The organism is Streptomyces sp. NPDC088745 (assembly GCF_044751045.1).
GTDB classification, from domain to species: Bacteria; Actinomycetota; Actinomycetes; order Streptomycetales; family Streptomycetaceae; genus Streptomyces; species Streptomyces cremeus.
Genome location: NZ_JBIVLB010000003.1, coordinates 624,718 through 682,388 on the forward strand (window position 1 = coordinate 624,718; position 57,671 = coordinate 682,388).

Consider the following 57,671-nt stretch of genomic DNA (forward strand, 5'->3'; position numbering starts at 1 on the left):
CCGCCCGGTGTGTGGGCGGGCCGGCGGGGGCGGGGGGCCGGGGGGGGGTCGGGCGCCCCCCGCCCGGGCTCGGGGGGGGGGGCGGGCCGGGCGGCCCCGCCGGCCCCCCACGCCGTGGTGGCGGCGTTCGGCGAGGACATCCTCACGCCGGACGGCACGCTGGACCGGCCCGCGCTGGGCGCGATCGTCTTCGCCGACGCCGAGAAGCTGAAGACCCTCAACGCGATCGTGCACCCGCTGGTCGGGGCGCGCTCCGCCGAACTGCAGCGGGCCGCGCCGCCCGACGCCGTCGTCGTGCACGACGTACCGCTGCTGACGGAGAACGGACTGGCGGGGCTGTACGACCTGGTGGTCGTGGTGGACGCGTCGCCCGAGACCCAACTGGACCGGCTGGTACGGCTGCGCGGTACGTCCGAGGCCGATGCGCGCGGGCGGATGGCGGCGCAGGCCACCCGCGAGCAGCGGCTCGCCGTCGCCGATCTGGTGATCGACAACGACGGTCCGCTGGAGGCGCTGGAGCCCCAGGTGCGCGCGGTGTGGCAGGAGCTCAGGGAGCGGGCGGGGCAGCGGAGTTAGCGCTCGTCTCCACGTACGCGGACGGGTGCCGCCCCTCGGAGGGCGGCATTCCGCGTTTATACGTCGAGGACGGCCGCGGGGTGGGTTGGCGGCCACGGTGCGGGACAGGCGACTGGGTGGCCCTGCTGCGGCTTCTGGTGCCGGGGTGTCCGTCGTCGGGGCCGCTTCGCCGCTGGGCGCCGGGGCTCGTCGGAGCGGCCTCGTCGCTTGGTGCTGGGGCGTCCGTCGTCGGGGCCGCTTCGCCGCCTGGTGCCGGGGTGTTTGTCGTCGGGGCCGCTTCGCCGCTTGGTGTCGGGGTGTCGGCGGAGCCGTCACTGTCAGACCCGGCCCGTAGACTCGCAGGTCCACGCAGAAAGCCTGTGCCACCTGCGCAGACACAACCGGGAGGGAGGTCGGGGACCGGATGGGCGACGTCACGAGAGCCACTGCACTGACCGCGGTGAGCCGCCTTCCCGGGCACGCTGCCGCCGTCTACCTCCCCGCCCCCCTGCCCCGTGACGCCCGCGTCGCCCTGTGGTCGCCGGACGGGCCCCCGCCGCCGGGCGCTGAGGACACGCTCACCGTCGTACGCCGTCAGGGCGCGGTCGCCCGCACCCGCACCGTCGCGGCCCGCCTCCTCCCGCTCGCCGACGCCCTGCCCCTGCTGGTCGCCGCCCGGCACGCCCCGGCCGCCCACCCCGCCGCCCGCTGCTGGGGCGCCGCCGCCCTGCACGCCCTGCACCTCGTCGCGCGCGGGCTGCTGCTGCCGGGGCTCACCCCCGGCGACGAGGACGCCTGGCGGGCCGGGCCGCCGGACGCCGCCGACATCGCCCAACTGCGCGCGATCGCCGCCGCGCTGCCCCCCGAGGGGTACGCCGTCCCGCTGCCCGACCGCAGTCCGCTCCAGGTACCGGACCCCGCCCACCTGGTGCGCTCCTTCGTCGACGCGGTCGCCGACGTCCTGCCCCGCACGCCTGCCGCCGCCCTCGCCTTCGGGGACCCGTACGCCGCCGCCGAGGCCCAGCGCCTGCCGCGCCTGCGCGAGTGGGCCGCCGAGGTGGCGGCCGGCGCGGACGCCGGAGTGCGGGTCTCGCTCCGCCTCGACCTCCCCGTGCACGGCCTCTTCGACCCGCGCGACGAGGACGCCGAGGACGGCCGGCAGGACCGCTCGCGCCGCGCGGGCGCCGCCGTCGTTCAAGTGCACAGCCTCGCCGACCCCACCCACCTCGTGGACGCTGCCGACCTCTGGTCGGGCGAGGGCGGCGAGTCCTTCGGCCCCCGCGCCCGCGTCGACACCGTCCTCGCGCTGCGCCGCGCGGGTCGCGTCTGGCCGCCGCTCACGCGCCTCCTGGAGCAGCCCGTCCCCGACGTACTGGCGCTCTCCGACGAGGAGTTGTACGACCTCCTGGGCGCGGCGGCGCACCGGCTGGAGGCCGCGGGGGTCACCGTCCACTGGCCCCGGGATCTGGCCCGTACGCTGACCGCCATCGCGGTGGTGCGCCCCGCGCCCGGCTCGGCCACCGACGGGACCCCCTTCTTCGACTCCGAACACCTCTTCGCGTTCAGCTGGCAACTGGCGCTGGGCGGCGAAGACCTCACCGACGCCGAGATGGACGCCCTCGTCGAGGAGCACCGGCCGGTGGTGCGGCTGCGCGACCAGTGGGTGGTGGTCGACCCCGCGCTCGTACGCAAGGCACGCAAGCGGCAGTTGGGGCTGCTGGACCCGGCCGACGCCCTGGAGATCGCCCTCACCGGCATGGCGGAGGTCGACGGCGAACGGGTCGACGCGGTGCCCGTGGGGGCGCTCGCCACCCTCCGCGACCGGCTCGCGCGCGGCGGCGCGGACACGGTCCCGCAGCCGCCCGCGCTGAACGCCACCCTGCGCGACTACCAACTCCGCGGGCTGGCCTGGCTCGACCTCATGACCTCCCTCGGCCTCGGCGGCTGTCTCGCCGACGACATGGGCCTGGGCAAGACGATCACCGTGATCGCGCTCCACCTGCACCGGGCGGACGCCGCCCGCCCGGCCTCCGGCACCCGCACCGCCCCCACCCTGGTGGTCTGCCCCGCCTCCCTCCTCGGCAACTGGCAGCGCGAGATCGAACGCTTCGCGCCCGGCGTCCCGGTCCGCCGCTTCCACGGCACGGCCCGCACCCTCGACGAGGCCGCCGCCGAGGGACTGTTCACGGCGGACGACGCCCACGGTTCCGGCGTCCCGGAGACCCCGCCCGGCTCCCGCCCGTACGACGGCGGCTTCGTCCTCACCACCTACGGCACCATGCGCACCAGCGCGGCCCGACTGGCCGCCCACACCTGGAACATGATCGTCGCCGACGAGGCCCAGCACCTGAAGAACGCCCGCTCCTCCACCGCTAGGGCCCTGCGCACGATCCCCGCCCCGGCCCGCATCGCGCTCACCGGCACGCCCGTCGAGAACAACCTCTCCGAGCTGTGGGCCCTCCTGGACTGGACGACCCCGGGTCTCCTCGGCCCCCTCACCACCTTCCGCGCCCGGCACGCCCGCGCCGTCGAGGGCGGCGAGGACCCCGGGGCGGTGGAGCGCCTCTCGCGCCTGGTGCGGCCCTTCCTCCTGCGCCGCAAGAAGTCCGATCCCGGCATCGCCCCCGAACTGCCGCCCAAGACCGAGACCGACCACCCCGTCTCCCTCACCCGCGAACAGGTCTCCCTCTACCAGGCGGCCGTGCACGAGACGATGGCCGCCATCGAGGCCTCCGAGGGCATCGCCCGCCGCGGCCTGATCATGAAGCTGCTGACCTCGCTGAAGCAGATCTGCAACCACCCCGCGCAGTACCTCAAGGAGGAGCCGGCCCGTCTCACCGGCACCCGTTCCGGCAAGCTCGCCCTCCTCGACGAACTCCTCGACACGATCCTCGCCGAGGAGGACTCCGTCCTGATCTTCACTCAGTACGTCACCATGGCCCGGCTGCTCTCCCAGCACCTGGCCGCCCGCGCGATCCCCGCCCAACTCCTGCACGGCGGCACCCCGGTGGCGCAGCGAGAGGAGATGGTCGACCGTTTCCAGTCCGGCGAGGTCCCCGTCTTCCTGCTCTCCCTCAAGGCGGCCGGCACCGGCCTCAACCTCACCCGCGCCGCTCATGTGGTGCACTTCGACCGCTGGTGGAACCCGGCGGTCGAGGAGCAGGCCACCGACCGCGCCTACCGCATCGGCCAGACCCAGCCCGTCCAGGTGCACCGCCTGATCGCCGAGGGCACGGTCGAGGACCGCATCGCCGAACTCCTCGCTTCCAAGCGGTCGTTGGCGGACGCCGTCCTCGGCTCGGGCGAGGCCGCCCTGACCGAACTCACCGACCGCGAACTGGCCGACCTCGTCTCCCTGCGCAGGCCGTCATGACCACCCCACGCCGCTCCCATCCCGAACTCAACGGCATCGGCCACGAGCAGGTTGCCACGCCGGACGGCCCGCGGGCCGAGTCCGGGGATGGCCTGGGGTCCGAGTCCGGGGATGGCCTGCGGGTCAAGTCCGAGGATGGCCTGCGAGCCGAACCGCGGGATTCGTCCCGCAACGATCTGCGGGACGAATCCCGGGATGAGGCCCGGCCCGAGCCCCGGGACGAGACCCCGCCCGAGCCCTGGGACGAGACTCGGCCCGCGAGCCCCGACGTGGAGCCCCTGCCCCCGGCCCCGCCGTCACCACCCCGCAGCGCCGCCGCCGAGGCCGCACGGCAGGCGCTGCGCGCTTCGCGGGCCGCCGCGGACGAAGCCCGACGCACCGCGCGCTCGGCGGCGGCCGAGCCCTCGCCTGTCCGTGCCGACGGCTCCCGATCGCCTGCCCGTGCCGACGACTCAGGTTCGTCCGCCGGTGCCGGCGGCACCCGTCCGTCCGCGGCGCAGGTCGCACGGCGCGGCATCCGACGCGCGAAGCCCGGTCGCGCCCGTGCCGCTGCCGATGTGCACCCTGCGCGTGCCGACGCCGAAGTGAGCCGCGCCTCTGCCGATGCCGAGGCCCACTCCGCCCGCGCCGACGCCCACCCCAGCCGCAGCGACGCCGAGGTCCACCCGGGCCCTGCCATTACCGACGTCCACCCTGCCGACGCCGACGCCGCTGCCGACGCCCACCCCAGCCGCAGCGACGCCGAAGCCGACCCCGCCCTTGTCGGCCCCGCCTCCACCAACCCGGTCGAACCCCACTCCGCCCCCGTCGCCCCGGCCGACGTCCGCTCCCTCTTCCGTGGCTCGGACGACGCACGCCCCGTACGCACCGCCCCCAGCGACATCCGCCCCGAACTCGGTGCCGCGGACGACCGGCACACCGCGTCACGTGACTTCCAGCCCGTCCTGCCCGCTCCCGACGGCCCCCGCCCCGCGCGGCGCGACCCCCGGCAGACTGCGCAGGCCGGGGCCGCCACCGGCGATCGGCGGCGTACCTTTCCGCCCGACCCGGCGGCCGCCGGGCCCACCGTCACCTGGTGGGGCAAGGCGTGGGTGGCCGCCCTGGAGGACCTCTCCCTCGACCCCGCCCGCCTCGCCCGCGGCCGGGCCTACGCCGACGCGGGCCATGTCGACACCATCACGGTCACCCCGGGCCGGGTCGTGGCGTACGTGCGCGGCAGCCGCGCCCGCCCCTACCGCGCCGAGCTCCGCCTGCGCACCCTCGCCCCGGAGGACTGGGACACGTTCCTGGACGCGGCCGCCACCGACCCGGCCCACCTGGAGTCCCTCCTCGCCAAGACGATCCCGCAGGCCCTCCTGGACCCGGCGTCCCCGCTCGCGGCGGTCCCCCTCCTGCCCGCCACGGCCGGCGACCTCCTGCCCTCCTGCACCTGCCCGGACGCCGGCCGCCCCTGCAAACACGCGGCGGCGCTCTGCTACCAAGTGGTCCGCATCGTCGACGAGGACCCCTTCGTCGTGTTCCTGCTCCGCGGCCGCGACGAACGCGAGATCCTCGACGCCCTCGGCCACCGCAACGCCGCCCGTGCCGCCACCGAATCCCGCACGCCGCCGGCCGTCCCCGCGCTCGCCGCCCGGGAGGCCCTCAGCCGCCCCCTCGGCGCACTGCCCCCGGCGTTCCCTCCGCCCACGCACCCGGGCACGCCCCCCTCCTACCCGCCCCCGTACGTCTCCGGCGCCCCCGACCCGCTCACCCTGGACCACCTCGCCACCGACGCCGCCCAGCGGGCCCACGCCCTGCTCACCACGGGCGCGGACCCGTTCGCGCACCTCACGCCCTGGCAGGACGCGGTCCGCATCGCCGCCGCCCAGCCCGGCTCCGGGCTGACCGCGTCGACGCGCTCCCTCTACACCTCCCTCACCCGGGCCCTCGGCCGCACCCCCACCGACCTGGCCAAAGCGGTCGCCGCCTGGCGCCAGGGCGGCACGGAAGCCCTGACGGTCCTCGACACGCCGTGGGACCCTCCCGCAGGCCCCTTCGACCGGGCCCGCTCCACCCTGCTCGTCCTCGGCCTGAACTTCCGCCCCGCCCACAACCGCCTGACCGCGGGCCGCTTCCAACTCCGCTACGGCCAGGACGCCCTCTGGTACGGCTACGCGTCCGAGCAGGGCGCCGACGACTGGTGGCCCGAGGGCCCGTCCGGCCCGGACCCCGTCGACGTACTGAACCGCCTGCGCGGCACCTGACCCGCTTCCCACCGCGAGCGGCGGAAACGTTCCGTGCCGCGGGGCACGCCACCCATCCGGCGCGACGCCCGGCGCCTACCGAGGATCAGCAAGCGCCGGCGGCACGGCCTCAGCCCCCCGACGTCGTCACCTCGCCCTTCGTCTCCGGGGCCCACGCCACCGACGCCGCCGTGCCCAGCAGCAGGACTCCGGCCAGCCAGTACATCGACCAGTTCAGGCCGAGCGACTCCAGGCTCACCGGCAGGACGAACGTGCCCACCGCCGAGGCGATGCGGCTGGTGCCGTTCAGGAAGCCGACGCCCGTGGCGCGCAGGTGGGTGGGGTAGAGCTCGGCGGGATAGACCTGGGTGAGGTTGGAGGCGCCCGCCATCACGAAGGTGTAGACGAGGAACGGGATCATCAGGGCCGTCGTGGAGGCGTGCGTGAGGGCGCCCACCAGGGCCAGCGACACCGTCATGATCGCGAACGTGGCGATGACCAGCGGGCGGCGGCCCGTGCGTTGCAGGAACCACAGGCCGCACACGCCGCCCGCCAGGAGGAAGAGGTTGAGGAGCAGGTTCTGCAGGTCCGCGTCCGCCACGTCCAGCGCCAGCAGGATCGTCGGCATGAAGGTGTAGATGGCGAAGTACGGGAGGACCTGGGCGCTGTAGAAGACCAGCCCGAACCAGGTCCGCCGGGACTGCCCCGGGGCGAAGAGCTCCCGGTACGCGGAGACGGAGGTGGCGGGCGAAGCGGGGACCCTGACCTCGCCCAGTTCGCACTTCAGGTAGCGGGCCGCGATCTCGCGTGCCTCCCGCGTCCGGCCCTGGCTGACCAGCCAGCTCGGGGACTCCGGGGTGCCGATGCGCAGCAGGAGGACCAGGGCCGCGGGAAGCGCACCGGTCGCGAGCAGCACGTACGCCGCGTGCTCCGTGCCGCCGAGCCAGGTGCCGAGGATGCCCGCGAGAACGTAACCGACCGTCCACAGCACGGTGAGCGAACCCAGGAGGAGGCCGCGCAGCCGCCGGGGGGCGAATTCGGACAGCATCGTCGGGCCGACCGCGTAGTCCGCCCCGAGGCCGAAGCCGATCAGCACGCGCAGGGCGAAGAGGACCGCCGGGTCGTGGGCCCAGAACTGGAGGGCGGAGGCCACGGTGATGAGGACGAAGTTGTAGATGTACAGCTTCTGGCGCCCGATGATGTCGCCGACCCGGCCCAGCACGATGCTGCCGAAGAACAGGCCGATCAGGGCCGACGCGCCCAGCAGGCCCTGCCAGACGCCGGAGAGGTGGCGGGCGTCGGTCAGCGTGGTCAGGACCGCGCCGATCATGCCCAGCGCGTACCCGTCGGAGAAGTTCGCGCCGAAGGTCGTGGCGGTGATGCGCAGGTGGAACGGGCGCAGCGGGGCGGCGTCGAGGGAGGGAGCCAGGCCCGACCCTTCGCGGGGCCGCGGGGCGGCGGGGGTGGGCATCGGCTGGTACCTCGCGTTGTGTGGCTTGTGCGGGTCGCGTGAGTTGTGCGGCTTGTACGGCCCGCGTGGGGAGAACAGTCATCCTGCCCCGGTAAGCCCTTTTATCCCTGCATCCCGGTGCCGATCCGGTGCCATCGGGGTTTCATGACGCCCCAGGAAGGGTCCGCCACCCCGTCAGCACCTCCTCTGTCGCCGCGCTCACCCGTGCCCGCGCTTCGTGTCGCGGGATGCCGGCCATCAGCAGCGCGTCGTACGGAGTGTCGGCGTGGCGGACCGAGGCGCGGACCGCCGCCGTCACTGCCGCCTCGTCCAGGGCGCGGCCCGCCGCGCTGCGCCCCACCCTTCCGCTGCCCCGCTGCGAGGTGTGCGCGGCGACCGCGTGCGCGCGGCCCGGCGGGCAGCCCGGGAAGAGCGCGAGGACCGCCGCGGTGAAGGACGCCGTGAACGTCACGTCCTCGGCCGCGCGACGGGCCGCGTCGCGGTCGCGGCGGCGCGAGCGCGCCTCGGCGTCGGCGAGGCAGGCGGACTCGGCGCGGGCGAGGGCGGCCTCTTCGACCAGGAGGCCCTGGCGCTCGTACCGCTTGCGGCGCTTGTTGTGGCGCACGACCACCGCCCACAGCGAACTGCCCTCGCGCGCCCGGCGGGTGAGCGCCGCGTCGCCGCGCGGCAGCAGCACGAGGTGGCCCAGATCGGCGCAGTCCAGGCAGCGCGGGGCGTTGTACTCGAGGATGTGCAGGGGGAGCGGGCCCTGGCGGCAGTCCGCGCAGTGGCGCCGCTTGACGGGCTCGACGACCACGAGGTTCATGGGAGGGGGATACCCCGGTTCGTCGTACGTTTCCCCCTCGGGTCCCGGGCCAGCGATGATGGGCGTGTGCAGTTTCTACCGATCACCTGGGGACGCCTCGCCGGGCGGCTCGCCCGGCATCTCGACGGGCTGGAGCCCTCCGACGGCAGCGCCTGGCTGAAGGTCGGGATCGACGGTGCGCCCGCCGCCGGCACGGCGGAGCTGGCCGGGCCGCTCGCCGAGGCGTTGCGGGACCGCGGCCGTGCCGTGCACGAGGTCGACACGCAGGGGTTCCTGCGGTCCGCCTCGCTGCGGTTCGAGTACGGGAAGCAGGACCCGGACACCTACTTCGAGGGGTGGTTCGACACCGGGGCCCTGTGGCGCGAGGTCTTCGGGCCGTTGGAGGCCGGGGGGAGCGGCCGGGTGCTGCCCGACCTCTGGGACCCGGCCACCGACCGGGCGACGCGCAGTCCGTACGTGCGACTGCCGCCCGGGGGAGTGCTGTTGGTGCGCGGGCCGATGCTGCTCGGGCGCTGGTTCCCGTTCGACGTGAGCGTGCACGTGCGGCTGTCGCCGGGTGCGCTGGAGCGCCGTACCGCCGAGAGCGAGCGGTGGACGCTGCCCGCGTTCGAGCGGTACGAGCGGGAAACCGCCCCCTCGGAGGCCGCCGACGTGGTGGTGCGCGCCGACGACGCCCGGCATCCGGCATGGACCGGGCTGCCGGGCGACGGGGAGTAGGTTCACCGCTCCGGGCGGGGCGGGCGAGGACTGCGGTGGGAGCGTTGCTCACCGGCGGGGCGGCCGGCGCCTCGCCCGGCTGGTGCTCCGGCCCCGGCGCCTACCTGCGGCCGCGGCCTCGGCCGCCGGTCTTGATGCTGGCCAGGGCCGCGACACCGACCGCCGCCAGGGCGATCTGGATGAGCCACTCGATCCAGTCGATGCCGTTGGTGTCCTTCACCCCGAAGGCCTTGGCGATCGCCGCACCCGCCAGCGCCGCGAGAATACCCACGACGATGGTCCACAGGATGCCGATCTTCTGGCGGCCCGGGACCACGAGCCTGCCGAGGACACCGATGATGATGCCGATCACGATCGCACTGATGATGCCCGAAATCTCCATGGCAGCAGCTCCCTGGCTGTAACTCTCTGCAAGACTGATGCCCTCCCTTGTGCCCCTCGTGCGCCGGAGCACGCACCGTCGCGAACGCCGGTTTCCGTCGATGTGCTGCGGGCCTGGTCGAAAGGCGTCGCCATGGCACCGCTAAGGTGACCGGCCATGACGACAATTGATCGACTTCCCGCCTCTTTCTCCGTGCACATTCCGGACGCCGAGCTGGAGCCCGAGCCCCTCGACCCGGCGCAGATCGTCTCCGGTGCGCCCGAGGTCACCGGCAAGGTGCTGTGGGAGTCCCCGGACGGCCGGCAGGTGCGGGGCATCTGGCAGATCACGCCCGGCGTGGTGACCGACACCGAGGCCGACGAGCTGTTCGTCGTGGTCAGCGGTCGCGCCACCGTCGCGGTGGAGGGCGGCGCGACCCTGGAGATCGGCCCGGGCGACGCGTGCGTCCTGCGCGAGGGCGACCGCACCACGTGGACGGTCCACGAGACGCTGCGCAAGGCGTACCACATCAGCCTCTAGCGGCCACGGCCCAGCAGCCCCTTCTCGTACGGGTACGGACTCACGCCCTGCCCGCCCGAGCCGTGACCAGGGCCAGCGCCGCCATCGGCACCAGCAGCAGGGCGCCGGCCGCGTTCAGCCATCCGTAGCCCGCCTGCGCGACGATCAGCCCGGCGGCCGCACCGCCGACGGCCGCCGCGGAGTTCATCGTGAGGTCGGACAGGCCCTGCACGGCGGCGCGGGCGGGCTGCGGCACGGAGTCCGTGAGCAGCGCGGAACCGGAGACGAGCCCGGCCGACCAGCCGAGGCCCAGGACGAACAGCCCGGCGGCGGTCTGCCCGTGACTGCTGCCGGAGGTGCCCGCGAGCAGGGCGGCCAGCGACAGCAGCCCCGCCGCGAGCCCGATCACCGACAGCCGCCCGAGCCGGTCCGCCAGCCACCCCATGACCGGCGAGAACGCGTACATCCCCGCGATGTGACCGCTGATGACCAGCCCCACCAGCTCCAGTCCGGCCCCGTGGTGGCCCAGGTGCACCGGCGTCATCGTCATGATCGACACCATGGCGGTGTGCGAGACGGCGACGGTCACCAGGGCGAGCCGGGCCCGCGGGGAGGCCCTCACGGCGGCGATGCCCGCCTTGAGCGAGCGGCTCGCGGGCGAGTGGTCCTCCTGCGGGGACAGCGCCCGCGCGGTCAGCAGCGGATCGGGACGCATCAGCACCGTGACGACGATCCCCGTGACCAGGAAGATCCCGGCGGCCCACACGAACGGCGCCGCCGTCACCGGCAGGGACGTGCCGACGAAGGTGCGCCCGGCCGGGGCCGCGAGGTTCGGGCCGAGCACCGCGCCGATCGTGGTGGCCCACACCACCGTCGAGATCGCCCGGCCCCGCCGCTCGGGAGAGGCCAGGTCGGCCGCGGCGAACCGGGCCTGGAGGTTGGCCAGCGAGGCCGCGCCGAACCCCGCCATGCCGAGCAGCAGCAGCGGGAAGCTCCCCAGCAGGGCGGCGAGCACCACGACCGCCGCTCCGAGCGCGCCGATCAGATAGGCCAGGGCGAGCCCGGGACGCCGGCCGCGTGCCGTCATCAGGGCGGCCAGCGGCACCGACAGCAGGGCGGTGCCGACCACGGAGGCGGTGGGCGCCAGCCCGGCGAAGGCCTCACTGCCCGCGATCTCGGTGGCCAGGACGGGCGCGAGCGTGATGCCGATGGGGACGCCGAGCCCGCCGAGTATCTGGCTGGTGACCAGCACGGCGGTGGTGCGCCGCTGGAGCGCGAACAGCTCGTCGGCCGTCACCGGGGGCGGCCCGGCCGGGCCCGGGGGCGCCGGCGCGGCGTCCGCGACCGGGCCCTCGGCAGCCGGGCGGGCGTCAGCGGGGCCCGGCAGGCCCTCGGCCGTGCTGCGTTCCGTGCCTTCCGGGTGGTCGTTCCGGTCCGTGGTGCTCACTTCGTACACGCCTCCCCGCAGGGGCCGACGGCGTCGGGGGCCGGGGAGGCGGCGGTCGTGGAAGCGGGGCCGCATATGCGGGTGCGGTTGGCGAAGGATGTCGTCACCGCCGCAGTGTGACAGCCCACACCCCCCGGGGCACCGGATAATCGCGCCACCGCACGGGCGGACGGGACCGGGCCCCGGACCTGCGGGACATCGCCCTCAGAACAGCGGCTGCGGCAGCACCCCCTCCAGCGCCAGCAGCACCCGCTTCGTCTCCAGCCCGCCCCCGAACCCGCCGAGCCCCCCGCCGCTCTCCACCACCCGGTGGCACGGCACCACCACCGGCAGTGGATTCGACCCCATCGCCGCGCCCACCGCCTGTGCCGCCCCCGGCTGGCCCACCCGGTGCGCCAGGTCCCCGTACCCGACGACCGCCCCGTACGGCACCCCGTCGTTCAGCGCGCGGAGCACCTGACGGTTGAATCCCGAGGTCAGCGACCAGTCCAGCGGCAGGTCGAACGACCGCAGCGTGCCCGCGAAGTACGCCGCGAACTGACGGACCGGTTCGGCCAGCCTGCTCGACGCGGGTATCGGCTCCGCGACCTCCACCAGCTCGACGCCCAGCCGCGCCGCCAGCATCGCCAGGGTCCGCACCCGGACCTTCTCGTCCGCGTGGAAGACCACGCTCACCAGCCCGGCGTCGGTCGCGGCCAGCAGCAGCGGGCCGATGTCGCTGCCGACCACGGCCCACTCCGCACAACTCGCCGAAGGCGTTTCCCCGTTCATGCCCACCACGGTACGACCGGGCACCGACAACGGGCCCCGCACGATCGGAAGCGCAGGTCAGCCGCGCATCGCGGCCCGCACCACGTCCGGCCTGTTGGTGATGACCCCGTCCACCCCGAAGCCCTTGACCTTCCGCGCGTTCGCCGCGTCGTCCACCGTCCAGGTGTTCACCCGCAGCCGCTGCCCGTGCGCCCCCTTCAGCTTGTGCACGGCCGTCACGTACGCCGTGCTGAGCGTGGTGTGCTGCGGGTTGATCTGGTCGGTGAAGGCCGCGTACTTCGGCAGGTCGGCCACCTTCGGCGTGCCCAGGAACCCGGTGACCAGACCCGTGTGCTGCCGGTGCACGGAGCGGATGCTCGCCGCGTCGAAGCTCTGCACCACCAGCCGCGAACGCACGTGCGCCGCGTCCAGCCAGCCCTGCGCGCGCAGCACCTTGAGGATGTCCTTCTCGATGCCCGGGTACAGCGCCGGGTTCTTGACCTCCATCAGGAGCTTCTGCTTGTTGCGGTCCACGCGCTGGAGGTACTGCTTCAGCGTCGGCACGCGCGCGCCCGCGTACGCGGAGCCGAACCAGCTTCCCGCGTCCAGCCTGCTGATCTCCGCCGCCGTGAAGTCCTTGATCTTCCACGGGGCGCGCCCGGGGAACACCTGTTCCACGTTGGTCGTCCGCGCCAGGCTGTCGTCGTGGACGATCACCAGCTCGCCGTCCTTGGTGCGCTGGACGTCGTTCTCCACCCAGTCGACGCCGAGCCGGTGCGCGGCGTCGACGGCCGCCAGGGTGTTCTCCGGCGCGTACCCGGAGGCCCCCCGGTGGGCGATGACGACGGGGGCGGCGGCAGCCGCGGCGCCCGCACGGGCGGCCGGAGCGCCCACGACGGCGGCCGGGGAGCCCGCGGGAGCGGCCGGGGGCTGGACGACACCGGCGGTCCCGCTCGCGAGAGCGGTCAGGGTCGCTGTGACGGCGAGGGTGAGCATGGATCTCTCCTTGCGCGAGAGGACGACTCGGACGACCGAGCGTGACAGCTGCGCGCCAACGGGGAACAGGTGCGGAATGGCCATGCGGTGAACGATGTGACACGTGCGTCCAGCACGCCCTGTGACAGATCCGGTACGGAACCGGACTTCGGCCGATCGGGTGCAGCCCCCGCGCCAAACCCTCCCCGACCCCCTCCCGCCCGCTAGCGGAGCCCGTTCACCACGTGAGTGTCAGTGGTGGGTCGTACGGTGGTTGCATGCGGCCCGTTTCCAAGATCGAACGTACGGTGGCGCCCTTCGAGGTCGTCAGTCCCTACCAGCCCAGCGGCGACCAGCCGGCGGCCATCGCCGAACTGGAGAAGCGCATCCGCGCAGGCGAGAAGGACGTCGTCCTGCTGGGTGCGACCGGCACCGGCAAGTCGGCGACGACCGCCTGGATGATCGAGAAGCTCCAGCGCCCCACGCTGGTCATGGCGCCCAACAAGACCCTGGCCGCCCAGCTGGCGAACGAGTTCCGCGAGCTGCTGCCCAACAACGCCGTCGAGTACTTCGTCTCGTACTACGACTACTACCAGCCCGAGGCGTACGTCCCGCAGTCGGACACCTACATCGAGAAGGACTCCTCCATCAACGAGGAGGTCGAACGGCTGCGCCACTCCGCGACGAACTCGCTGCTCACCCGCCGCGACGTCGTCGTGGTCGCCTCCGTCTCCTGCATCTACGGCCTCGGCACGCCGCAGGAGTACGTGGACCGCATGGTCTCCCTGAAGGTCGGCGAGGAGATCGACCGCGACGCCCTGCTGCGCCGCTTCGTCGACATCCAGTACACGCGCAACGACATGGCCTTCCAGCGCGGCACCTTCCGGGTGCGCGGCGACACCATCGAGATCTTCCCGGTGTACGAGGAGCTGGCCGTCCGCATCGAGATGTTCGGCGACGAGATCGAGGCCCTGTCCACGCTGCACCCGCTCACCGGCGAGGTCATCAGCGAGGACGACAGCCTGTACGTCTTCCCCGCCAGCCACTACGTGGCCGGTCCCGAGCGCATGGAGAAGGCGATCAACGGGATCGAGAAGGAGCTGGGGGAGCGCCTGGCGGAGCTGGAGAAGCAGGGCAAGCTGCTGGAGGCCCAGCGCCTGCGCATGCGCACCACCTACGACCTGGAGATGCTTCGCCAGATCGGCAGCTGCTCCGGCATCGAGAACTACTCGATGCACTTCGACGACCGCGCCCCCGGCACCGCCCCGCACACCCTCCTCGACTACTTCCCCGAGGACTTCCTGCTGGTCCTGGACGAGAGCCACGTCACCGTGCCGCAGATCGGCGCGATGTACGAGGGCGACGCCTCCCGCAAGCGCACGCTGGTCGACCACGGCTTCCGGCTGCCCTCGGCGCTGGACAACCGCCCGCTGAAGTGGGAGGAGTTCCAGCAGCGGATCGGCCAGACGGTCTACCTGTCGGCGACCCCGGGCACGTACGAACTCTCGCGCGGCGACGGTTTCGTGGAGCAGATCATCCGCCCCACCGGACTCGTCGACCCCGAGGTCGTCGTCAAGTCCACCGAGGGCCAGATCGACGACCTGGTGCACGAGATCAGGAAGCGCACCGAGAAGGACGAGCGCGTCCTGGTCACCACGCTCACCAAGAAGATGGCCGAGGACCTCACCGACTACTTCCTCGAACTGGGCATCCAGGTCCGCTACCTGCACAGCGACGTGGACACGCTGCGCCGCATCGAGCTGCTGCGCGAGCTGCGGGCCGGTGAGTACGACGTACTGGTCGGCATCAACCTGCTGCGTGAGGGCCTCGACCTGCCCGAGGTGTCCCTGGTGGCGATCCTGGACGCCGACAAGGAGGGCTTCCTGCGCTCGGGGACCTCCCTGATCCAGACCATCGGCCGCGCGGCGCGCAACGTCTCCGGCCAGGTGCACATGTACGCGGACCGGGTCACCCCGGCGATGGCCAAGGCGATCGACGAGACCAACCGCCGCCGCGAGAAGCAGGTCGCGTACAACAAGGAGCGCGGCATCGACCCGCAGCCGCTCCGCAAGAAGATCAACGACATCGTCGCGACGATCGCCCGCGAGGAGGTCGACACCGAGGCCCTGCTCGGCACCGACTACCGCAAGCCCAAGGCGGGCAAGGACGCCAAGGCCCCGGTTCCGGCGCTCGGCGGCAAGGCGGCGAAGGCCGGGAAGTCCGCGGCGTCCGCCAAGGGCAAGAAGGGCGCCGAGGTCCTCACCGACCGCCCGGCCGCCGAACTGGCCCAGCAGATCGAGGACATGACCGCCCGGATGCGTGCCGCGGCGGCGGACCTCCAGTTCGAGGTGGCCGCCCGGTTGCGCGACGAGGTCGGCGAACTCAAGAAGGAACTGCGCATGATGAGGGAGGCGGGACAGGCGTGAGCGCGCCGCCCCGCGGAGTGTTGCAGGAACGACACAAAACACATCGCAGGTGCGACCGCGTCCGGCGGACTGCGTAGGGTGCTGACAACCGCACACACGGGCGGTGCAGGGGTTTGTGGAGAGGGGTAGCGCGTGACGGTCAACATGACCAAGGGCCAGGCCATCAGCCTGCAGAAGAGCGACGGGGGAACCCTGACCGCGGTGCGGATGGGGCTCGGCTGGCAGGCGGCCCCGCGCCGCGGTCTGTTCGGCTCGCGCACCCGTGAGGTCGACCTCGACGCGTCGGCGGTCCTGTTCGCGGACAAGCAGCCGGTGGACGTGGTCTTCTTCCGCCACCTGGTCAGCGACGACGGTTCGGTCAAGCACACCGGCGACAACCTGGTCGGCGGCGCCGGCCAGGGCGGCGACGACGAGGCGATCCTCGTCGACCTCGCCCGGGTCCCGGTGCACATCGACCAGATCGTCTTCACGGTGAACTCCTTCACCGGCCAGACCTTCCAGGAAGTGCAGAACGCCTTCTGCCGCATCGTCGACGAGACCAACGGCCAGGAGCTGGCCCGCTACACCCTCGACGGCGGCGGCCAGTACACCGCCCAGATCATGGCCAAGGTCAGCCGCGCCGGCGCGGGCTGGCAGATGACCGCCCTCGGCAACCCCGCCAACGGGCGCACCTTCCAGGACCTGATGCCGTCGATCCTGCCGCACCTCTAGGCACCGGATCCTCAGCAGTACCGCAGCTCCCGGAGGCGACAGGCCGCCGGGAGCTGCACCGCATTTCACGCGACCGGCGCGATGCCCGCACCGCACGCGAGCGACGCGATCCACGCGACCGGCGCGTGCCGCGGATTTCAGTGACGAACACCGACGGTGGGGGAGACAGACCATGACGGCCGAGCTGGTCCGGGGGCAGAACCATCCGTTGCCCCAGGCCCGACTGGAGATCCGGATCTCGGCCGGTCAGCCGGTCGTCGCCGCAGCCACGCTCGTCGACGGGCAGGGCACCGTCCGGGGCGCCGAGTGGGTCGCCCACCCCGGCGCCCACCAGCTTCCCGGCCTGGAGGTGTCGCGGCAGGCCGCCGCCGACCACCGCCTCGCCGTGGACCTCGGCGCGCTCCCCGAAGAGGCGCACCGGGTGCACGTCCTGCTGGCGCTGCCCACCGCCGTCGGCTTCCCGGCCCGCTTCGGCGCGGTCGCCGCACCCTTCGTCGCCGTCACCGGACTCGACGGCGACGAGGTCGCCACCTTCACGCTGACCGGCCTGGACGCCGAGTCGGCCGTCGTCGCCCTGGAGCTCTACCGCCGCCAGGACGCCTGGAAGGTGCGGGCCGTCGGCCAGGGGTACGCGGGCGGCCTCGCCGCACTGCTCGCCGACCAGGGCCTGCCGCAGGCGGGCGACCTGGCCGCCGCCATCCAGGACGCCGTCGGCCGCGGCCTGGCCCGCTCGGTGGCCGCGCCCCCGCCCCGCACCGCCGAGGGCGACCGGGCCCGCCACGCCGCCCGGCAGGGGGCGGCCGCCCAGGACGGCGTGCGGACGAACCTGCCCGGCGGCGGCACCACGACGCCGCCCCAGGGCGCCGGGACCACCCCCGTACCACCGCCCGACGCCCCCCAGCCGCAGCCCGCCGCCCCGGACCTGCCCGGCCAGTCCGGTCCGCGGAGCACGCCGTCCGCCCCGGACCTGCCCCCGCAGTCCGGCCCGCAGAGCGCGCCGCCCCCGCCCGCCGCGCCGGCCCCCGGCGGGCCCATCGACTACAGCCACCCCCGCCGCCGGAAGCCGCCCGCGGCCACCCCGCCCCCGGGCGTCCCGCCCACCCCGCCGCCACCGCGCCCCGAGCCGTCGCAGCCGGGGCAGCCGCCGCGTCCCGTCGCGGGCGACGCCTCCGGCTGGTCGATGGAGGAGCGGCTCTACAACCAGGTCTGGGGCATGTTCGAGGACCTGGCCCGCACCGCCGCCGCCTACCGCAGCGCCGTCGACTTCGCCGAGTCCCGCATGGAGCAGGAGCTCGACAAGGTCCTCTCCGACCCGCGCAGCCGCATCGGCGGCACCGGCGACGCGGCCCGCGCGAGCGCCCGGGCCAAGCGCGACGCGCTGATCGAGCAGGCCCGTACCGTCCTGGACCGCGACGTGGCCCAGCTCATCGCCGAGTCCGAGGTCGTCGAGCCCGCGCTGCCGCCCGCCTTCGCCCGCTGGGACAACCCGGCCTGGCACGCCTACAAGGTGCCGATGGAGATCCCGATGGCCCTGCGCATCGGCGACCTGCACCTGCCCGAGCGCCCCGACCTGCACATTCCACTGCTCGTACGGCTGCCGCTGGAGCGCGGGCTGTGGATCGACGCGGGCCGCACGGGCTCCGAGGCCGCGATGACGATGGACACCGAACAACTGCGCCGCGTCGCCCTGGACACCGCCGTCGCGCACGCCGCGCGGCTGCTCGGCGCGTATCCGGCGGGCGAGTTCACCGTGCACGTCATCGACCCGGCGGGCGCCGCGTCCGCCGCGCTCGCGCCCCTGGTCAAGTCGGGCGTGCTGGCCGCGCCGCCGGCCGTGGGGCCGCAGGGCGTGACGGCCGTGCTGGCGCGCCTCACCGAGCGCGTGGACCTCGTGCAGATGGCGATCAGGGCGGGTGCGTCGGACGCGCTGCCGCCGCACCTGGACACGGCCGAGCAACTGCTGATCGTCAATGACTTCCCGCACGGCTTCGACGACCGGGCCGTCACCCAACTGCGCTACCTCGCCGACGAGGGCCCGTCCGTCGGCGTGCACCTGATGATGGTGGCCGACCGGGAGGACGCGAACGCCTACGGCCCGGTGCTCGACCCGCTGTGGCGTTCGCTGCTGCGCCTGACGCCGGTGCCGGACGCGCATCTGGCCGACCCGTGGGTCGGTCACGCCTGGACGTACGAACCGCTGCTCACCCCGCCGGGCAGTCAGGTGCTGTGGAACGTGCTGAGCCAGGTGGCGGCGGCCAGGCGGGCCTTCGGCCGCTGAGCGCCGCGGCCCCCGCCGCGGCGGGCGGCGGCGATCAGCGGCGGGGCCAGTGAGAGCGATGATCACACCGGCTGGATCACACCCCTGAACTGCGCTTTTGAGGAGCGTTTACCTTTCCCTTTACCTTCTCTTGGTGTTTCGGGTACTCTCGGACGTGCGGAGGGGAGTACTCCCGGCCTGCGATGTACCCGTCAATACGGACCGCCATCGGTCCCGGGGCATCGGCCCGGCGCACGCCAGAAGGCGGCTCGGGTGGAAGAGACCTCCGGCAGCGACGACGCTGATTGAGTTGCCGTAGCTATCTGCCGGAGGCGCAGTGGACGTTTCATTGAACACGTGGATCTTCACCATCCTGGCCCTCGCGGCCCTGATCGCGGTGGACTTCTTCATCGGGCGCAAGCCCCACGACGTATCCACCAAGGAAGCGGGCATCTGGACGGTCGTCTGGATCGCGCTGGCCGTGATCTTCGGCCTCGGCCTGCTGGTGGTCGGCCAGACCCAGGCCTCCGGAGAGTTCTTCGCGGGCTTCATCACCGAGAAGTCGTTGAGCGTCGACAACCTCTTCGTCTTCGTCCTGATCATGGCGAAGTTCTCGGTGCCCTCCCACCTCCAGCAGCGGGTGCTGCTGATCGGCGTACTGATCGCGCTGGTGCTGCGGGCGATCTTCATCGCGGCCGGCGCCGCGGTCATCGCGAACTTCTCGTGGGTCTTCTACATCTTCGGCGCGTTCCTCATCTACACCGCCTGGAAGCTCATCCAGGAGGCGCGTGCCGGTGAGGAGGCGGAGGCCCCCGAGGACAACGTCCTGCTGAAGAAGATCGAGAAGAAGTTCGGCGTCGCCGACCAGTACCACGGCACGAAGCTCTTCATCCAGCGCAACGGCAAGCGCATCCTGACGCCGCTCATGGTCGTCATGCTCGCCATCGGCATGACCGACGTGCTGTTCGCCCTGGACTCGATCCCGGCGATCTTCGGCCTCACCCAGGACCCGTACATCGTCTTCACCGCCAACGCCTTCGCGCTGATGGGTCTGCGCCAGCTCTACTTCCTGATCGGCGGCCTGCTCAAGAAGCTGGTCCACCTCAGCTACGGCCTGTCGGTGATCCTCGGCTTCATCGGCGTCAAGCTGGTGCTGCACGCCCTGCACGAGAACGGTGTGCACGTCCCGGAGATCTCCATCGCGGTCTCGCTGTCCGTCATCTGCGCCGTCCTGGTCGTCACGACGATCACCAGCCTGATCGCGAACAAGAAGCGGGAGGCGGCCGAGGCCGCCGCCGCGAAGGACGACAAGGCTCCGATCGAGTCCTGAGCCGGGCCGGGACACCGGTCCCGGCTCCAGGGCCCGTACGAGAGGCCGAGGGGACGGCGTGCATGCCGTCCCCTCCGCCTTTTCCTCCTCGCGGGTACGGTGCGCGGGGCCGTTGCCCACCGCGTCAGGCGGGTGCGGCCCCCTCCGCCTCCGCGCCCCTCGCCTCCGCCGCCCGCACCGACGCCGGCCGCGTCTCCGGCAGCAGGGCGAAGCAGCCCAGGCTCACCACCGCCGCCCCTGTCAGGTACGCCGCCACGCCCCACGGCGGACCCTCCCCGGAGGACGACACCGCCGTCGCCACGATCGGCGTGAGCGCACCGCCGAACACCCCGGCGAGGTTGTAGCCCAGCGCCGCACCCGTGCACCGCACCCGGGGCGCGTACAACTCCGGCAGATACGCGCCGATCACCGAGAACATCGCCGCGAACGACACCGACCCGCCCAGGAAGCCCAGGAACATCCACAGCGGCTGCCCCGTGGCCAGCAGCGCCGTCATCGGGAACGTCCACACGGCGCTGAGCGCGCACCCGGCCAGGCACATCGGCCGCCGCCCCACCCGGTCGCCGAGCACCGCGGCGAGCGGGATCAGCGGCCCCTTGAGCACCACGGCCGCCATGACGCAGCCGAGCATGACGGTGCGGTCCACGCCCAGGCGCTCGGTGCCGTACGCCAGCGACCAGGTCGACATCGTGTAGACCAGCGCGTACCCGAGGGAGAGCGCCCCGGCCGTCAGCAGCACCAGCCGCCAGTGGTCGCGCACCACCTCGGCGAACGGCGCGCCCGCGCGCTCGCCCTTCGAGGCCAGGTCCCGGAAGTCCGGCGTCTCCGCCAGCGAGGAGCGCAGCAGCAGCCCGGCCGCGGCGAGCACGCCCGCCGCCCAGAACGGCACCCGCCACCCCCACGCGGTGAACTGCGCGTCCGACAGCACCGCCGACATCGCCAGCATCACGCCGTTGGCCAGCAGGAACCCGATCGAGGGCCCGGTCTGCGGAAAGCTCGCCCACAGGGCCCGCCGGTGCGGCGGCGCGTGCTCCACGGTGAGCAGCACCGCCCCGCCCCACTCGCCGCCGAGCCCGAGTCCCTGGAGGAAGCGCAGCAGGATCAGCAGCACCGGCGCGAGGATGCCGATCGTGTCGTACGTCGGCAGACAGCCGACCGCCACCGTCGCCGCCCCGGTGAGGATCAGCGAGGAGAACAGCACGGGCCTGCGGCCGAGACGGTCGCCCATGTGCCCGAAGAGGACCGCGCCGACCGGGCGGGCGACGAACCCGACCCCGAAGGTGCCGAAGGCCGCGAGCGTGCCGGCCAGGGGGGAGAAGGAGGGGAAGAAGAGGGGGCCGAGGACGAGGGCCGCTGCGGTGCCGTAGAGGGCGAAGTCGTAGAACTCGATGGCCGTCCCGGCGAGCGAGGCGGTCGCGAGCCGGAGCATGGAGGGACCGCCCGTCCGGGAGGCACGGGAGGCACGGGACGTCCGGGCCGGTGATCGTGAAGCGCGCATGCGGCCGTCGCTACCCGGGGCGCCGCGCCCTCAAGAGGCGCGCGGCACTAGTCGTACCGGTTCACCGGGAAAATCACCCGGACAGGCCCCGGCCCGGCCCCCGGCGCCGGCCCTCACTCCATGGGCAGCGTGAACTCGTGCCGCTTTCCCCAGCGTTGCCCCGTCACCAGCGTCACCCTGCCGGTCTTCAGGCCGTAGACCACGGACCACTGCGTGTGCGGCTGCGCGACGGAGCGCAGCAGCTCCAGGGAGCCGTCGGTGTCCAGCACCCCCCTGGCGGCGTCGAGCGTCTTCGCGGCGGTCCCGTACCGCGCGTCGTTGCGGCGCTCGGCGGCCGGGGTGCCGGCGAAGGTGAAGTTGACCGCGCCGTTCCACGGCTGCCTGCCGCGCTCGGCGACCACGTTCCTGCCGCCGACCAGCTCGACCACGGCGGAGTCGCCGGTGGCGTCGGCGAGAAAGTAGTGCAGCGGCGGACTGTCGGTGAAGTCCAGTTCGTACTGGTCGAAGAGGCGGAGCGCCTCGGCGACGGTGGCCGCCTTGTCGAGGGCGATGCGCTGGATCCGCGTACTGCCCACCCGGGTGCCGCCCCTGGGCCCGTCGGCGCGGTCCACGGAGGCGAAGCCCACCGCGAGGCCCTTGCTGTTCATGCCGTCGAAGGGCAGCAACGGGGCCTGGAGCAGGGCCCGTCTGCCGCGCGCCGTCGTGAAGTCGGCGGCGGAGCCGAGGCCGAGGTAGGAGGTGTCGACGACGGACACCGAGGCGTAGCCGTCCGGCGGGTCGGTGAACAGGAGCAGCGCGGGGCCGTGCCGCCAGTCGAAGTTCCGCGCGAACTGCGGGTCGTTCCGGTCGCCGTTGGCGAAGAACAGCGAGCACCCGAAGTCCGGCCGCCGCTCCACCCGCACCGCGCGCAGCCGCTCGTAGGCGCCCTCGAAGCGCAGGTGCCACAGCGGGTGGTCGTCCACCTGGCGCAGGGACTTCAGCTTCGCCTCGTCCCCGGCGGAGAGCCCTCCGCCGGACGCCGGCCGCGAAGTGCCCGGGGACCTCGCGGACGCACCCGGGTCCGCGCATCCGGACAGCAGGACTGCCAGGGCGAGGAACGGGGCGGCGACGGCGGCGCGGGGCTTCTTCATGGCTCGGCCCTCCCTTTCCTCCACTGTCCGCGCGGAACAGCGGCGTCCGGGAGGGCCGTGCGGTCACGAGTGCGTGACGGTGCGGAGCCGTCCGCCAGGGGCTACCAGCCGCGCTCGCGCCACTCCCGCAGGTGCGGGCGCTCGTCCCCGAGCGTGGTGTCGTCGCCGTGCCCCGGGTAGACCCAGGACTCGTCCGGCAGCGGGGCGAAGACCTTCGCCTCGACGTCGTCGAGCAGCGAGACGAAGGCGGCCGCGTCGCCGAAGGTGTTGCCCACGCCGCCCGGGAAGAGGCAGTCGCCGGTGAAGACGTGCGGGTGGCCGTGCGGGTCGTCGTACACGAGGACGACGCTGCCCGGGGTGTGCCCGACGATGTGCCGCGCGGTCAGCTCCACCCGCCCCACCCGCACGATGTCGCCGTCCTCCAGCAGGGTGTCGGTGGGCACCTCGATGCCCTCCGCGTCGTACCGCCCGGCGAGCGTGCGCGCACCGGTGGCGGCGACCACCTCGGCGAGGGCCTGCCAGTGGTCGCCGTGCCGGTGCGTGGTGACGACGGAGGCGATCGAGTCGTCGCCGATCAGCGACAGCAGGGTGTGCGGCTCGGCCGCGGCGTCGATCAGCATCTGCTCGCCGGTGTCCCGGCAGCGCAGCAGATACGCGTTGTTATTCATCGACCCGACCGCGACCTTGGAGATCATCAGGTCCTTGAGCTCGTGCACGTCCGCAGGTCCGCCGACCTTCACCGCTCCGCTGTACGTCATACCGGGCAGCCTATAGCGGCCGTCACAGCGGCGGCAGTACGGGCAGGGCCCCGCCGGTGACGGTGAGCGCCCCGCCGTCGCGGCGGCCCGCCAGCCAGCCCACGAGGTCGGGTGCGGCGCCCTCGACGGAGACGTGCTCCTCCAGTCCGCCGCCCGTGGTCCACACCCGGCCCGCCCGGTCCTTCAGGCCGATCGACGGCAGTTGCGCGTGCCGTCCGAAGCGGTCGGCGAGGAACTCGATCTCGCGCTGCACGAACTCCTCGGGCAGGTCCTCCAGCTCGTAGCCGATCCCGAGGTCCACATGGTGCAGCTCGATCTCGATCAGCCGCCGGAACGGAATGCGCGACGCCGCGTCCGTGACGCCGTTGCGCAGCTCGACGGTGCGGCTCCAGTCGTCGTACGCCTCGGCCGCCCGGCGGAAGCCGTCGGCGGTCGCGCGGACGTCGTCGAGCTGCACGTCCAGGGGGCGCGGGGCGTCGCGCTCGATGTCCGCGTCGCGGCCCTCGGCGCTGACGTACATGGGGCGGCCGGCGAGGACGTTCTGGAGGGCGTCCCCGTTGCGGGCGAGGTGCGCCAGCACATGACCGCGGCTCCAGCCGGGCAGGCGGGAGGGCAGGGCGACGGCGTCGTCGTCCAGGGCGGCGGCGTCGGCGAGCAGGCGGTCCGTGGCATCGCTCAGCAGGGCCAGATCGTGCGCATGATCATTCATGAGGCAGACGATAGGCGGCCGCGCAAGGCGCGACCACTCGTTCGGGTGAAGCCGATGCCATGTGGCCAATAATCGAATGTACGTGCTATACGCTCGAAGGGAACATCCGAGCCCGCCGTCGCCGTTGAAAGGAACGGTGCCCGAGGGCTCGGCGTCCTCTGTGGCACAGGGGACCGCCCGTACGGGCACCCCCGTCTCAGCAGCCTGCTTCTCGGCACCCTGCTTTCTTCTCCAGAAAGGTGCGAACCGGCGTGGCCGACCGTCTCATCGTTCGTGGCGCTCGCGAGCACAACCTCAAGAACGTCTCGCTGGACCTCCCCCGCGACTCCCTCATCGTCTTCACGGGACTCTCCGGTTCGGGCAAGTCCTCCCTCGCGTTCGACACGATCTTCGCCGAGGGGCAGCGCCGCTACGTCGAGTCGCTCTCCTCCTACGCGCGGCAGTTCCTCGGCCAGATGGACAAGCCGGACGTGGACTTCATCGAAGGTCTCTCGCCCGCCGTCTCCATCGACCAGAAGTCGACCTCGCGCAACCCGCGCTCGACGGTCGGCACCATCACCGAGGTCTACGACTACCTCCGCCTGCTCTTCGCCCGCATCGGCAAGCCGCACTGTCCCGAGTGCGGCCGCCCGATCGCCCGGCAGTCGCCGCAGGCCATCGTCGACAAGGTGCTGGAGCTGCCGGAGGGCAGCCGCTTCCAGGTGCTGTCGCCGCTGGTGCGCGAGCGCAAGGGCGAGTTCGTGGACCTCTTCGCCGAGCTCCAGACCAAGGGGTACAGCCGTGCCCGGGTCGACGGCGAGACCGTCCAGCTCAGCGAGCCGCCCACGCTCAAGAAGCAGGAGAAGCACACGATCGAGGTGGTCATCGACCGCCTCACCGTGAAGGGGAGCGCCAAGCGCCGCCTCACGGACTCCGTGGAGACCGCCCTCGGGCTCTCCGGCGGCATGGTGATCCTCGACTTCGTCGACCTCGACGCGGACGACCCCGACCGCGAGCGGATGTACTCCGAGCACCTGTACTGCACGTACGACGACCTGTCGTTCGAGGAGCTGGAGCCGCGCTCCTTCTCCTTCAACTCGCCCTTCGGCGCCTGCCCCGACTGCTCCGGCATCGGTACGCGCATGGAGGTCGACCCCGAGCTGATCGTCCCCGACCCGGAGAAGTCCCTCGACGAGGGCGCCATCCACCCCTGGTCGCACGGACACACCAAGGACTACTTCGCCCGGCTGGTCAACGCCCTCGCGAGCGAGCTCGGCTTCAGCACGTCGATGGCGTGGGCGGGCCTGCCGCAGCGCGCCAGGAAGGCGCTGCTCCACGGCCACAAGACGCAGATCGAGGTCCGCTACCGCAACCGCTACGGCCGCGAGCGCGCGTACACCACCTCCTTCGAGGGCGCGCTGCCGTTCGTGAAGCGGCGGCACGCGGAGTCCGACAGCGACTCCAGCCGCGAGCGCTTCGAGGGCTACATGCGGGAGGTGCCCTGCCCCACCTGCCAGGGCACGCGCCTCAAGCCGCTGATCCTCGCGGTCACGGTGATGGAGAAGTCCATCGCCGAGGTCTCCTCGATGTCGATCAGCGAGTGCGCCGACTTCCTCGCGCAGCTCACGCTGAACGACCGGGACAAGGTGATCGCCGAGCGCGTCCTCAAGGAGGTCAACGAGCGGCTGCGCTTCCTGGTCGACGTGGGCCTGGACTACCTGTCGCTGAACCGCCCGGCGGGCTCCCTGTCCGGCGGCGAGGCCCAGCGCATCCGGCTCGCCACCCAGATCGGGTCGGGCCTGGTGGGCGTGCTGTACGTCCTGGACGAGCCGTCCATCGGCCTGCACCAGCGTGACAACCACCGCCTCATCGAGACGCTGGTGCGCCTGCGCGACATGGGCAACACCCTCATCGTCGTCGAGCACGACGAGGACACGATGAAGGTCGCCGACTGGATCGTCGACATCGGCCCCGGTGCCGGCGAGCACGGCGGGAACGTCGTGCACAGCGGCTCCCTGAAGGGCCTGCTGGCCAACAAGGAGTCGATCACCGGGCAGTACCTGTCCGGCAAGCGGGCCATTCCGACTCCGGACGTACGCCGTCCCATCGACCCGGCGCGCCACCTCACGGTGCACGGGGCGCGGGAGAACAACCTGCGGGACATCGACGTCACCTTCCCGCTGGGCGTGCTGACCGCCGTCACCGGTGTCTCGGGTTCCGGCAAGTCGACGCTGGTCAACGACATCCTCTACACGCATCTGGCGCGCGAGCTGAACGGCGCGCGCAGCGTTCCGGGCCGCCACACCCGGGTGGAGGGCGACGAGCTCCTCGACAAGGTCGTGCACGTCGACCAGTCGCCGATCGGCCGCACCCCGCGGTCCAACCCGGCGACGTACACCGGAGTCTTCGACAAGATCCGCAAGCTGTTCGCGGAGACGACGGAGGCGAAGGTCCGGGGCTACCAGCAGGGCCGGTTCTCCTTCAACGTCAAGGGCGGCCGCTGCGAGAACTGCTCCGGCGACGGCACCATCAAGATCGAGATGAACTTCCTGCCGGACGTCTACGTCCCGTGCGAGGTGTGCCACGGCGCGCGGTACAACCGCGAGACGCTCGAAGTGCACTACAAGGGCAAGAACATCGCCGAGGTGCTCAACATGCCGATCGAGGAGGCGCTGGCGTTCTTCGAGCCGGTCACCTCGATCGCCCGGTACCTCCAGACCCTGAACGAGGTCGGTCTCGGGTACGTACGCCTCGGACAGGCCGCGACCACGCTCTCCGGCGGCGAGGCGCAGCGCGTCAAGCTGGCGGCGGAGCTCCAGAAGCGGTCGTCGGGGCGGAGCGTCTACATCCTGGACGAGCCGACCACCGGTCTGCACTTCGAGGACATCAGCAAGCTCATCAAGATCCTTGAGGGGCTCGTCGAGAAGGGGAACTCGGTGATCGTCATCGAGCACAACCTCGACGTCATCAAGACCGCCGACTGGGTCGTGGACATGGGCCCCGAGGGCGGCAAGGGCGGCGGCCTGGTCGTCGCCGAGGGAACGCCGGAGGAGGTGGCGGGCGTGCCCGCCAGCCACACCGGGAAGTTCCTGCGGGACATCCTCGACCCGAGCCGGATCAGCGACGCCTCGCCGGCGGGGGCGGGGCGGAAGAAGGCCGCCGCGAAGAAGCCGGCCGCCAGGAAGACGGCGGCGAAGAAGGCCGCGGCGCCGGCGAAGAAGGCTGCCGCCCCGGCGAAGAAGGCCACCGCGAGGGCTCGCAAGGCCTGATCCTTCCCGGTCGTACGGTGCTCGGGCGCGGGCCCGGGGGTCCCTTCGGGGGCTCCCGGGCCCGTTCTGCTGTTCCGGCACGGGGGTCCCGTGCGCGCGTCGGCGCGGGTGCGCCGTGGTCGCCCGTGCGGTTCCCCGCGCCCCTGACGGGGCGCTCCTTGCCCGCGGCCGCCCCCGGGGCCCTGGGGCACGCCTTCGCCGCGCTGCGTGCCGTCGTCGGTGCTCATAGGCTGATTCCGGGGGCCCGCCTCGCGAAAGGCACACCCGGATGCACCCACGCCGCACCGCGACCGCCCTCACCTGCACCGCCCTCCTGCTCGCCGCGAACACCGCCGTCGCCGCCGACACCGCCCCCGACCTCGCCCGCTTCTACGAGCAGAAGCTCACCTGGGGCGACTGTGCCGCCGAGGAGCAGCCCCGGGGCGGCACCGCCCTCAAGGGCATGGAGTGCTCCCGCCTCACCGTCCCGATCGACTACGCGAAACCGGACCTCGGCACCCTCGCCCTCGCCGTCGGCCGCTACCGCGCCACCGGCGCGGACACCGGCCGCAAGGGCTCCCTCGTGTTCAACTTCGGCGGCCCCGGCACCTCCGGCGTGACCACGCTGGCCGAGGCCAGGGACACGTACGGGAGCCTGGGCAGGCGTTACGACCTGGTCAGTTTCGACCCCCGGGGGGTGGGGCGGAGTTCGCCCGTCGACTGCGGCAAGGAGGCCGAGGAGGAGTTGGCGGAGGGCGACGGCGCCCCGCGGACGCCGTCCGGCGACCGGCGGCTCGACGCCGGCGCGCTGGTCAAGGAGGCCGAGGCCGTCGCCGCCGCCTGCGCCCGGCACACCGGCGAGCTGCTGCCGCACGTCGGCACCGTCAACGTCTCCCGCGACCTGGACGTCCTGCGGCAGGCGCTGGGCGAGCGGAAGCTGAACTACATGGGCATCTCCTACGGGACCCGGCTCGGCTCGGTGTACGCGGCCCAGTTCCCCGACCGGTCCGGGCGGCTCGTCCTGGACGCCGTGGACACCCTCACCGAGAGCTCCCGGGTCTCCGGGCTCCACCAGGCCCGCGCCTTCCAGCAGGCCTTCGACACCTTCCTGGCGACCTGCGCCGAGCGGTACCCGGAGGACTGCCCGCTCGGCGGCACCGTCGCGGACGCCACCCGCACCGTGGACCGGGTCGTCGCCTCCCTCTCCGAAGCCCCGCTGAAGGCCCCGGACGGAACCGCGTTCACCGTGGCGGACCTGCGCGGCGCGATGAGCATGTCCATGTACGTCCCCCAGGCCTGGGGCGCGCTCGCGTTCGGCATCGCGGAGATCGACCGGAACCGCGACCCCTCGGTCCTCGTCGAACTCAACGAACTCGCCGACGCGCCCGGCAACGCCGACGAAGCCATTCTGGCCGTCAACTGCGCCGACGACCCCGACCGCACGCCCCTCACCGAGGAGGAACTCGCCGCAGCGGAGAAGGAGTTCGACCAGGCGTCCCCCGACTTCGGCCGCGACATGGTCGGCGGCGCGTTCTCCTGCACCGGCTGGCCCGCGGGCACGGACTACATCCGGAAGCTGGAGAACATCAGCGGCCCCGAGGTCCTGCTGATCGGCACCAGGGGCGACCCCGCCACCCCGTACCGGTGGACCGAGGAGACCGCGAAGCGGCTCGGCAAGGCGGTCGTGCTGCGGTACGAGGGGGAGGGCCACGGCGCGTACGCCAATTCCCCGTGCGTCCGCGAGAAGGCGGATGCCTATCTGGTCGACGGCACCCTCCCGGACGACGGGACGTCCTGCCCCGCGGTGCCGCCCGGCGTGCCGGACCAGGACCTTCCGGAGACCCTGCCGGATGCCTGACGCGTTCGCGTCAGCCGTGGTCCGGCGTGCTCCCCGGCGCACCGTCCCCATCCGCCCCGCGGGTATCGTCGATGCGGCACCGCGCACCGCCGCCCGCCCGCGGCCGCGCGATGCCGCCGCCCGCCCGCACCGCACCCGTGGAGAGCCCCATGTCCGGCATCCCGTCCGCCGCCCGCCGCACCGTCCTCAAGGGCGTCGCCCTCGCCGGGGCCGCCGGGCTCGGCGCCGCCGCCTGCTCCACCGAGTCCAAGCTCGGGCACGCCCAGACGCCGACCCCGACGGCGCCGCTCGACCTCGGCGACCCGGCGGCGGTGCCGGTCGGCGGCTCCAAGCTGTACAGGGAGCAGCGCGTCGTCGTGAGCTGCCCCAAGAAGGGCGAGTACAAGGCGTTCAGCGCCCAGTGCACCCACGCGGGCTGCGAGCTCGACCGGGTCGAGGGCAACGAGGGCAACTGCCCCTGCCACGGCAGCCGCTTCGACACCACCACCGGCCAGGCGCTCAAGGGCCCCGCCACCGCGCCGCTGCCGGCCGTCCCGGTCAAGGTCAAGGACGGCAAGCTGATCGCGGGCCCGGACGCCTGAACCGGTCGCAGCCGGTCACCTCCCGGGGACCGCACCCGTCCGATCCGGTCGCCCGAACCGGCCGCGGCCGGTCACTTCCCGGGGACCGCATCCGTCCGATCCGGTCGCCCGAACCGGTCGCAGTCGGTCACTTCCCGGCAGCCCGAACCGATCACGTCCGGTCGCCTCACAGGGCCCTGAACCGATCAGAAACGGTCTGGAGCTACTCCCAGTCCCAGTCGACCCCCAGATTCCCCGGCCGCACCCCCTGCTCCACGAAGTGCACCGTGCCGTGCCGCCCGCTCAGCGTCAGATCCTGCCGCCCCACCCTCGGCGACCCGGCCGACGCCTGGGCGAAGCGGCGGCACCGCACCGGCAGCGCCCGCTCGTCGAAGCGCACCTGGAGCACGTACTGCCCGCCCGCGAAGCGGAAACCGCGCACGTACTCCACGCAGGTCCCGCCGGTGCCGTCCTCGAAGCCGTACGCGAAGAAGTACGTGTCCCCGGCCCGCAGCCGCGCGTCGAACAGCATCTCCGCGACGACGAGCCCGCTCTCCCGGTGCCACCGCACCCGCCCGGTACGGCAGTTGTCCCCGGCCCGCACCCGCACCCGGGACGGGTCGCAGCCCGGGTCGCCGTGGTGCACCGCCAGATAGCGGTCCACGCCGTCCCGGTGCGCCCGCACCACGTGCTGGGAGTCGCGCCCCACCAGCTCCCGGCCGGGCCCGATGCGCACCCGCTCCTGATGGCCGACGGTGTGCAGACCGCCGTCCACCGGCGACTCCAGTTCCGCCAGCAGCATCTCCACCGAGCCCGACGCCTCCACCAGGGCCCGGTACGCACGGCCCTGGGGCCGCTCGCCCTCCGCCCCCTCCGCCACCAGCAGCCGGATCAGCGACTCGGCCGGCAGCCCCAGCACCCCCTCCAGCTCCCGCACCGCGCGCAGCGATTCCGGCCGCTGGGGCCGGCGCGCCCCCTGCTGCCAGTAGCTGAGGCTGGTCACCCCGACGGTGATGCCCCGCCCCGCCAGGTGGTGGCGGACGCGTTGCAACGGCAGCCCGCGCAGTTGCAGGGCCGCCCGCAGCGCCAGGTGGAAGGGCCCGGTCCGCAGCAACTGCTCCAGATCGGCCCGCGCCGGTACGAGGTCGTCGGCTTCCGGTGTCGGGTGCTGCCGCATCACGGCTCCTCCGCTGGCAGTGAACGTTCACGGAGGCACACCGCACCGCCGCGCCGCCGTCGGTGAAGCGGGCTGGTGGACGGAAGCGGTCCGTTCACATCGGGGCCACCGCGTTCACAGCTCCGCGTCACCCCGCATTGAAGCGTGTTGACCTGCACTCGACAACACCCGATGCTCCTCAACAGCGTCCGGACGCGCTCCTCCGCCCTCCCCCCAGCTCGCCAGTCCGTGAGCAGGGGAGGCCCCAACCCCCCGCCTCGGGAGGAACGCGATGCGCGATCGAAGCGACACCCGTCCCCGTACGGCCCTCAGACGGCTCTCCCCGGCCGTCCTGACCGCCGCCCTGCTGCTCGCCGTCCCCACGGCGACCGCCACCGCCGCACCCGTGCCCGTCGACCGGCCCGCCGCGGCCGCCCGGCAGGACGCGGCCCCGGCGGCGGCGCCCCTGCTCGCCGCCAAGCGCCTGAACATCACCATGCAGGCCCAGGAGAAGACCAACTGGTGCTGGGCCGCCGCCGGCAACACCATCGCCACCTGGTTCGGCCGCTCCTACAGCCAGAACCAGTTCTGCAACGCCGCCTTCAACCGCAACCAGAACACCGCCTGCCCCAACAACCAGGCCACCCTGGGCAACGTCCAGACCGGCCTGCGCTGGGCGGGCGTCAACCCGGGCTCCTACGTCACCGGCTGGCTGCGCTACCCGACCGTGCAGAGCGAGATATCCGCCGACCGCCCGGTCGAGACCCGCATCCAGTGGTCGAGCGGCGGCGGCCACATGCACGTCATCTACGGCTACGACACCGCCAGCGACTGGGTCTACTGGGGCGACCCGTGGAAGACCAGCAGCCGCTACAACTGGGCCTCGCACGACTGGTACGTGAACAACAACGAGTTCTCCTGGACCCACTCGCTCTACAAGATCGGGGCGTGACGCCGTGACACCGCACGCCAAGCACCTCAGAACAGCCGCCCTCGCCGCCGTCACCACCACCCTGCTGCTGGGCGCCGCCGCCGAGGCCGCGGCCGACGAGACGCCCGCCGCCCTGGCCCACCGGGCGGCCACCGCGCCCGCCACCCTGGACACCCTGTCGCGCTTCTTCGCCCGGGACGGAGCCCTCGCCCGCGCCGCCGCCCCCCGCGTCCAGGACGCCACCGTGCCGGTGCACACGCTCTCGGCGGAGTTCGTCGCGGGCAAGAAGGGGGCCGCGGCCTCCAGGCTGGACTTCATGGCCACCACCGCCGTGTCCTCCGACGGCCGGCAGGCCTCCTTGTGGATGGCGCCGGACAAGGGCGTCTGGAAGGTCGTGAACATCGCCACCGGCGACGACGAGACCCGCTACGCCGCCGCCGGCGCACGCGCCCTCCCGGGCGGCACCGTCTTCCGCGAGCCCCAGATCGACGCCTGGTACGTCCACGACGCCAGCCGCGTGCTGCCGCTCGACGAGGACGCCACCCGGGCCGTCGGCGCCCGGGGCACCACCCTCGCCGCCTACCAGCAGCGCGTCCACGCCGCCTACGCCGACAAGCTCCCCGGCACCGCCTACGCCCGGCAGGGCAAGGCCGGCGGCTACGCGGCCCCCGCAGCCCCGGAGACCGGCGCCTCCGGGAGCGGCGCCCCCGCGGCCCCCGTGGCCGCCGGGGGAGCGGCCGTGCTCCTCGCCGCCGCGGGACTCGCCGCCGTACGGCTGCGCAGGCGCACGCTCGCGTAACCGGCACCGCCACACGGCCGGGACGCCCCACCGGGGCGTCCCGGCTGTCAGTGCCCGCAAGTAGGCTGCACCCATGGCAGATCCCTCCAGCTACCGTCCCAAGCCGGGCCAGATCCCCGACTCGCCGGGGGTCTACCGCTTCCGCGACGAACACCGCCGGGTGATCTACGTCGGGAAGGCCAAGAGCCTGCGCCCGCGCCTGTCCTCGTACTTCCAGGACCTGGCCAACCTCCACCCGCGCACGCGCACGATGGTGACCACCGCCGCGTCCGTGGAGTGGACGGTCGTCGCCACCGAGGTCGAGGCGCTCCAGTTGGAGTACTCCTGGATCAAGGAGTTCGACCCCCGGTTCAACGTCAAGTACCGCGACGACAAGAGCTACCCGCACCTCGCGGTGACGATGAACGAGGAGTTCCCGCGCGTGCAGGTGATGCGCGGCCCCAAGAAGAAGGGCGTGCGCTACTTCGGCCCGTACGGCCACGCCTGGGCGATCCGCGAGACCGTCGACCTGATGCTGCGCGTCTTCCCCGTGCGCACCTGCTCCGCCGGCGTCTTCAAGCGCTCCGCCCAGATCGGCCGCCCCTGCCTGCTCGGTTACATCGGCAAGTGCGCCGCCCCCTGTGTGGGCCGGGTCACCCCCGAGGAGCACCGGGAACTGGCCGAGGACTTCTGCGACTTCATGGCCGGACGCACCGGCACGTACCTCAAGCGCATCGAGCAGCAGATGGTGATCGCCGCCGAGGACATGGAGTACGAGAAGGCCGCCCGGCTGCGCGACGACATAGGGGCACTGAAGCGGGCCCTGGAGAAGAACGCGATCGTCTTCAACGACGCCACCGACGCCGACCTGATCGCCCTCGCCGAGGACGAGCTGGAGGCGGCCGTGCAGATCTTCCACGTGCGCGGCGGCCGGGTGCGCGGCCAGCGCGGCTGGGTCACCGACAAGGTCGAGAACGTCGACACGGCGGGCCTCGTCGAGCACGCCCTCCAGCAGCTCTACGGCGAGGAGAGCGGCGAGGCGGTGCCCAAGGAGGTGCTCGTCCCGGCGCTCCCCGACGACACCGTCGCCGTCAACCAGTGGCTGACCGCCAAGCGCGGCTCCAACGTCTCGCTGCGCATCCCGCAGCGCGGCGACAAGAAGGACCTGATGGCCACGGTCCAGCGCAACGCCCAGCAGTCCCTGGTCCTGCACAAGACCAAGCGCGCCTCCGACCTGACCACCCGCTCGCGTGCCCTGGAGGAGATCGCCGAGGCCCTCGGGCTGGACGGCGCGCCCCTGCGCATCGAGTGCTACGACATCTCGCACCTCCAGGGCGACGACGTGGTGGCCTCCATGGTGGTCTTCGAGGACGGCCTCGCCCGCAAGAGCGAGTACCGGCGCTTCGAGATCAAGTCCTTCGAGGGCCAGGACGACGTCCGGTCCATGCACGAGGTGATCACCCGCCGCTTCAAGCGCTACCTGTCGGCGAAGGAGAAGACCGGCGACCTCATGGGCGGCGAGATCTCCGAGGAGCAGCTCCAGGACGACGACGGCAGGCCCAAGCGCTTCGCCTACCCGCCGCAGCTCGTGGTGGTGGACGGCGGACAGCCGCAGGTGGCGGCCGCCCAGCGGGCCCTGGACGAGCTGGGCATCGACGACGTCGCGGTCTGCGGCCTCGCCAAGCGCCTCGAAGAGGTCTGGCTGCCGGACGAGGACGACCCGGTGGTCCTGCCGCGCACCAGCGAGGGCCTCTACCTCCTCCAGCGGGTACGTGACGAGGCCCACCGCTTCGCCATCGCCTACCAGCGCACCAAGCGGGCCAAGCGTTTCCGGGCCGGGCCCCTGGACGACGTGCCGGGACTGGGCGAGACCCGCAAGCAGGCGCTCATCAAGCACTTCGGTTCGGTGAAGAAGCTCCGATCCGCCACAATTGATCAGATCTGCGAGGTTCCGGGGGTGGGCCGCAGAACGGCCGAGACCGTCGCCGCCGCCCTCGCAGCGGCGGCCCCGGCCGCACCCGCCGTGAACACGGCGACAGGAGAGATCATTGAGGAGGACGGGGCAGCCGCATCCGCGGCCGCCCCGTCACCGAACGGGGGAAGCACACATGAGCAGCACACCGCAGCAGAGCAGCCCAGAGCCTGACCGGGGCCCCGCACCGGCCCCGGCAGACCACCCGGGCCCCGCACCGGACCCCACTGGGCCGGCCACCGACCGAGACGGAGCACACGTGAGTACGGGCATCAAGCGGGAGACCGCCGAGGCCGCCGAGACGCCCATCCCCGAGCTGGTCATCATCTCCGGCATGTCCGGGGCCGGCCGCAGCACGGCCGCGAAGTGCCTGGAGGACCTCGGCTGGTTCGTCGTCGACAACCTGCCGCCCGCGCTGATCCCCACCATGGTGGAGCTCGGCGCCCGCTCCCAGGGCAACGTGGCCCGCATCGCCGTCGTCGTCGACGTCCGCGGCCGCCGCTTCTTCGACAACCTCCGCGAGTCCCTCGCCGACCTCGACGCCAAGGGCGTCCACCGGCGCATCGTCTTTCTGGAGTCCTCCGACGACGCCCTGGTCCGCCGCTTCGAGTCGGTCCGCCGCCCGCACCCCCTCCAGGGCGACGGCCGCATCACCGACGGCATCGGCGCCGAGCGCGACCTGCTGCGCGAGCTGCGCGGCGACGCCGACCTGGTGATCGACACCTCCAGCCTCAACGTCCACGAACTGCGCGCCAAGATGGACGCCCAGTTCGCCGGCGACGAGGAGCCCGAGCTGCGCGCCACCGTCATGTCCTTCGGCTACAAGTACGGCCTGCCCGTCGACGCCGACCTCGTGGTGGACTGCCGCTTCCTGCCCAACCCCCACTGGGTCCCCGAGCTGCGCCCCTTCACCGGCCTCAACGAGGAGGTGGCGGGCTACGTCTTCAACCAGCCCGGCGCCAAGGAGTTCCTGGACCGGTACACCGAGCTGCTCCAGCTCATCGCCACCGGCTACCGTCGCGAGGGCAAGCGCTACGTCACCATCGCGGTCGGCTGCACCGGCGGCAAGCACCGCTCGGTCGCCATGTCCGAGAAGCTGGCCGCCCGCCTGTCCACCGAGGGCGTCGAGACCGTCGTCGTCCACCGGGACATGGGGCGCGAGTGACCAACCGCACCGTCCGGCTGCACCGCCTGCGCAGGGTCACCTCCGCGCTGGGCGGCGAGCCGTCCCCGCGCGCCGCACGCGGCAGGCGCGGCGCCACGCCCAAGGTCGTCGCCCTCGGCGGCGGCATGGGCCTGTCCGCGTCGCTGACCGCGCTGCGGCGCATCACGGGCGACCTGACCGCCGTGGTCACCGTCGCCGACGACGGCGGCTCCAGCGGCCGGCTCCGGGAGGAGCTGGGCGTGCTGCCCCCCGGCGACCTGCGCAAGGCCCTCGCGGCCCTGTGCGGGGACGACGACTGGGGGCAGACCTGGTCGCGCGTCATCCAGCACCGCTTCCAGTCCAAGGGCGACCTGCACGAGCACGCGGTCGGCAACCTGCTGATCGTGGCCCTCTGGGAGCAGCTCGGCGACCACGTGCAGGCCCTGGACCTGGTCGGCAGGCTCCTGGGAGCGCACGGCCGGGTGCTGCCCATGTCCGCGGTCCCGCTGGAGCTCCAGGCGCTCGTCCGCGGCCACGACCCCGAGCGCCCCGACGACATCGACACCGTGCGCGGCCAGGCGACCGTCGCGCTGACCCCCGGCGAGGTGCAGTCGGTGCATCTCGTACCGCACGATCCGCCGGCCGTTCCGGAGGCGGTGGCCGCGGTCCGTGACGCCGACTGGGTGGTTCTCGGACCCGGTTCCTGGTTCTCCTCGGTGATCCCCCACCTGTTGGTGCCGGAACTGCTGGATGCCCTGGTGGAGACCAAGGCGAGGCGGATCCTGTCCCTCAATCTGGCACCCCAGCCAGGCGAAACCGAGGGCTTTTCACCGCAACGTCATTTGGAGGTTTTGGCCCGACACGCCCCTAAACTCGCCCTCGACGTGGTGCTGGCCGACCAGGCCGCCGTGCCCGACCTTCCCTCACTCGCCGATGCCGCCAAACGGTTCGGTGCGACGGTCGAGCTGGCGCCGGTGGCCCGGCCCGACGGAGCCCCCCAGCACGACCCGGAGCTCCTGGCAGCCGCGTACGACCGTATTTTTCGGATGCATGGAAGGATCGGCCCATGGCGATGACGGCAGCGGTGAAGGACGAGATCTCCCGGCTCCCCGTCACCCGGACCTGCTGCAGAAAGGCAGAGGTCTCGGCGATCCTCCGGTTCGCGGGCGGCCTGCACCTGGTGAGCGGGCGCATCGTGATCGAGGCGGAGCTGGACGTCAGCTATGCGGCACGCAGGCTGAAGAAGGACATCCTGGAGATCTTCGGGCACAGCTCGGAGCTCGTGGTGATGGCGCCCAGCGGTCTGCGCCGCGGTTCGCGCTTCCTCGTACGGGTGGTGGCGGGCGGCGACCAGCTCGCCCGCCAGACGGGCCTGGTGGACGGCCGCGGGCGGCCCATCCGGGGGCTGCCCCCGCAGGTGGTCTCGGGGGCCACCTGTGACGCCGAGGCGGCCTGGCGCGGGGCCTTCCTCGCGCACGGCTCCCTCACCGAGCCGGGCCGCTCGTCCTCCCTGGAGGTCACCTGCCCGGGCCCGGAGGCGGCGCTCGCGCTGGTCGGCGCGGCCCGCAGGCTCTCCATCGGCGCCAAGGCGCGCGAGGTGCGCGGCGTGGACCGGGTCGTCGTGCGCGACGGCGACGCGATCGGCGCACTGCTCACCCGGCTCGGCGCGCACGACTCGGTACTGGCCTGGGAGGAGCGGCGGATGCGCCGCGAGGTCCGCGCCACCGCCAACCGGCTCGCCAACTTCGACGACGCCAACCTGCGCCGCAGCGCCCGGGCGGCCGTCGCCGCCGGGGCCCGCGTGCAGCGCGCGCTGGAGATCCTCGGCGAGGAGGTGCCCGAGCACCTCGCCGCGGCGGGCCGCCTGCGCATGGAGCACAAGCAGGCGTCGCTGGAGGAGCTGGGCGCGCTGGCCGACCCGCCGCTGACCAAGGACGCGGTCGCCGGCCGCATCCGACGGCTGCTGGCGATGGCCGACAAGCGGGCGCAGGACCTCGGCATTCCGGGTACGGAGTGCAACCTCACCGAGGACATGACCGAGGAGATCGAGGAGGAGATGGCCAAGGGCCTCGCCGCCTCGCTGGCCAACAGCGCCGCACTCGCCGACGACTCCGCCCTGTCCGGCGCCCCGGGCGGCGGCATGACGGGAAGCATCACGGGCAGCGTGCCGGGGATGACGGCGCCCGGGATGACGGGGACCGGGATGACGGCGCACGGCATGGCGGCCGGCCCGGCCGACGCCCTGGTGGCCGGAACGGCCGGCGGTGCGGCCACCGGCGTGGCCGGCGACCTGGCGGCCGGTAGGGCCGGCGGGATGGCCACGAGCCTGTAGCCCGCGGGGTCCCCCGCCGCGGAATTCATGACTCCGCCACAACTCGCTGCCTCTGACGCCCAGTTGGGTGCCAGGGGCAGCTTTCTGTGTTGCTGATGTGCTCTTGACGTGGCCATGAATGGTCATGATTCTGACGTCTGTTCACTCACGTGACAGACAACTGCAAGGGGGGCACATGAGACGCAGAGCGAGATCGATACTCGCCGCATCCTCACTGCTGATAGCCGGCCTGGCCGCGATACCCGTGGCCCAGGCGCAGCCCGCCGGAGACACCGCACCGGGCGGCGACGGCGTCACGGTCTTCGACGCGAAGGTCACCCAGGCACAGGTGCCGCTGCTCCTGCGGGCCGGCACCGACGCCCACGAGCTCAGCGAGCGGGTCCCGGCCAAGGGCACCGCCACCGTCGAACTGATCCTCACCCAGAAGCGGGCCGCCGAACTGCGCGCCCAGGGCGTGGACCTGACCGAGCGCAGGCTCCCCGCGGCCAAGGTGCGGGCCGCGGCCGCCGGGGACGGCGTGTTCCGCCCGTACAGCGGCAAGGGCGGCCTCCAGGAGGAGCTGCTGGCCGTCGCGCAGGCCAACCCGTCCATCGCCAAGGCCGTCTCCATCGGCAAGACGGTCCAGGGCAAGGACATCCTGGCCCTCAAGCTGACGAAGAACGCCCGCACCAGCGCCGACGGCTCCAAGCCCGCCACGCTCTACGTGTCCAACCAGCACGCCCGTGAGTGGATCACCCCGGAGATGACCCGCCGGCTGATGCACCACTTCGTCAACGGGTACGGCAAGGACGCGAAGATCACCGGGCTCGTCGACAGGAGCGAGCTGTGGTTCGTGCTGTCCGCCAACCCGGACGGCTACGACTACACGCACACCGACCCCACGAACCGCAATGTCCGGCTGTGGCGCAAGAACCTCCGCGACACCAACGGCAGCGGGAGGACCGAGACCGGCGACGGCATCGACCTGAACCGCAACTTCGGCTACAAGTGGGGCTACGACAACGAGGGTTCGTCTCCCGACCCCTCGGACGAGACCTACCGCGGCCCGAAGGCCATGTCCGAGCCCGAGACGCTCGCCCTGGACCGCTTCCAGAAGCGCATCGGCTTCAAGTACGCGATCAACTACCACTCGGCCGCCGAACTGATCCTCTACGGCGTCGGCTGGCAGGTCGCCACCCCCACCCCCGACGACGTGGCCCTCAAGGCCCTCGCCGGCACCCCGGAGAACTCCGCCGTTCCCGGCTACCACCCGCAGGTCTCCTCGGAGCTGTACGTCACCAACGGCGAGGCCGACGGCCACGCCGGCAACGTCAACGGCATCAAGATGTTCACCCCCGAGATGTCGACCTGCCAGACGATCTCCGACCTGGACCCGAACGACCGGTGGAACGCCCGCGACTGCATGTCGGGCTTCAACTTCCCCGACGACGAGAAGCTGATCCAGCAGGAGTTCGCGAAGAACATCCCCTTCGCGCTCTCCATAGCCGAGACCACGCTCACCCCGGACCAGCCGAAGTCCTCCGTCGGCATCGACGCCCCCGACTTCACGCTCGACCCCTTCACCACGTCCTACGCCCGCGACCGCGACCAGGAGATCAACGTCACGGTCCGCAAGTCGGTGCGCGACAAGGAGCTCAAGTACCGCGTCAACGGCGGCAAGGTCCACGACCAGGCGCTGAAGCCGTGGGACGGCGGACTGCGCTACGGCGACGAGGACAACACCTACTTCGACGACTACCGCGCCAAGGTCCAGGACGGCGAGCCGGGTGACAAGGTCGAGGTCTGGTTCACCGGCGAGACGAAGGCCGGAAGGCCCACCGAGAGCGAGCACTTCACCTACACGCTCGCCGACCGCCCCAAGGCCGCCCACCTGGTGGTCGCCGAGGAGGGCGCACCGGCCACCGAGGTCCAGAAGTACGTGGACGCGCTGAAGGCCAACGGCCGCTCCGCCACCTCCTGGGACGTCGCCGCCCAGGGCGCCCCGCACTCGCTCGGCGTCCTCGGCCACTTCGACTCGGTCGTCCACTACACCGGGGCCAACGCCCCGGGCGGCCCGACCCAGTACCAGCTGCGCCAGTACCTCAACGAGGGCGGCAAGCTGGTCGAGGCCGGTGAGAAGGCCGGCGGCACGGCCCAGCTCGGCCCGGCCGTCACCGACGACTTCAGCCAGTACTACCTCGGCGCGTACGGCCGCGCGAACGCCCCCGGCGCCACCGGCTTCGCGGGCGCGGGCGGCCTGCAGGGCCTCACCACCCCGCTCACGGGCGCCCCCGGCAACCCGCTGGACACCCCCGGCACCTACCTGGTCACCTCCGACTCGCTCCCGGCGGCCGAGTTCCCGCAGTTCAAGAGCGCCCAGGCGGGCCGCTACACCGGGATCGCCAACCCGTACGCCCCCTACCAGGGCTCCTGGATGGCGTCCGCGACCAGTCAGAGCGGCCAGTACAAGCGCCTGACCCGCACCGTCGACCTGACCGGCGTCAGCGCCGCCGACCAGCCGACCCTGCGCGCCGCGCTGAACTGGAACACCGAGAACGGCTACGACCACGCGTTCCTGGAGGCCCGTACCGCGGGCGCCGAGGACCACACGACGCTGCCCGAGAAGAGCGGCCTCACCAAGAACACCGTCCCGGCCCAGTGCGACCAGGGCTTCTACCTGGAGGCGCACCCCTTCCTGGCGCGCTACCTCACCCGGGGCGACGCGGGCTGCACCGCGAGCGGCACCAGCGGCCAGTGGAACAGCTTCACCGGTTCCTCCGGCGGCTGGAAGCAGGTCTCCTTCGACCTGAGCGCCTACGCGGGCAAGAAGGTCGAGCTGTCCCTGGCCTACGTCACCGACCCGAGCGACCTGGGCCGCGGCGTCTTCCTGGACGACACCCGTCTCACCGTCGGCGGCGCCGACCGCGACGCGGAGGGCTTCGAGACCTCCCTCGGCGCCTGGGCGCCGACGGCCGCCCCGGCCGGCAGCCCGGCGGTGACCGGCCCGTGGGCCCGCACCGGCGAGCTGTTCCAGACGTACGCGGCGGTCACCACCCGTGACACCGCGCTCCTCGGCTTCGGCCTGGAGCACGTGCCGGACGCCGGACAGCGCGCCAAGCTCCTGGAGAAGGCCCTGCGGAGCATCAAGGGCTGAGTCCGGCCGCGTCCGGAAGGCCCCCACCGGTCACGCTGAGTAATACGGACAAAGGTCCCGGCGACCCGTACTACCCGCTCCATTACCGGGTAGTACGGGTCGTCGAGTCATGTTCCGGCCACGGCACGGCCGCACTCGATGCGACGTGAAGGTCTACGGAGAGGTAGGGTCGACAGCGGTCGGGGACATCCCATACAAGCTCGCCGAGGCGTCGAAACCCCGGCGTACCAACGAGGAGATCGGTTCGTGACGATCCGCGTAGGAATCAACGGCTTCGGCCGCATCGGGCGCAACTACTTCCGGGCGCTGCTGGAGCAGGGCGCCGACATCGAGGTCGTGGCTGTCAACGACCTGGGTGACACCGCGACCACCGCGCACCTTCTGAAGTACGACACCATCCTGGGCCGCCTCAAGGCCGAGGTGTCGCACACCGAGGACACCATCACCGTCGACGGCCACACCATCAAGGTGCTGTCCGAGCGCAACCCCGCCGACATCCCGTGGGGCACGCTGGGCGTCGACATCGTGATCGAGTCGACCGGCATCTTCACCAAGAAGGCCGACGCCGAGAAGCACATCGCGGGCGGCGCGAAGAAGGTCCTCATCTCGGCCCCGGCCAAGGACGAGGACATCACCATCGTGATGGGCGTCAACCAGGACAAGTACGACGCGGCCAACCACCACGTCATCTCCAACGCCTCCTGCACCACCAACTGCGTGGCGCCGATGGCCAAGGTGCTCGACGAGAACTTCGGCCTGGTCAAGGGCCTGATGACGACGGTCCACGCGTACACCAACGACCAGCGCATCCTGGACTTCCCGCACTCGGACCTGCGCCGCGCCCGCGCCGCCGCCGAGAACATCATCCCGACCACGACCGGTGCCGCCAAGGCCACCGCCCTGGTCCTCCCGCAGCTCAAGGGCAAGCTGGACGGCATGGCGATCCGCGTGCCCGTGCCCACCGGCTCGGTCACCGACCTGGTCGTGGAGCTCGGCCGCGAGGTCACCAAGGACGAGGTCAACGCCGCGTTCAAGAAGGCCGCCACCGACGGCGACCTCAAGGGCTACCTCACGTACACCGAGGACCCGATCGTGTCCTCCGACATCGTCGGCGACCCGTCGTCCTGCACCTTCGACTCCTCCCTGACGATGGTCCAGGAGGACAAGACGGTGAAGATCCTCGGCTGGTACGACAACGAGTGGGGCTACTCGAACCGTCTGGTCGACCTGACCGTCTTCGTCGGCGGTCAGCTCTGACCACGCAGTACTGAGATCATCTCGATGTGAGCGACAGGGCTCGGGCAGCGCAACGCGGCGCTGTACGGGCCCTGTGGCCTGTCCAGCCCTTCTGAGGAGCCGTACTTCATGAAGACGATCGACGAACTCATCGCCGACGGGGTCGCGGGCAAGCGGGTCTTCGTCCGCGCCGACCTCAACGTGCCGCTCGACGGCACCACGATCACCGACGACGGCCGCATCCGCGCCGTCGCCCCCACGATCGCCAAGCTCGCCGCCGCGGGCGCCCGGGTGATCGTCGCCTCGCACCTGGGCCGCCCCAAGGGCTCCCCGGACCCGGCGTTCTCCCTGGCCCCGGCCGCCAAGCGGCTCGGCGAGATCCTCGAAGCCGAGGTCGCCTTCGCCACCGACACGGTCGGCGAATCCGCCCGCGCCACGGTCGAGGCCCTGGCCGACGGCAAGGTCGCGGTCATCGAGAACCTGCGCTTCAACGCCGGTGAGACGGCCAAGGACGACGCCGAGCGCGGCGCCTTCGCCGATGAGCTCGCCTCCCTCGCCGACCTGTACGTCGGCGACGGCTTCGGCGCGGTGCACCGCAAGCACGCGTCGGTCTTCGACCTCCCGGCCCGCCTGCCGCACGCGGCCGGCGACCTCATCGCCACCGAGGTCGGCGTGCTGAAGAAGCTCACCGAGGACGTCAAGCGCCCCTACGTCGTGGTCCTCGGCGGTGCCAAGGTCTCCGACAAGCTCGGCGTGATCGATCACCTCCTGGAGAAGGCCGACCGCATCCTGGTCGGCGGCGGCATGGCGTACACCTTCCTCAAGGCCCAGGGCCACGAGGTCGGCATCTCGCTCCTGCAGGAGGACCAGATCCCGGTCGTCCTGGAGTACCTGGAGCGGGCCGAGAGCAAGGGCGTCGAGTTCGTCCTGCCGGTCGACGTGCTGGTCTCCGCGGACTTCCCGGACCTGAAGACCAAGGCTCCGGCCAACCCGGCCACCGTCGCCGCCGACGCCATCCCGGCCGACCAGGAGGGCCTGGACATCGGGCCCAGGACCCGCGAGCTGTACGCTGCCAAGCTGGCGGACGCCGCCACGGTCTTCTGGAACGGCCCCATGGGCGTCTTCGAGCACCCCGACTACGCCGGCGGCACCGCCGCCGTCGCGCAGGGCCTGCTCGACAGCAGCGCCTTCACGGTCGTCGGCGGCGGCGACTCCGCCGCGGCCGTCCGCATCCTCGGCTTCGACGAGAACGCGTTCGGCCACATCTCGACCGGCGGCGGCGCCAGCCTGGAATACCTGGAAGGCAAGACCCTGCCCGGCCTTGCCGCACTGGAGGACTGATCCTGAGATGAGCACCACCCGCACCCCGCTGATGGCGGGCAACTGGAAGATGAACCTCAACCACCTCGAGGCCATCGCCCACGTCCAGAAGCTCGCCTTCGCGCTGACCGACAAGGACTACGACGACGTGGAGGTCGCGGTCCTGCCGCCCTTCACCGACCTGCGTTCGGTGCAGACCCTGGTCGACGGCGACAAGCTGAAGATCAAGTACGGCGCCCAGGACCTCTCGGCGCACGACTCCGGCGCGTACACCGGCGAGATCTCCGGCGCGATGCTGGCGAAGTTCAAGTGCTCCTACGTGGCCGTCGGCCACTCCGAGCGCCGCCAGTACCACAACGAGACCGACGAGGTCGTCAACGCCAAGGTCAAGGCCGCGTTCAAGCATGGCCTGACCCCGATCATGTGCGTCGGCGAGGGCCTGGACGTCCGCAAGGCCGGCCGGCAGGTCGAGCACACGCTCGCCCAGGTCGACGGCGGCCTGAAGGACGTCCCGGCCGAGCAGGCCGAGTCCGTCGTCGTCGCGTACGAGCCCGTGTGGGCGATCGGCACCGGCGAGGTCGCCACGCCCGAGGACGCGCAGGAGGTCTGCGGCGCGATCCGCGGCCGGCTCGCCGAGCTGTACTCGCAGGAGCTGGCCGACAAGGTCCGCATCCAGTACGGCGGCTCCGTCAAGTCCGGGAACGTCGCCGCGATCATGGCGAAGCCCGACGTCGACGGCGCGCTGATCGGCGGCGCGGCGCTGGACGTCGACGAGTTCGTCAAGATCGTGCGCTACCGCGACCAGTAGTCGCACCGGTGCCGGCCGCGCGCGTGCCAGGTCACGGCGGTCACCGGTAGTACCGGCAGTGAGTAGGCCCTAGGGCCGATCCGTCGTACTCTGACGGGGGCCGGTGGCTCGCCACCGGCCCCCGTCGTCTTTGTCTGTCCCGAGACTTGATCCGAGGAAGTTGGTCCAGCCGTGGTTATGGGGTTCTCGATCGCCCTGATCGTATTCAGCCTGCTGCTGATGCTGCTGGTTCTGATGCACAAGGGGAAGGGCGGCGGCCTCTCCGACATGTTCGGCGGTGGCATGCAGTCGTCCGTCGGAGGGTCCTCGGTCGCCGAGCGCAACCTCGACCGGATCACCGTCGTCGTCGGCCTGATCTGGTTCGGCCTCATCGTGGCGCTCGCGCTGCTGATGAAGCTCGACGGCTGACGCACATCGTCCGGTACGACCGGTCCGGTGCCGGGATCGCGGCCTATCATGGGCAGGCGTCCCGGCGTCGGGGTGTAACTCCCGTCACTGGACGCGCGTTGGGCCTTATTCCAGAGTGGGCGCCCGCCGCGGGGCAGTAGGACGCAGCCTCGCAGCACCATCACGCAGGGAGTTACGACCGTGGCAAGTGGCAACGCGATCCGGGGAAGCCGGGTCGGAGCGGGGCCGATGGGCGAGGCCGAGCGCGGCGAGTCCGCGCCCCGCCTGCGCATCTCCTTCTGGTGCTCCAACGGGCACGAGACACAGCCCAGCTTCGCCAGCGACGCAGCTGTCCCCGACACCTGGGACTGCCCGCGCTGCGGGTTCCCGGCCGGTCAGGACCGGGACAACCCCCCGGCTCCGCCGCGCACGGAACCGTACAAGACACATCTCGCCTACGTGCGGGAGCGGCGCAGCGACGCGGACGGCGAGGCGATCCTCGCCGAGGCGCTCGCCAAACTGCGGGGCGAGATCTAGGAATTGAGCGGGGGCCGGACACCTGGGGGTGTCCGGCCCCCGCTGCCTGTGCCGGCACGGTGGCTGTTTCCGCCGGTCAGGCCGATTGTCAGTGGTACCCCTTACGGTCTTTCCACGATCTGAACGGCTCGGCCGGCGGGGGTGGTGGTTGTGGCAGCGGTGCAGGCGGTGGAGGGGCGGGCGCCCGCGTGGCGCGGTGGATTCGGGCGGCTGTGGTCGGCCGCCGTCGTGTCCAAGTTCGGCGACTCCCTGCGTACGGCCGCGATGCCGCTGCTCGCGGCCACGCTGACCGAGGACCCGGTGCTGGTGGCGCTGGTGAGCGCGGGCGGGTTCCTGCCGTGGCTGCTGTTCGGGCTGCTCGGCGGGGCGGTCGCCGACCGGGTCGACCAGCGGCGGGCGATGTGGGCCGTGGACCTCGCGCGGGGACTGCTGATGGCTGCCTTCGCGGTGGCGGTCGCCCTGGGGCAGGCCTCGATCGCCCTGCTGATCGGGGTGGCTTTCGCGCTGACCACGCTCCAGACCCTGTTCGACAACGCGGCGACCGCCCTGCTGCCCTCGCTCGTCCCCGCGCACGCCCTGGGCTCGGCGAACGCCCGGCTGATGACCGGACAGCAGGTGGCGGGGACCTTCCTGGCGGCCCCGCTGGTGCCGCTGCTGCTGGTCATGGGCTCCTCGGTGCCGTACGCGGCCGACGCGCTCACCTATGCCCTCGCCGCCGCACTGATCGCCTCGCTGCGGGTTCCGGCACCCGTGCGGGCACCGCGCCCGGCGGGCAGCACCCTGCGCGGGGACGTCGCGGCCGGGCTGAAGGTGCTGTGGGCGGACCGGCGCCTGCGCGGGCTGTGCACGGCCACCACCCTGTGCAACATCGGCGTCGGCGGGCTCGTCGCCACCCTGGTGCTGCACGTCACCGGCTGGCTGGACGCCGGGCAGGCGGGATTCGCGGCGGCGATCACCGCGTACGGAGTGGGCGGCGTGGCCGGCGGGGCGGTGGCCGGACGGCTCGCCGCCCGGTTCGGCCGCATACGCAGCGTGTTCCTGGCCGGACTGGCGCAGACCGCCGCGCTCGTCGTGCTGGGGACGGTCCGGGAGCTGTGGGCGGCGGTGGCCGCGATGGCGGTGTTCGGGCTGATGGGCATCGTGTGGAACGCCAACCAGACGACCCTGGTGCAGGAGCGCAGCCCGGCGGAGATGCTGGGCAGGGTCAGCTCCGCCTTCCGCACGCTCGCCGTCGCCGGGGCCCCGCTCGGGGCGCTCCTGGCGGGGGTCGCGGCGGCCGGGTGGGGGCTGAACGCGCCGGCGCTGCTGGCGGCGGCACTGATGGCGTCCGCCGTTGCCGCACTCGTACCCCTGATCAATTAGGTTGGGGAAGCAGCGGGGGGTGCAGGCGGATACGAGTAGAAGTGGGCTGATGTCCGAGATGAACGCGATGGATTCGAAGAACGGCCACACCAGGCTGAACCAGCTCCCCGAGTGGACGGCCCTGGGCAAGCACCGGGAGCAGTTGGGCGACACCCACCTGCGCGACCTGTTCGCCGCCGACCCGGACCGCGGCACGGGCTGCACCCTCCAGGTCGGCGACCTCCACCTCGACTACTCCAAGCACCTGGTCACCGACGAGACCCTGGGCCTGCTGCGCGAGCTGGCCCGGGCCACCGGCGTGGCCGAGCTGCGGGACGCCATGTTCCGCGGCGAGAAGATCAACACCACCGAGGACCGCGCGGTCCTGCACACCGCGCTGCGCGCCCCGCGCGACGCGGTGATCGAGGTCGACGGCGAGAACGTCGTCCCGGCCGTGCACGCCGTCCTCGACAAGATGGCCGCCTTCTCCGACAAGGTCCGCTCGGGGGAGTGGACCGGTCACACCGGCAGGCGCATCAGGACGGTCGTCAACATCGGCATCGGCGGCTCCGACCTCGGTCCGGCCATGGCGTACGAGGTGCTGCGCTCCTTCAGCGACCGCGAGCTGGACTTCCGCTTCGTGTCCAACGTGGACGGCGCCGACCTGCACGAGGCGATCCGCGGCCTGGACGCCGAGGAGACCCTCTTCATCGTCGCCTCCAAGACCTTCACGACGATCGAGACCATCACCAACGCCACCTCCGCCCGCGACTGGCTGCTGGGGCAGCTCGGCGGTGACGAGTCCGCCGTCGCCCGGCACTTCGTGGCGCTGTCCACGAACGCCGAGAAGGTCGCCGACTTCGGCATCGACACGGCCAACATGTTCGAGTTCTGGGACTGGGTCGGCGGACGCTACTCCTACGACTCGGCCATCGGCCTCTCGCTGATGATCGCCATCGGCCCGGACCGCTTCCGGGAGATGCTCGACGGCTTCCACCAGGTCGACGAGCACTTCCGCACCGCGCCGGCCGAGGAGAACGCGCCGCTGCTGCTGGGCCTGCTGGGCGTCTGGTACGGGGCCTTCTTCGACGCACAGGCGCACGCGGTCCTGCCGTACAGCCACTACCTGTCGAAGTTCACCGCCTACCTCCAGCAGCTCGACATGGAGTCCAACGGCAAGTCCGTGGACCGCGACGGCGTCCCCGTCGACTGGCAGACCGGACCGGTCGTCTGGGGCACCCCGGGCACCAACGGGCAGCACGCGTACTACCAGTTGCTGCATCAGGGCACCAAAGTCGTCCCGGCCGACTTCATCGGCTTCGCCCGCCCGGTCCGGGACCTGACGCCCGGCCTGGCGGCCCAGCACGACCTGCTGATGGCGAACTTCTTCGCCCAGACGCAGGCGCTGGCCTTCGGCAAGACGCCGGACGAGGTGCGGGCCGAGGGCGTCGCCGAGGAACTGGTGCCGCACAAGACCTTCCGCGGCAACCACCCGACGACCACCATCCTCGCCGACGAGCTGACGCCGTCCGTGCTGGGCCAGTTGATCGCCCTCTACGAGCACAAGGTGTTCGTCCAGGGCGCGATCTGGAACATCGACTCCTTCGACCAGTGGGGCGTCGAGCTGGGCAAGGTCCTGGCGAAGAAGATCGAACCGGTGCTGACCGGAGCGGAGCGGGGCGAGGCGCTCGACAGTTCGACCGCCGCTCTGGTGGGCAAGTACCGTACCTTGCGCGGCCGATGAGGCCGACCGGCTGACGGGTGAGGGCCACGGGGGAGGGGTGACGGTGTCGGGGACCGGAACGGGCACGGGAGCGGTACGGCTGAGACCGCCGCGCAACAGGTTCGACCGCCGGGTCGTCCCCTGGTGGCGGGTGCAGTGGCTGCTGCTCGTGCTCCCGCCGGTCCTCGTCCTCGTGCTCCTGGGAGTGCTGATCGAGCCGGCCAGGTTCTGGCTGTTCCTCCCCGCGGTGCTGATCGCCGTGCCCGGGCTGCTCGCCGCCCTGTTCCTGCCCGGGTGGTGGTACCGGGTGCACCGCTGGGAGGTCACCGACTCCGCGGTCTACACCCACACCGGGTACTTCTGGCAGGAGTGGCGGGTGGCGCCGATGTCGCGGATCCAGACCGTGGACACCGTGCGCGGCCCGCTGCAACAGGCCTTCGGGCTGTCCACCGTCGTCGTCACCACCGGGTCCGCCAAGGGCGCGGTCAAGATCGAGGGTCTCGACCACGAGGCCGCCGCCGAACTCGCCGAGCAGCTCACGCGGATCACCGGGGCGACCCCCGGGGACGCCACATGAGCGGGACACCGGCGGACGGGGCGGACGCCGCCCCCGCCGCCGACGCTCCGGCCCAGGACGCACCCGTCGACGCGGCGTGGCAGCGGCTCGACCGGCGCACGGTGCTCGTCGCCTCGCTCCTCATGGGCGGCATTGCCGTCAGCGGCGGAGTGCCCGCCTTCGTCGCCCTCGTCGTCCCCTTCGGGGCGGTCACGGCGCTCGCCTGGGTGCTGGGCGGAGCCGCGCTGTTCGTCCTCGGCAGCGCCGCCCTGGAGTACCTCCGGTGGCGGCACACCCGCTACCGGATCGGCCCCGAGCGGGCCGAACTGCACACCGGGCTGCTGCTGGTGAAGCGCCGCTCCCTGCGCCGGGAGCGCATCCGCACCGTCGACCTGACCGCCCACCCGCTGCTGCGCCTCCTCGGCCTGGTCAAGGTGCGCATCGGCACCGGGGAGCACAGCGCCGGGGGAGCGGACTCCATCCTGGAGATCACCCCCGTCACCCGGCAGGAGGGCGACCGGCTGCGCCGCGAACTGCTGGAGCGGGCCGCCCTCCAGGACGGGGGCGAGAACGTCGACGGCAGGCTCGCCGCCCTGGACCCGCGCTGGATCAGGTACGCGCCCGTGTCCTTCACCGCGCCGCTGCTCGGCCTCGGCGCGGGGGGCGCCGTGATGCAGGGCAGCGAGTGGTTCGGGCTCCAGACGGAGGTCATCCAGTGGGTCGGCGGCCTGTTCGACGGGGTCGCCGTGCTCTGGATGATCCTCACGCTGGCCGTGGCGCTGCTGCTCGCGGGGGCGGTCGGCGCGCTCGGCCTGTTCGTCGAGATGTGGTGGGGCTACCGTCTCGACCGCGAGCCGGGCGGGACGCTGCGGGTGCAGCGGGGCCTGTTCACCTCCCGGTCGATCTCCCTGGAGGAGCGGCGGCTGCGGGGCGTGGAGGTGCTGGAGCCGCTCGGCGTCCGGCTGGCCGGGGCGGCCCGCGTGGACGCGGTGGCGACGGGCCTCGCCGAGACCGAGACCGACCAGAAGACGGACCGCAAGACCCTCCTCCCGGCCGCGCCACGGGAGTTCGCCGACACGGTGGCGGCACGGGTGCTGCGCGAGCCCGTCTCCCCGACCTCCGCGGTACGGCTGCGCGCTCACCCGGTGGCGGCGCGGGGACGCCGGCTGCGGTGGGCGCTGGGCTCGGTGGGCGGCGCGGCCCTGGTACTGGTCGTGCTGGGCGTGCTGCTCACCCGGGTGCTGGTGTGGGTGGGGGCGGGACTCGCCGCCGTGCTGCTGCCGGTGGCGGCCCTGCTCGCGGTGGACGCCTACCGCTCGCTGGGGCACGGACTGACCGGGAAGTACCTGGTGGTGCGCTCGGGCTCGATGCGCAGGGCCACGGTGGCGCTGCGGCGGGACGGGGTGATCGGTCTCACCGTGAAGCAGTCGGTGTTCCAGCGGCGGTCCGGGCTGGTCACCGTGACGGCGACGACCGCCGCCGGGTCCGGCGCCTACTCCGCGTACGACGCGGGGCAGACGGAGGGCCTGGAGTTCGCGGCGGAGGCGGTGGCGGGACTGCTGGGGCCGTTCCTGGAACGAGGACCGGACAGCCCGCCGTAACCCCCTGCCCCACGCACCGCGGCCCGGCCGTCCCCCTCGTGGGGGGAAGCGCCGGGCCGCGGTGCGTGGGGCGAAGGTCAGGCCGACGCCGGGGGGTACAGGGACCTCGGGAGTTCCGAGGCCGCCGACTGGTCCAGCAGCCAGAGCGTGCGGGCCCGGCCGTACGCGCCGGAGGCCGGGGCCTGGATCTCGCCGGGGCCGGAGAGGGCGATCGCCGCCGCCTTCGCCTTGTCCTCGCCCGCCGCGAGCAGCCACACCTCGCGGGCCGCCCGGATCGCCGGGAGGGTGAGCGAGACGCGGGTGGGCGGGGGCTTGGGGGCGCCGTGGACGCCCACCACCGTCCGCTCGGTCTCGCGCACCGCCGGGTGCTCCGGGAAGAGCGAGGCGACATGGGTGTCCGGGCCGACGCCCAGCATGAGCACGTCGAAGGCGGGGACCCGGCCGTGGTCCTCGGGACGCGCCGCCGCGGCCAGTTCCGCCGCGTACGCCTCCGCCGCCGAGTCCGCGTCCTCGTACCCCGCGTCCGAGGCCGGCATCGCGTGCACCCTGGCCGGGTCCAGCGGGACCGCGTCCAGCAGCGCCTCGCGGGCCTGCGTGTAGTTCCGCTCGGGGTCGTCGGCGGGGACGTAGCGCTCGTCGCCCCACCACAGGTCCAGGCGCGACCAGTCGATCGCGTCCCGGGCCGGGGAGGAGGCCAGCGCCGCCAGCAGACCGTTGCCGTTGCGGCCGCCGGTGAGGACCACCGACGCCGAGCCGCGGGCGGCCTGCGCGTCGACGACCTTCGTGATGAGCCGGGCCGCCGCGGCCTGCGCCATCAGCTCCTTGTCCCGGTGCACCACCAACTGCGGCGCGCTGCTCATCACTTGGCGGCCGCCTTCTTCGCGGGCGCCGCCTTCTTCGCCGGGGCGGGCTTGTCCTCGGAGCCCTTCGCGGCGGCGGTCCCGCCGGTCGCGGAGGCTTCCGCCTGCTCCTTGTCCACGACCGCGCCCAGCCGGTCCACGCCGAACTTCAGCGCGGAGGCGTACGTGTCGTCCGGGTCGAGCCGGCGCAGTTCCTCGGCCAGCAGCTCCGCGGTCTCGCGGCGCTTGAGGGCCACCGCGCGGTCCGGCTGCCCGCTCATGCACAGGGTGGCCAGGGAGCCGTCGGCACGGTCCAGGACGATCGGGCCGTCCTCGGTCTCCATCCGCACGGCGGTCAGGCCGGGGCCGGGGGAGAGCGTGCGCTTGACCGGCACGGCGAGCCGGTCGGCCAGCCACATCGCCAGCAGCTCGCAGCTCGGGTTGAACTCCTCGCCCTCCACCTCGACCGCGGTGACCCTGGTGGGCAACTGGTCGAGCGCGGCGGCCAGCATCGAGCGCCACGGGGTGATGCGGGCCCAGGACAGGTCCGTGTCGCCCGGCGTGTAGTTCTCGCTGCGTGCCGTCAGCTCGTGGATCGGCTGCTCGGCGGCGTAGGTGTCGGTCACGCGGCGCTGGCCCAGCGACCCCAGCGGGTCCTTCGCCGGGTCCACGGGACCGTTCACCGGCCACCAGACGACGGTGGGGGCGTCCGGCAGCAGCAGCGGCAGGACCACCGACTGGGCGTGGTTGATGACCTCGCCGTACAGCCGCAGGACCACCGTCTCACCGGTGCCCGCGGCCGCGCCGACCCGCACCTCCGCGTCCAGCCGCGCCTTCGCGCGGTCGCGCGGCGAGCGGGAGGGACGCTTGACGACGACCAGCTTGCGCGAGGGGTGCTCGCGCGAGGCGTCGTTGGCCGCCTTCAGGGCGTCGTACGCGTTCTCCTCGTCGGTGACGATGACGAGGGTGAGCACCATGCCGACGGCGGGGGTCCCGATGGCCCGCCGCGCCTGCACGAGTGCCTTGTTGACTTTGCTGGACGTGGTGTCCGTCAGGTCGATCTTCATGGCCGGCGCCAGCTCCGTCCGTCTCGTGCGAGCATTTCGTCCGCCTCGACCGGGCCCCAGGTGCCGGACGCGTACTGGGCGGGCTTGCCGTGGGTGTCCCAGTACTCCTCGATCGGGTCGAGGATCCGCCAGGACTGCTCGACCTCCTCCAGGCGCGGGAACAGGTTGGCGTCGCCCAGCAGCACGTCCAGGATCAGGCGCTCGTACGCCTCGGGGCTCGACTCCGTGAAGGACTCGCCGTACGCGAAGTCCATCGACACGTCCCGGATCTCCATGGAGGTGCCGGGCACCTTGGAGCCGAAGCGCACGGTCACGCCCTCGTCCGGCTGGACGCGGATGACGATCGCGTTCTGGCCGAGCTCCTCGGTGGCGGTGTGGTCGAAGGGGGAGTGCGGGGCGCGCTGGAAGACGACCGCGATCTCCGTCACGCGGCGGCCGAGGCGCTTGCCGGTGCGCAGGTAGAACGGGACGCCCGCCCAGCGGCGGTTGTCGATCTCCAGCTTCACGGCGGCGTAGGTGTCGGTCTTCGACTTGGGGTCGATGCCGTCCTCCTGGAGGTAGCCGACGGCCTTCGCGCCGCCCTGCCACCCCGCCGCGTACTGGCCGCGCACGGTGTCCCGGCCCAGATCCTTGGGGATCTTGACCGCGCCCAGCACCTTGGACTTCTCCGCGACCAGCGCGTCCGCCTCGAAGGAGGCGGGCTCCTCCATGGCGGTCAGCGCGAGCAACTGGAGGAGGTGGTTCTGGATGACGTCGCGGGCCGCGCCGATGCCGTCGTAGTACCCGGCCCGGCCGCCGATGCCGATGTCCTCGGCCATGGTGATCTGCACGTGGTCCACGTACGACCGGTTCCAGATCGGCTCGAACATCTGGTTGGCGAACCGCAGCGCCAGGATGTTCTGCACCGTCTCCTTCCCCAGGTAGTGGTCGATCCGGAAGACCTCGTTCGGGGGGAAGACCTCGTGGACGATCCGGTTGAGCTCCTGTGCGGAGGCCAGGTCGTGCCCGAAGGGCTTCTCGATGACGGCGCGCCGCCAGGAGTTCTTCTGCTGGTCGGCCAGCCCGTGCTTCTTGAGCTGCTGGACGACCTGCGGGAAGAACTTCGGGGGCACGGAGAGGTAGAAGGCGAAGTTGCCGCCGGTGCCCTGCGCCTGGTCGAGCTCCTGGATCGTCGTCTTCAGGGTCTCGAACGCCTTGTCGTCGTCGAAGTCGCCCTGGACGAAGCGCATGCCCTGGATGAGCTGCTGCCAGACCTCCTCGCGGAACTCCGTGCGCGCGTGCTCCTTGACGGCGTCGTGCACGACCTGCGCGAAGTCCTCGTTCTCCCAGTCGCGCCGGGCGAAGCCGATGAGCGAGAAGCCCGGCGGCAGCAGACCCCGGTTGGCCAGGTCGTAGACGGCGGGCATCAACTTTTTACGGGACAAATCGCCCGTGACGCCGAAGATGACCAGGCCCGACGGCCCCGCGATGCGCGGGAGCCGTCGGTCCTGGGCGTCACGCAGCGGATTGCTGCTGGACAAGTGGTCAGCCCTCCGAAGGAGCGAGGCGCTTGAGCTCGGCCTCGGTCGACTTGAGCAGGTCGTTCCAGGCGTCCTCGAACTTGGAGACGCCCTCGGTCTCCAGCAGCTCCACGACGTCGTCGTACTTGATGCCCAGCTTCTCGACGGCGTCGAGCTCGGCGCGGGCCTGCTCGTACGTGCCCGCGATGGTGTTGCCGGTGATCTCGCCGTGGTCGGCCGCGGCCTCCAGGGTCGCCTCCGGCATGGTGTTCACCGTGCCCGGGGCCACCAGGTCGTCGACGTACAGCGTGTCCTTGTACGACGGGTCCTTGACGCCGGTCGAGGCCCACAGCGGACGCTGCTTGTTGGCCTGCGCCTTGTCGAGGGCCGCCCAGCGCTCGCCGCTGAAGACCTCCTCGTACGCCTGGTAGGCGAGGCGTGCGTTGGCGAGCGCGGCCTTGCCCTTGAGGGCCTTGGCCTCGTCCGTGCCGACGCCGTCCAGGCGCTTGTCGATCTCGGTGTCCACGCGGGACACGAAGAAGGAGGCCACCGAGTGGATCTTGGAGAGGTCCAGGCCCGCGGCCTTCGCCTTCTCCAGGCCCGCCAGGTAGGCGTCCATCACCATGCGGTAGCGCTCCAGCGAGAAGATCAGCGTGACGTTGACGCTGATGCCCAGGCCGATGACCTCGGTGATCGCCGGGATGCCGGCCTTCGTCGCCGGGATCTTGATGAGCGTGTTGGGGCGGTCCACCAGCCAGGCGAGCTGCTTGGCCTCGGCGACCGTCGCCCGGAGGTTGTGCGCCAGACGCGGGTCGACCTCGATGGAGACCCGGCCGTCCTGGCCCTGCGTCGCGTCGAAGACGGGGCGCAGGATGTCGGCGGCGTCCCGGACGTCCGCCGTGGTGATCATCCGGATGGCTTCCTCGACGGTCACCCCGCGGGCCGCGAGGTCGGTGAGCTGGACGTCGTAGCCGTCGCCCTGCGAGATCGCCTTCTGGAAGATCGACGGGTTGGTGGTGACGCCCACGACGTGCTGCTGGTCGATCAGCTCGGCGAGGTTGCCGGAGGTGATCCGCTTGCGCGAGAGGTCGTCGAGCCAGATCGCAACGCCCTCGTCGGAGAGGCGCTTGAGTGCGTCTGTCATGAGAAATGCATCTCCTAGATCGTTTGTACGAGGGTCAGCGCTGGGCTGCGTCGAGCGATTCCCGGGCGGCGGCCGCGACGGCCTCGCCGGTGAAGCCGAACTCCTTGAAGAGGACCTTGCCGTCCGCCGAGGCGCCGAAGTGCTCCAGCGAGACGATCCGGCCCGCGTCGCCGACGTACTTGTGCCAGGTGAGACCGATGCCGGCCTCGACCGCCACACGCGCCTTGACCGACGGGGGAAGGACGCTGTCCCGGTACCCCTGGTCCTGCTCCTCGAACCACTCCACGGACGGCATCGACACGACCCGCGTCGGAACGCCCGCGGCCTGGAGCTCCTCGCGCGCCTCGACGGCGAGCTGGACCTCGGAGCCGGTGCCGATCAGCACGACCTGGGGCTCCGCGGTCCCGCCGTCGGCCGACTCGGCCTCGAAGAGCACGTAGCCGCCGCGGGCCGCGTCCTCGTTGCGCTCGTACGTCGGCACGCCCTGGCGGGTCAGCACCAGGCCCGTGGGGGCGCCCTTGCCGAAGACCTTGGTGTACCGCTTGAGGATCTCGCGCCAGGCGATCGCGGTCTCGTTGGCGTCCGCCGGGCGGACGACGTTGAGGCCCGGGATCGCGCGCAGCGAGGCCAGGTGCTCCACCGGCTGGTGGGTGGGGCCGTCCTCGCCGAGGCCGACCGAGTCGTGCGTCCACACGTACGTCACCGGCAGGTGCATCAGCGCGGACAGGCGCACGGCGTTGCGCATGTAGTCGGAGAACACCAGGAAGGTGCCGCCGTAGATGCGGGTGTTGCCGTGCAGCGCGATGCCGTTCATCTCGGCGGCCATCGAGTGCTCGCGGATGCCGAAGTGCACGGTGCGCCCGTACGGGCTGGCCTCCGGGAGCGGGTTGCCCTCGGGGAGGAACGACGAGGTCTTGTCGATCGTCGTGTTGTTGGAGCCCGCGAGGTCGGCCGAGCCGCCCCACAGCTCCGGGATGACCGCGCCCAGCGCCTGGAGCACCTTGCCGGAGGCGGCGCGCGTGGCGACGCCCTTGCCGGTCTCGAAGACGGGGAGCTTCTCCTCCCAGCCCTCGGGCAGCTCGGTGGCGGCGATGCGGTCGAACTCGGCGGCGCGCTCCGGGTTGGCGGTGCGCCAGGCGGCGAAGCCCTTCTCCCACTCGGCCTTCGCCTCGGCGCCGCGGTCCAGCGCCTTGCGGGTGTGGGCGATGACCTCGTCGGAGACCTCGAAGGTCTTCTCCGGGTCGAAGCCCAGCACGCGCTTGGTGGCCGCGACCTCGTCGTCGCCGAGCGCCGAGCCGTGCGCGGCCTCGGTGTTCTGCGCGTTCGGGGCGGGCCAGGCGATGATCGAGCGCATCGCGATGAAGGAGGGCTTGTCGGTGACCTTCTTCGCCTCGACGATCGCGTCGTACAGCGCCTCGGGGTCCAGGTCGCCGTCCGGCTTCGGGGCCACCCGCTGGACGTGCCAGCCGTACGCCTCGTACCGCTTCAGCGTGTCCTCGGAGATCGCGGTCTCCGTGTCGCCCTCGATCGAGATGTGGTTGTCGTCCCACAGCAGGACCAGGTTGCCGAGCTTCTGGTGACCGGCCATCGAGGACGCCTCGGCGGAGATGCCCTCCTGGAGGCAGCCGTCACCGGCGATCGCGTAGACGAAGTGGTCGAACGGCGACTCGCCGGCCGGGGCCTCCGGGTCGAACAGGCCGCGCTCGTAGCGGGCGGCCATCGCCATGCCCACCGCGTTGGCGACGCCCTGGCCCAGCGGGCCGGTGGTGGTCTCGACGCCGACCGTGTGCCCGTACTCCGGGTGGCCCGGGGTCTTGGAGCCCCAGGTGCGGAACGACTTCAGGTCGTCCAGCTCCAGGCCGAAACCGGCCAGGTAGAGCTGGGTGTAGAGCGTGAGGGACGAGTGGCCCGCGGACAGCACGAAACGGTCGCGGCCGGTCCAGTCGGCGTCCGCCGGGTCGTGCCGCATCACCTTCTGGAAGAGGGTGTACGCGGCCGGCGCGAGGCTCATGGCCGTACCCGGATGGCCGTTGCCGACCTTCTGTACGGCGTCCGCGGCCAGGACGCGGGCGGTGTCTACGGCCCGCTGGTCCAATTCGGTCCACTCAAGGTCTGTGGTGGTCGGCTTGGTGCTCACCCTGGGTCAGGGCTCCTCTCCACAATGTTCGGGTCCCGGTGTCTGTTCCGCACCGGGCGCTGTCGAGCCTACCCCCGTGCGCACGCGCAAAATTTCGAGTCCACGCCATGGAAAAACGAGGCGTCACATACCAGAGTGCGCGCGCCGAACGGGGTTCGCCTCCCGGCGAACTCATTTCCGTATACATCCGGACACTACTCCCCGAGTACCCCGTCCGGCCGGTTGTGCACGGTCGGCCCAACACGAGCCCACCCCGGCGGAGGGCGACGTACGGGCAACGTCTAGAGTGGCGTGGTACGCGCAAGTCTTTACCGGGCCTTCATGTCCGGCGACCGGGCCTTCCCGCCCGGAGCTTGCTTCAGGAATTCATC

Annotated in this window: 42 protein-coding genes and 2 pseudogenes; 28 read left to right on the forward strand and 16 right to left on the reverse strand. The window is 72.3% G+C overall.

Annotated elements, in window-relative coordinates; genetic code table 11:
• Window positions 1–111: 111 nt before the first annotated feature.
• The 3 genes and pseudogenes from coaE to ACIP93_RS12080 form a co-directional block, all read left to right on the forward strand.
• Window positions 112–576 (forward strand): annotated as a pseudogene (gene coaE, locus ACIP93_RS12070) (dephospho-CoA kinase); the annotation flags it as partial.
• 403 nt (window positions 577–979) lie between these two features.
• Window positions 980–3,928 (forward strand): SNF2-related protein, encoded by a 2,949-nt coding sequence (locus ACIP93_RS12075; protein WP_401757728.1) that lies wholly within the window; start codon window positions 980–982, stop codon window positions 3,926–3,928.
• Between the two features lie 584 nt (window positions 3,929–4,512).
• On the forward strand, window positions 4,513–6,171 hold the full coding sequence (locus ACIP93_RS12080) for an SWIM zinc finger family protein (RefSeq protein WP_401757730.1): 1,659 nt from the start codon (window positions 4,513–4,515) through the stop codon (window positions 6,169–6,171).
• 109 nt (window positions 6,172–6,280) lie between these two features.
• Here ACIP93_RS12080 and ACIP93_RS12085 read toward each other — a convergent pair whose 3' ends face one another.
• Together ACIP93_RS12085 and ACIP93_RS12090 are read right to left on the reverse strand one after the other, a co-directional pair.
• A complete protein-coding gene (locus ACIP93_RS12085) occupies window positions 6,281–7,621 on the reverse strand; it encodes an MFS transporter (protein ID WP_401757732.1) in 1,341 nt (446 codons plus the stop codon).
• 142 nt (window positions 7,622–7,763) lie between these two features.
• Window positions 7,764–8,426, reverse strand: a complete 663-nt coding sequence (locus tag ACIP93_RS12090; protein ID WP_401757734.1) for a DUF2293 domain-containing protein — start codon at window positions 8,424–8,426, stop codon at window positions 7,764–7,766.
• A gap of 66 nt (window positions 8,427–8,492) precedes the next feature.
• Here ACIP93_RS12090 and ACIP93_RS12095 point away from each other — a divergent pair, with 66 nt between their 5' ends.
• Complete coding sequence (locus tag ACIP93_RS12095) at window positions 8,493–9,143, forward strand: uridine kinase (protein ID WP_401757735.1); 651 nt, start codon at window positions 8,493–8,495, stop codon at window positions 9,141–9,143.
• Window positions 9,144–9,243: 100 nt separating this feature from the next.
• Here ACIP93_RS12095 and ACIP93_RS12100 read toward each other — a convergent pair whose 3' ends face one another.
• Window positions 9,244–9,525 (reverse strand): GlsB/YeaQ/YmgE family stress response membrane protein, encoded by a 282-nt coding sequence (locus tag ACIP93_RS12100; protein ID WP_345224062.1) that lies wholly within the window; start codon window positions 9,523–9,525, stop codon window positions 9,244–9,246.
• A gap of 156 nt (window positions 9,526–9,681) precedes the next feature.
• Between ACIP93_RS12100 and ACIP93_RS12105 the strand changes: the two genes are divergently transcribed.
• Window positions 9,682–10,044, forward strand: coding sequence for a cupin domain-containing protein (locus ACIP93_RS12105; protein ID WP_401757737.1), 363 nt, complete (start codon window positions 9,682–9,684; stop codon window positions 10,042–10,044).
• A 40-nt stretch (window positions 10,045–10,084) separates the two neighbouring features.
• Here the strand turns inward: ACIP93_RS12105 and ACIP93_RS12110 are convergent, their stop codons facing one another.
• From ACIP93_RS12110 to ACIP93_RS12120, 3 genes are all read right to left on the reverse strand, one after another.
• The gene (locus ACIP93_RS12110; protein ID WP_401757955.1) at window positions 10,085–11,320 is read right to left on the reverse strand and encodes an MFS transporter; all 1,236 of its coding nucleotides are present in this window, start codon (window positions 11,318–11,320) and stop codon (window positions 10,085–10,087) included.
• Window positions 11,321–11,674: 354 nt separating this feature from the next.
• Complete coding sequence (locus tag ACIP93_RS12115) at window positions 11,675–12,241, reverse strand: methylated-DNA--[protein]-cysteine S-methyltransferase (RefSeq protein WP_345224066.1); 567 nt, start codon at window positions 12,239–12,241, stop codon at window positions 11,675–11,677.
• 57 nt (window positions 12,242–12,298) lie between these two features.
• Complete coding sequence (locus tag ACIP93_RS12120) at window positions 12,299–13,216, reverse strand: glycerophosphodiester phosphodiesterase (RefSeq protein ID WP_401757739.1); 918 nt, start codon at window positions 13,214–13,216, stop codon at window positions 12,299–12,301.
• Between the two features lie 257 nt (window positions 13,217–13,473).
• Between ACIP93_RS12120 and uvrB the strand changes: the two genes are divergently transcribed.
• From uvrB to ACIP93_RS12140, 4 genes are all read left to right on the forward strand, one after another.
• Window positions 13,474–15,621 carry an excinuclease ABC subunit UvrB gene (gene uvrB, locus ACIP93_RS12125; protein ID WP_345224068.1) on the forward strand — a complete coding sequence of 716 codons (2,148 nt, stop codon included), beginning with the start codon at window positions 13,474–13,476 and terminating at the stop codon, window positions 15,619–15,621.
• Window positions 15,622–15,753: 132 nt separating this feature from the next.
• Window positions 15,754–16,332, forward strand: a complete 579-nt coding sequence (locus ACIP93_RS12130) for a TerD family protein (protein WP_345224070.1) — start codon at window positions 15,754–15,756, stop codon at window positions 16,330–16,332.
• A gap of 172 nt (window positions 16,333–16,504) precedes the next feature.
• Window positions 16,505–18,610, forward strand: a complete 2,106-nt coding sequence (locus tag ACIP93_RS12135) for a TerD family protein (RefSeq protein WP_401757742.1) — start codon at window positions 16,505–16,507, stop codon at window positions 18,608–18,610.
• A gap of 316 nt (window positions 18,611–18,926) precedes the next feature.
• Complete coding sequence (locus ACIP93_RS12140) at window positions 18,927–19,919, forward strand: TerC family protein (protein ID WP_345224074.1); 993 nt, start codon at window positions 18,927–18,929, stop codon at window positions 19,917–19,919.
• A 124-nt stretch (window positions 19,920–20,043) separates the two neighbouring features.
• Here the strand turns inward: ACIP93_RS12140 and ACIP93_RS12145 are convergent, their stop codons facing one another.
• The 4 genes from ACIP93_RS12145 to ACIP93_RS12160 form a co-directional block, all read right to left on the reverse strand.
• Window positions 20,044–21,348, reverse strand: coding sequence for an MFS transporter (locus ACIP93_RS12145; protein ID WP_401757744.1), 1,305 nt, complete (start codon window positions 21,346–21,348; stop codon window positions 20,044–20,046).
• Between the two features lie 182 nt (window positions 21,349–21,530).
• Window positions 21,531–22,547, reverse strand: coding sequence for a carcinine hydrolase/isopenicillin-N N-acyltransferase family protein (locus ACIP93_RS12150; protein ID WP_401757746.1), 1,017 nt, complete (start codon window positions 22,545–22,547; stop codon window positions 21,531–21,533).
• 101 nt (window positions 22,548–22,648) lie between these two features.
• Window positions 22,649–23,305 (reverse strand): MBL fold metallo-hydrolase, encoded by a 657-nt coding sequence (locus ACIP93_RS12155; RefSeq protein ID WP_401757748.1) that lies wholly within the window; start codon window positions 23,303–23,305, stop codon window positions 22,649–22,651.
• A gap of 22 nt (window positions 23,306–23,327) precedes the next feature.
• Window positions 23,328–24,014 carry a maleylpyruvate isomerase family mycothiol-dependent enzyme gene (locus ACIP93_RS12160; protein ID WP_401757749.1) on the reverse strand — a complete coding sequence of 229 codons (687 nt, stop codon included), beginning with the start codon at window positions 24,012–24,014 and terminating at the stop codon, window positions 23,328–23,330.
• A 251-nt stretch (window positions 24,015–24,265) separates the two neighbouring features.
• Here ACIP93_RS12160 and uvrA point away from each other — a divergent pair, with 251 nt between their 5' ends.
• The 3 genes from uvrA (at window position 24,266) to ACIP93_RS12175 (ending at window position 29,680) form a co-directional block, all read left to right on the forward strand.
• On the forward strand, window positions 24,266–27,262 hold the full coding sequence (gene uvrA, locus ACIP93_RS12165) for an excinuclease ABC subunit UvrA (protein WP_401757751.1): 2,997 nt from the start codon (window positions 24,266–24,268) through the stop codon (window positions 27,260–27,262).
• A gap of 268 nt (window positions 27,263–27,530) precedes the next feature.
• Entirely contained in the window at window positions 27,531–29,099 is a 1,569-nt protein-coding gene (locus ACIP93_RS12170; protein WP_401757753.1) for an alpha/beta hydrolase, read from the forward strand.
• A gap of 149 nt (window positions 29,100–29,248) precedes the next feature.
• Window positions 29,249–29,680, forward strand: a complete 432-nt coding sequence (locus tag ACIP93_RS12175; protein WP_345224091.1) for a Rieske (2Fe-2S) protein — start codon at window positions 29,249–29,251, stop codon at window positions 29,678–29,680.
• 202 nt (window positions 29,681–29,882) lie between these two features.
• Here the strand turns inward: ACIP93_RS12175 and ACIP93_RS12180 are convergent, their stop codons facing one another.
• On the reverse strand, window positions 29,883–30,836 hold the full coding sequence (locus tag ACIP93_RS12180) for a hypothetical protein (RefSeq protein WP_345224093.1): 954 nt from the start codon (window positions 30,834–30,836) through the stop codon (window positions 29,883–29,885).
• A 271-nt stretch (window positions 30,837–31,107) separates the two neighbouring features.
• On the opposite strand from ACIP93_RS12180, the gene ACIP93_RS12185 reads away from it, so the two are divergent.
• From ACIP93_RS12185 to ACIP93_RS12260, 16 genes and pseudogenes are all read left to right on the forward strand, one after another.
• On the forward strand, window positions 31,108–31,767 hold the full coding sequence (locus tag ACIP93_RS12185; RefSeq protein ID WP_345224095.1) for a papain-like cysteine protease family protein: 660 nt from the start codon (window positions 31,108–31,110) through the stop codon (window positions 31,765–31,767).
• A gap of 4 nt (window positions 31,768–31,771) precedes the next feature.
• Complete coding sequence (locus ACIP93_RS12190; RefSeq protein ID WP_401757756.1) at window positions 31,772–32,545, forward strand: hypothetical protein; 774 nt, start codon at window positions 31,772–31,774, stop codon at window positions 32,543–32,545.
• A 73-nt stretch (window positions 32,546–32,618) separates the two neighbouring features.
• Entirely contained in the window at window positions 32,619–34,670 is a 2,052-nt protein-coding gene (gene uvrC / locus ACIP93_RS12195; protein WP_401757758.1) for an excinuclease ABC subunit UvrC, read from the forward strand.
• Window positions 34,633–35,661: an RNase adapter RapZ gene (gene rapZ, locus ACIP93_RS12200; protein WP_380836921.1), complete on the forward strand. Its 1,029-nt coding sequence runs from the start codon at window positions 34,633–34,635 to the stop codon at window positions 35,659–35,661. The genes uvrC and rapZ overlap by 38 nt, the downstream gene beginning before the upstream one ends.
• Window positions 35,658–36,716 carry a uridine diphosphate-N-acetylglucosamine-binding protein YvcK gene (gene yvcK, locus ACIP93_RS12205; RefSeq protein WP_345224100.1) on the forward strand — a complete coding sequence of 353 codons (1,059 nt, stop codon included), beginning with the start codon at window positions 35,658–35,660 and terminating at the stop codon, window positions 36,714–36,716. The genes rapZ and yvcK overlap by 4 nt, the downstream gene beginning before the upstream one ends.
• Window positions 36,707–37,687 (forward strand): annotated as a pseudogene (gene whiA, locus ACIP93_RS12210) (DNA-binding protein WhiA); the annotation flags it as partial. The gene yvcK and the pseudogene whiA, both read left to right, overlap by 10 nt.
• A gap of 460 nt (window positions 37,688–38,147) precedes the next feature.
• On the forward strand, window positions 38,148–41,105 hold the full coding sequence (locus ACIP93_RS12215; RefSeq protein WP_401757760.1) for a M14 family zinc carboxypeptidase: 2,958 nt from the start codon (window positions 38,148–38,150) through the stop codon (window positions 41,103–41,105).
• A 246-nt stretch (window positions 41,106–41,351) separates the two neighbouring features.
• On the forward strand, window positions 41,352–42,362 hold the full coding sequence (gene gap / locus ACIP93_RS12220) for a type I glyceraldehyde-3-phosphate dehydrogenase (RefSeq protein ID WP_345224105.1): 1,011 nt from the start codon (window positions 41,352–41,354) through the stop codon (window positions 42,360–42,362).
• Window positions 42,363–42,470: 108 nt separating this feature from the next.
• Window positions 42,471–43,682 (forward strand): phosphoglycerate kinase, encoded by a 1,212-nt coding sequence (locus ACIP93_RS12225; RefSeq protein ID WP_401757762.1) that lies wholly within the window; start codon window positions 42,471–42,473, stop codon window positions 43,680–43,682.
• Window positions 43,683–43,689: 7 nt separating this feature from the next.
• Complete coding sequence (tpiA, locus tag ACIP93_RS12230; RefSeq protein WP_345224111.1) at window positions 43,690–44,469, forward strand: triose-phosphate isomerase; 780 nt, start codon at window positions 43,690–43,692, stop codon at window positions 44,467–44,469.
• A 177-nt stretch (window positions 44,470–44,646) separates the two neighbouring features.
• Complete coding sequence (gene secG, locus ACIP93_RS12235) at window positions 44,647–44,877, forward strand: preprotein translocase subunit SecG (RefSeq protein ID WP_345224113.1); 231 nt, start codon at window positions 44,647–44,649, stop codon at window positions 44,875–44,877.
• A gap of 180 nt (window positions 44,878–45,057) precedes the next feature.
• On the forward strand, window positions 45,058–45,393 hold the full coding sequence (locus ACIP93_RS12240; protein ID WP_380836918.1) for an RNA polymerase-binding protein RbpA: 336 nt from the start codon (window positions 45,058–45,060) through the stop codon (window positions 45,391–45,393).
• 150 nt (window positions 45,394–45,543) lie between these two features.
• Window positions 45,544–46,755: an MFS transporter gene (locus ACIP93_RS12245; protein ID WP_401757765.1), complete on the forward strand. Its 1,212-nt coding sequence runs from the start codon at window positions 45,544–45,546 to the stop codon at window positions 46,753–46,755.
• A gap of 49 nt (window positions 46,756–46,804) precedes the next feature.
• The gene (gene pgi / locus ACIP93_RS12250; protein WP_401757767.1) at window positions 46,805–48,478 is read left to right on the forward strand and encodes a glucose-6-phosphate isomerase; all 1,674 of its coding nucleotides are present in this window, start codon (window positions 46,805–46,807) and stop codon (window positions 48,476–48,478) included.
• Window positions 48,479–48,521: 43 nt separating this feature from the next.
• Complete coding sequence (locus ACIP93_RS12255) at window positions 48,522–49,034, forward strand: PH domain-containing protein (RefSeq protein WP_345224117.1); 513 nt, start codon at window positions 48,522–48,524, stop codon at window positions 49,032–49,034.
• Window positions 49,031–50,614 (forward strand): PH domain-containing protein, encoded by a 1,584-nt coding sequence (locus ACIP93_RS12260; RefSeq protein WP_401757769.1) that lies wholly within the window; start codon window positions 49,031–49,033, stop codon window positions 50,612–50,614. Before ACIP93_RS12255 ends, ACIP93_RS12260 begins: the two co-directional genes overlap by 4 nt.
• A gap of 77 nt (window positions 50,615–50,691) precedes the next feature.
• On the opposite strand, the gene pgl is transcribed toward ACIP93_RS12260, so the two are convergent.
• Genes pgl through tkt form a run of 5 tightly spaced genes read right to left on the reverse strand, consistent with a single transcriptional unit; the run spans window position 50,692 to window position 57,300 of the window.
• Entirely contained in the window at window positions 50,692–51,474 is a 783-nt protein-coding gene (gene pgl / locus ACIP93_RS12265) for a 6-phosphogluconolactonase (RefSeq protein ID WP_401757771.1), read from the reverse strand.
• On the reverse strand, window positions 51,474–52,520 hold the full coding sequence (gene opcA / locus ACIP93_RS12270) for a glucose-6-phosphate dehydrogenase assembly protein OpcA (RefSeq protein WP_345224125.1): 1,047 nt from the start codon (window positions 52,518–52,520) through the stop codon (window positions 51,474–51,476). Before opcA ends, pgl begins: the two co-directional genes overlap by 1 nt.
• Window positions 52,517–54,040 (reverse strand): glucose-6-phosphate dehydrogenase, encoded by a 1,524-nt coding sequence (zwf, locus tag ACIP93_RS12275; protein WP_345224127.1) that lies wholly within the window; start codon window positions 54,038–54,040, stop codon window positions 52,517–52,519. The genes opcA and zwf overlap by 4 nt, the downstream gene beginning before the upstream one ends.
• Window positions 54,041–54,044: 4 nt before the next feature.
• Complete coding sequence (gene tal / locus ACIP93_RS12280; protein WP_345224129.1) at window positions 54,045–55,163, reverse strand: transaldolase; 1,119 nt, start codon at window positions 55,161–55,163, stop codon at window positions 54,045–54,047.
• Between the two features lie 34 nt (window positions 55,164–55,197).
• The gene (gene tkt, locus ACIP93_RS12285) at window positions 55,198–57,300 is read right to left on the reverse strand and encodes a transketolase (RefSeq protein WP_401757774.1); all 2,103 of its coding nucleotides are present in this window, start codon (window positions 57,298–57,300) and stop codon (window positions 55,198–55,200) included.
• Window positions 57,301–57,671 lie beyond the last annotated feature (371 nt).

Bases quoted from the DNA above. Each gene is read 5' to 3' on its own strand.
- ACIP93_RS12075 (WP_401757728.1), top strand. From the start codon at position 980: ATGGGCGACGTCACGAGAGCCACTGCACTGACCGCGGTGAGCCGCCTT.
- ACIP93_RS12085 (WP_401757732.1), bottom strand. From the start codon at position 7,621: ATGCCCACCCCCGCCGCCCCGCGGCCCCGCGAAGGGTCGGGCCTGGCT.
- ACIP93_RS12090 (WP_401757734.1), bottom strand. From the start codon at position 8,426: ATGAACCTCGTGGTCGTCGAGCCCGTCAAGCGGCGCCACTGCGCGGAC.
- ACIP93_RS12100 (WP_345224062.1), bottom strand. From the start codon at position 9,525: ATGGAGATTTCGGGCATCATCAGTGCGATCGTGATCGGCATCATCATC.
- ACIP93_RS12105 (WP_401757737.1), top strand. From the start codon at position 9,682: ATGACGACAATTGATCGACTTCCCGCCTCTTTCTCCGTGCACATTCCG.
- ACIP93_RS12115 (WP_345224066.1), bottom strand. From the start codon at position 12,241: ATGAACGGGGAAACGCCTTCGGCGAGTTGTGCGGAGTGGGCCGTGGTC.
- ACIP93_RS12120 (WP_401757739.1), bottom strand. From the start codon at position 13,216: ATGCTCACCCTCGCCGTCACAGCGACCCTGACCGCTCTCGCGAGCGGG.
- uvrB (WP_345224068.1), top strand. From the start codon at position 13,474: ATGCGGCCCGTTTCCAAGATCGAACGTACGGTGGCGCCCTTCGAGGTC.
- ACIP93_RS12135 (WP_401757742.1), top strand. From the start codon at position 16,505: ATGACGGCCGAGCTGGTCCGGGGGCAGAACCATCCGTTGCCCCAGGCC.
- ACIP93_RS12145 (WP_401757744.1), bottom strand. From the start codon at position 21,348: ATGCTCCGGCTCGCGACCGCCTCGCTCGCCGGGACGGCCATCGAGTTC.
- ACIP93_RS12150 (WP_401757746.1), bottom strand. From the start codon at position 22,547: ATGAAGAAGCCCCGCGCCGCCGTCGCCGCCCCGTTCCTCGCCCTGGCA.
- ACIP93_RS12155 (WP_401757748.1), bottom strand. From the start codon at position 23,305: ATGACGTACAGCGGAGCGGTGAAGGTCGGCGGACCTGCGGACGTGCAC.
- ACIP93_RS12160 (WP_401757749.1), bottom strand. From the start codon at position 24,014: ATGAATGATCATGCGCACGATCTGGCCCTGCTGAGCGATGCCACGGAC.
- ACIP93_RS12170 (WP_401757753.1), top strand. From the start codon at position 27,531: ATGCACCCACGCCGCACCGCGACCGCCCTCACCTGCACCGCCCTCCTG.
- ACIP93_RS12175 (WP_345224091.1), top strand. From the start codon at position 29,249: ATGTCCGGCATCCCGTCCGCCGCCCGCCGCACCGTCCTCAAGGGCGTC.
- ACIP93_RS12180 (WP_345224093.1), bottom strand. From the start codon at position 30,836: ATGCGGCAGCACCCGACACCGGAAGCCGACGACCTCGTACCGGCGCGG.
- ACIP93_RS12185 (WP_345224095.1), top strand. From the start codon at position 31,108: ATGCGCGATCGAAGCGACACCCGTCCCCGTACGGCCCTCAGACGGCTC.
- uvrC (WP_401757758.1), top strand. From the start codon at position 32,619: ATGGCAGATCCCTCCAGCTACCGTCCCAAGCCGGGCCAGATCCCCGAC.
- rapZ (WP_380836921.1), top strand. From the start codon at position 34,633: ATGAGCAGCACACCGCAGCAGAGCAGCCCAGAGCCTGACCGGGGCCCC.
- ACIP93_RS12215 (WP_401757760.1), top strand. From the start codon at position 38,148: ATGAGACGCAGAGCGAGATCGATACTCGCCGCATCCTCACTGCTGATA.
- ACIP93_RS12225 (WP_401757762.1), top strand. From the start codon at position 42,471: ATGAAGACGATCGACGAACTCATCGCCGACGGGGTCGCGGGCAAGCGG.
- tpiA (WP_345224111.1), top strand. From the start codon at position 43,690: ATGAGCACCACCCGCACCCCGCTGATGGCGGGCAACTGGAAGATGAAC.
- secG (WP_345224113.1), top strand. From the start codon at position 44,647: ATGGGGTTCTCGATCGCCCTGATCGTATTCAGCCTGCTGCTGATGCTG.
- pgi (WP_401757767.1), top strand. From the start codon at position 46,805: ATGTCCGAGATGAACGCGATGGATTCGAAGAACGGCCACACCAGGCTG.
- ACIP93_RS12260 (WP_401757769.1), top strand. From the start codon at position 49,031: ATGAGCGGGACACCGGCGGACGGGGCGGACGCCGCCCCCGCCGCCGAC.
- pgl (WP_401757771.1), bottom strand. From the start codon at position 51,474: ATGAGCAGCGCGCCGCAGTTGGTGGTGCACCGGGACAAGGAGCTGATG.
- opcA (WP_345224125.1), bottom strand. From the start codon at position 52,520: ATGAAGATCGACCTGACGGACACCACGTCCAGCAAAGTCAACAAGGCA.
- tal (WP_345224129.1), bottom strand. From the start codon at position 55,163: ATGACAGACGCACTCAAGCGCCTCTCCGACGAGGGCGTTGCGATCTGG.